This is a genomic window from Streptomyces sp. NPDC002793, assembly GCF_040295485.1.
Lineage (GTDB): Bacteria > Actinomycetota > Actinomycetes > Streptomycetales > Streptomycetaceae > Streptomyces.
The window spans coordinates 1-57,671 of record NZ_JBEOVL010000003.1 but is presented as its reverse complement, the minus strand read 5'-3'; the positions used below and the strand labels follow the sequence as shown (position 1 = coordinate 57,671).

The window sequence follows — 57,671 nt, the reverse complement described above, 5'->3', positions numbered from 1 at the left end:
ATACGGGCCCCCGGCCTGCGGGGGTCGTACGGGCCGCGTCGTCGAGGCCATTACCGCTCAGTAGTGCCTTGTGCTCCGATTCACACGGCGGACGGGGCCGCAGCCTTCGCGTCGCGCCGTTCCATCGCCTGCTGGAAGAGCCGTCCCGCGCGGTACGAGGAACGCACCAGCGGGCCCGACATGACACCGGAGTAACCGATCGCGTCGGCCTCGTCCTTCAGCTCCACGAACTCGTGCGGCTTCACCCAGCGCTCGACCGGGTGGTGCCGTGCGGAGGGCCGGAGGTACTGCGTAATCGTGATGAGCTCGCAACCCGCGTCGTGCAGGTCCTGGAGCGCCTCGCTGACTTCCTCGCGGGTCTCGCCCATGCCGAGGATCAGGTTGGACTTCGTCACCAGACCGGCTTCGCGGGCCCGGGTGATGACCTCCAGGGAGCGCTCGTAACGGAAGCCGGGGCGGATCCGCTTGAAGATCCGTGGCACCGTCTCGACGTTGTGCGCGAGCACCTGGGGGCGCGAGGAGAAGACCTCGGCGAGCTGCTCCGGCTCCGCGTTGAAGTCGGGGATGAGCAGCTCCACCTTGGTGGCGCCGCCCTCCCGGCCCGCGGTCAGGGCGTGGATCTGGCGCACGGTCTCCGCGTACAGCCAGGCACCGCCGTCGTCCAGGTCGTCGCGCGCGACGCCGGTGATGGTGGCGTAGTTCAGGTCCATCGTCACGACGGACTCGCCCACGCGGCGCGGCTCGTCACGGTCCAGGGCCTGCGGCTTCCCCGTGTCGATCTGGCAGAAGTCGCAGCGCCGGGTGCACTGGTCGCCGCCGATGAGGAAGGTCGCCTCGCGGTCTTCCCAGCATTCGTAGATGTTCGGACAGCCGGCCTCCTGGCACACGGTGTGCAGGCCCTCGCCCTTCACGAGCGCCTGCATCTTCGTGTACTCGGGGCCCATCTTCGCCCGGGTTTTGATCCACTCGGGCTTGCGCTCGATGGGGGTCTGGCTGTTTCGGACCTCCAGGCGCAGCATCTTGCGCCCGTCGGGTGCGACACCGGACACTCCGGCACCCCTTTGCTTTCGCTGCATTGGATTCTTCGGCGAACACCAGGGTACGCCCGTGGTTAGAACGGCCCTGCGTCCGGCCAACCTGTGGGCGGCAGGGCCTATTCCCTAAGCCGAGGCGACCGGCTCCGCGGCAGGCTCCCCGGCGGGTTCCTTCGGCGCGACGACGCGGGGCGCGAGCTCCGCGTTCTCCAGGACGTCTCTCAGGTGCTTCTCGGCCACCGGGAGGACCTCGGCGATCGTGATCCGGCGGCCCGCCTCGTACGAGAGCGAGGTCACGCCCGCGTCCCGGATGCCGCACGGCACGATCCGGTCGAACCAGGTGTTGTCGGGGTTCACGTTCAGCGCGAAGCCGTGCATGGTCACGCCCTTGGCGACCCGGATGCCGATCGCGGCGAGCTTACGGTCCTCGCGGCGCTGGCCCGCGTTGGACGGCGCGTACTCGGGGCCGTTCAGCCGGGGGTCGAACTCCTCGTCGTGCAGCCGCGGGTCGAAGTCCAGGGAGAGTCCGCCGAGCGGCGGACGGTCCTCGACCGGGTCGCCGAGGACCCAGACACCGCTGCGGCCCTCGACCCGGCTGGTCTCCACGCCGAACTCCGCGGCCGTGCGGATCAGGGCGTCCTCCAGGCGGCGGACGTGAGCGACCACGTCCACCGGGCGGGGCAGCTTCAGGATCGGGTAGCCGACGAGCTGCCCGGGGCCGTGCCAGGTGATCTTCCCGCCGCGGTCGACGTCGATGACGGGAGTGCCGTCCAGCGGGCGTTCGCTCTCCGTGGTGCGCCGTCCCGCCGTGTAGACGGGCGGGTGCTCGAGGAGCAGACAGGTGTCGGGGACGGTGTCCTCGAACCGGGCGGCATGCACCTCGCGCTGCTCCTGCCAGGCCTCCTGGTAGTCGACCGCCTCCTCGCCGAAGCCCAGACGGACGAATCGCAGCTCACTCACTCGGGTGCCTCCCTACTCGCGGTGCCGGAGGGCCGGAGGGTGTCCCCGGAGCCGCGTCACCATGCGTGTGCGCCCTCAGCCACTGTACGACCGCCCCGGAACTCGGAGTCGGGCAGGTTCCGGACAGAGCGCTTCCCGTCAGCGATCCGACAATTCTCACACGATCGGATGAATGTGGAGCGAAGGTCCTCGGCCTCGCCGCAGGGGCGGTTAAGTTCGCGCCGTTCCATAACGGGCTCGCCCGCTCCCACTTGTGGGGGAGTCCGTAAGGGCTGCCCGCCCGGCGCCGAAGGCAGGAGACCTTACAGCTGATGTCGGAACGACCTCCGCAGCGCACCCCGAACCGGCGGCTCGCTGCCCTCATCGCGGAGGCCGGGTTCTCCCACGCGGGCCTGGCCCGCCGGGTGGACCAGCTCGGCCTCGAACACGGGCTCGACCTGCGATACGACAAGACCTCGGTGACCCGCTGGCTGCGCGGCCAGCAGCCCCGGGGCACCACCCCCGCGCTGATCGCCGAGGTCTTCACCAGGCGGCTCGGCCGCCGGCTCTCCGCCCAGGACCTGGGCCTGGACGCGTGCGCACCCGTCTACGCCGGCCTGGAGTTCGCGGCCACGCCCGCCGAGGCGGTCGACATCGTCAGCGGGCTGTGGCGCAAGGACTCCGGCAGCCACGCCGAACTGCGCAAGATCGCGTTCACGCCCGCCGGACTGGTCGTCCCCAGCCGGGACTGGCTGATCGGACGGGCCGACGAACGGGTCGGCCGCGGTGAGCCGCCGAACCGTGCGAACGGCGCCTCCGCCCTGCCCGCCCCACGGACGCCCGCCGAGGCCGAGAGCACCCGGGCCCCGCACGGGCTCCACCAGGCCCACGGGACCGGCGCCCACACAGCCGGCGTCCCCGGTGTGACGCACGCGCCGAGCGTCCACGGCCTACGGGCCGGCGGCTCCCGAGGCCCCGGCTCCGTCCGTCCGCCCGCGCCGGCGGCACCGATGCTGGGCGTCCCGCGCCAGCGGCAGACCGACCGCGGGGCGGGCGAGCGGGTCGGCAGCGGTGATGTCGCCGCCCTGCGCTCGGTGGGTGAGCTCTTCCGCACGCTGGACAACACCTATGGCGGCGGCCACGCCCGGCAGGCCCTCGTGCGGTATCTGGAACACGAGACCGAGCCCATGCTCCGGGGGAGCTACGGCGAGGTGTTGGGCCGCAGGCTGTTCTCCGCCGCCGCGGATCTGACCCGGCTCGCGGGATGGACCTCCTACGACATCGGCGCGCACGGCCTCGCCCAGCGGTACTTCGTCCAGGCGCTGCGGCTCGCCCAGGCCGCCGGGGACCGGGCGTACGGTGCCTTCGTCCTGATCACCATGAGCCGGCAGGCGGTCTACCTGGGCCACGGCAGGGAGGCCGTGCAGCTCGCCCGCGTCGCCCAGCAGGGCATCGGCTCCTCCGCGCCGCCCGTCGTCCTGGCCCTGCTGCACGCGGTCGAGGCCCGAGGACACGGCGTCCTCGGCGAGGCCAGGACCTGCGTCGCCGCGCTCGTACGCGCGGAACGCGCGCTGGGGATCTCCCGGCCCGGCGACGACGTGCCGCACTGGGCCCGCTATTTCGACGAGGCCCAGCTCGCCGACGAGTTCGGCCACTGCCACCGCGACCTGCAGCAGTACCGCGCCGCCGCCCAGCACGCCGAGCGGTCTCTTCAGCTGCGGGCGCCGGTGTACGCCCGGAGCAGACTGTTCTGCCGGGTGGTGCTCGCCTCCGCGCGGCTCGGGCTCGGCGAGCTGGACCAGGCGTGCCTGCTGGGCGCCGAGTCCGCCCAGCAGGCCGCGGAGATGCGGTCGGTGCGCGCGATGGAGTACGTACGGGACTTCGAGCGCCGCCTGGAGCCCTACCGGGACGCCGTCGCCGTACGGGGCTACCGCGACCGGGTCGCCGCGCTCGGCTGACCGGCGGGCCTACGCCGCGGCGGGCAGCTCCGTCCCGTCCGTCGGCCCCCGGCGCACCCCCAGGTCGGTGAGGATCGCCGAGGCGGCGCGCCTGCCCGAGCGCAGGGCACCCTGGACCGTGCTGGTGTCGCGGTGGTCACCGCACACGTACAGCCCGGTGAGCAGCCGGACCGGCCGGCGCGGATCGTGCGGCGGCGGCATGGCGGGGACCGCCTCCGGATCGTGCCGGGCGGCCAGCAGCTGCCAGTCGTCGGTGGGGACACCGTACAGCCCGGCGAGGTGCGCGCGCACGTCCCGGTCGAGGTCCGACGGCGGTGTGCCGAGCACCGTCGAGGTGATCAGGACCCGGCCGCGAGGCGCGCGCGAGGGATCGACCTCGCTCATCACCGCGGTGTGCGCGACCGGCCCCGAGCGGTCCGCGTCCAGCAGCAGCCGGCCGCCGGTCGGTGGCGCCTCCCCCGCTGTGTGGTGCACCACCGTCACCGGGTGGAACGCGGGCATCCGCAGCCCCGGCAGCAGCTCGGCGGCGGCTCCCGCACCGGTGGCCAGCAGGAGCGACCGGCAGCCGAGCTCGCCGTGCTCCTTGGTCCGTACGGAGGTGATGTCGGCGGCCGTCACGTGCACCCCGGTGCGTACGGTCCCGGGCGGCAGGGTGGCCGCCAGAAGCTCGGGCAGGGTCGCGGAGCCACCCGCGGGCACACAGAGCCGGCCGCGTGCGTGTTCCCGGAGCGTGAGGTCGGCCATGCGGCTCGACGTGGTGAGCCCGGGATCGCCGAGCAGCGCCGAGAGCAGGGGGCGCAGGAATCCGGCGACGACACGGGGCGAGAGGCCGCGTGCCGAGAGCGCGCCGAGCGCGGCCCTGTCGGGCCTTGCCAGGATCCGGGACTCCGGAGTGGCGGCGAGACGGGCCAGCCAGGCACCGAGCCTGGCCTGTTCGATGGCCCCGCCCAGAGGGGCGTGAGGGGCGCTCGGCCGGGAACGCGCGGCGCGGAGTGCGCCCCGTGCGCTCCGTACGTCCCCGGCGCGGTACTGCCGCCCCCCGCTGTGGACGAGCACCCCGGGAGCGAAGTCCCGCAGTGCCAGACCTTCGAGCGCCGGGGTGCCGCTCAGCTCCGGATACGCGGAACTGAGCAGGGGCCCCAGATGGTCGAGCCGGAAACCGTCCACCTCCTGGGTGGCCATCCGGCCGCCCACCTGCGCCGCTGCTTCCAGAACGCTGACGCCCACCCCCGCGCCGATCAGCTGGTGTGCGGCCGACAGGCCGGCGATCCCGGCCCCGATGATGACCACATCCGCGTGGTCCGCTGTGTGTCCCCTGAACACGTGCCCCTCCCCGAGTCGGTGCGACTGGTGGGGGGCTATTGCCCCCAACAGGTCCCCGGAACGCCCGAGTTCGGGTCGAGGCTAGGTGTATGGCCGAGAGAGGCGTAGTCGCGCGCACCCCGGGCACCGGAGCACGGGGTCGCACGGGGGCCGGGTGCCGGGGCCACCGGGGGGTCAGGCCGTGGTCAGCGCAGTGCGGAGCGGATCGCGTCGTCGATCCCGGGAAACGCGAACGCGAAGCCCGAGTCGAGAAGTTGGCCGGGCAGCACCCGCTGGCTGCCCAGGACGTCCCCGGCGAATTCGCCGAGCGCGGCCTTCAGCGCGGGCGCCGGAGCGGTGAACAGGGTCGGACGCCGCAGCACCCGCCCCATGGCAGCCGTCACCTGGCCGTTGGTGACGGGGGAGGGGCTCGTCAGATTCACCGCGCCGGCCAGCGTCTCGGTGTCCAGGATGTGCCGCAGCGCCGCGATGTGGTCGTGCAGCGCGATGAAGCTCCAGTACTGCCGGCCGTTGCCCATCCGCCCGCCGAGCCCCGCCTTGAACAGGGGGAAGAGCCGCCCCCAGGCCCCGCCCCGCCGTGAGACGACCAGTCCGGTCCGGGCGTGGACCGTGCGCACGCCCGCTTCCTCGGCGGGGGCCGTGGCCTCCTCCCACTCCACGCACACGGTGGGCAGGAAGCCGTCACCGGGCGGGGCGCTCTCGTCCACGGCGCGGTCCCCGGTGTCCCCGTAGAAGCCGATGGCCGACCCGGACAGCAGCACCTTGGGTGGGGTGTCCAGGGAGGCCACCGCCTCGGCGACGGCCGCGGTGCCCAGCACCCGGCTGTCGCGGATCTCCCGCTTGTACGCGTCGGTCCACCGGTGGTCCCCGACGCCCGCGCCGGCGAGGTGGACGACCGCGTCGCAGCCGACGAGGCCCGCCACGTCGACGTACTGGCGCTTCGGGTCCCACTCCACCTCGTCGCCGGTGGCGGCCGGGCGGCGCACCAGCCGCACCACCTCGTGCCCGTCGGCACGCAGCGAACGCACGAGCGCCGCTCCGATGAGTCCGGACGATCCGCTGACGGCGATACGGGAGGGCGGCATGAATCCATCCTGCCCCATCGATCACGTGGAATGCGGCGTGGCACAGTGATGTCATGACGCCGTTCTCCCTGCGCCCCGTCCGCCGCGCCGTTCCCGAGGACGACGACGCCCTCGGGGAGCTCGACCGGGCCACCTGGTCGACGCTGCACGCGGTGCAGCCGAGGCCGCAGCCGCCGTACGACACCTTCTTCGACGAGCGGCACCGCCCCGAGGACGTGCTCGTGGCGGAGACCGGAGGTCCGGACGAAGGGCCGCGCACGGCCGGTTACATCCGGATCGTCCCGCCCACCCCACTGGCCTGCAACGCGCACGTGCGGCAGATACAGGGGCTGGCGGTGGCCGAGTGGGCGCGCGGACACGGTGTGGGGCGGGCCCTGCTGCGGGCCTCCTTCGCCGAGGCGCGGCGGCAGGGCGCGAACCGCGTCACGCTGCGCGTACTCGGGCACAACGCCCCGGCCCGCGCGCTGTACACCGACGAGGGGTTCGTGGTGGAGGGCGTGCTGAGGGATGAGTTCTTCCTGCACGGGCGCTACGTCGACGACGTGCTGATGGGCCGTTCGCTCACGCCTTGAACGGCCGGAGCGGCGGGTTCACACCGCGCCGAAGCGGTCCATGAGCGAGGGGAAGCGTGCCGCCAGCGCCGTCTCGTCATCGAGGTTCACCGGGGTGCCCGCCGGCTCCGCGGGCTGGGGCGGCAGCCCCAGGTCCGGGGCGACGACCCCGGTGAGCTGCTCGTAGGCCTCGTCGGCGGCGTAACCGAGCTCCTCGCCGTCCCCGTCCAGCTCCTCGTCGAAGTCGTCCAGCAGCTCGGCCAGGTCGTCCGGGTCGTGCACCGCGCCCTCGAAGACCTCCCGGCCCTGTCCGATCAGCCAGCATCGGAAGTAGTCGAACGCGTCGTCGCTCGCCCCGCCGAGCAGCACGGCCGCCGCGCCCCACAGGTCCCAGCGGTACGCACGGTTGTAGCGGGCCTCGAAGTGCCGGGCGAAGTCCAGCACGGAGTCGGGATCGAACTGCACCAGCCGTTCGACGAGCAGGTCGGCGTGGTCCTCGGGGTCGCCCTCGGCGGCCTCGCGGGTGCTGTCGATGATCTCCCAGAACTCCGTCTCGTCCATCACGGGTCCAGCATCTGCCCCGACGGCGGGCGACGCACGCGCAGACACCGGAATGATGCCCGCGGCATCACTTCCGGGCCACTTCAGCGATAAAGATCGCGCAGTCGTTCGGCCGTATCGGCAAAACGTTCGCGCAGCGTGGCGGGTGCCAGGACCTCCACCTCGGGCCCGAGGACCAGAAGCTGGCTGTACGCCACCTCCTCGGACTCGACCGGCAGCACGACCGTGCGTCGGCCCCGCGGGTCCGGATCCGGGGCCCCGGCCAGCGCCTCGTCGGCGGCGGCCCGGTCCACGACTCGCGGCAGCCGCCGTACGCCCTCTTCCGACAGCCGCACGGTCACCTCGGCACGCAGGATCGAGCGGGCGAACTGCGCGGCCCGGTCCTCCCAGAAGCGCGGCAGGTCGAAGTCCTCGTCCCGTGCGAAGCGGGTCTCCGACACGGTCACGGCGGTGAAACGGTCGATCCGGTACACCCGGAAGTCGTCCCCGGCCCGGGCGCAGAGATACCAGACCCCGGCCTTCAGGACGAGCCCGTGCGGGGCCAGCTCCCGCTCCACCTCGCCCGAGGGATGGCGGCGGTAACGGGCCCTGACCAGCCGGTCGTCCCAGACGGCCTCCGCGACGGCGGGCAGCAGTTCGGGGGTGGCGGGATCGTGGTACCAGCCGGGGGCGTCCAGATGGAAGCGCTGGGCGGCGGTGCGCGAGGCGTCCCTGAGCGAGGGGAGCAGCGCGGCCGACACCTTCAGCCGGGCGGCCGAAGCGGCGTCGTCGAGCCCCATCTCGCGCAGCGCGGAAGGCAGTCCCGACAGGAAGAGGGCCTCGGCCTCATGACGGGCCAGCCCGGTCAGCCGGGTGCGGTAGCCGCCCACGAGCCGGTAGCCACCGGCCCGGCCCCGGGCCGCGTACACCGGCACACCCGCCTCGGAGAGGGCCTGGGCGTCCCGGGTCACGGTGCGCTCCGACACCTCCAGCTCCCCGGCCAGCTCGGTGGCGGTCATGGAGGGCCGGGACTGCAGGAGCAGCACCATCTTGATCAGCCGGGCAGCACGCATGGAACCCATTGTGGCGGCGCCCCGCCGACCACGGCGGGGCCGGGTACCGGGTGACCCGGTACCCGGCCCCGCGCGGGCTCACATGCCGTACTTCTCCCGGGCCTCCTTGACCTTGGAGGCCGGGATCTCACCGCGGCGGGCCAGCTGGGCCAGCGCGGCGACCGCGACGGACTGCGCGTCGACGCCGAAGTGGCGCCGGGCACCCTCGCGGGTGTCGGAGAGGCCGAAGCCGTCCGTGCCCAGCGAGGACCAGTCCTGCTCCACCCACTGGCTGATCTGGTCCGGGACCGCGCGCATCCAGTCGCTGACCGCGAGCACCGGGCCCGGCGCGCCGGAGAGCGCCTGGGTCACGTAGGGCACGCGCTCCTCGCCGCGGAGCAGCGCCTCGTCGGACTCCAGCGCGTCGCGGCGCAGCTCGCCCCACGAGGTGGCGGACCAGACGTCGGCCGTGACACCCCAGTCGGCGGCCAGCAGCTCCTGGGCCTCCAGGGCCCAGTGGATCGCCGTGCCCGAACCGATGAGCTGGAGGCGCGGTGCGTCCGCCGAGGCGGCCGTGCCCTCCTTGAAGCGGTACAGGCCCTTGACGATGCCCTCCTCGACGCCCTCGGGCATCGCGGGCTGCTGCTTCGGCTCGTTGTAGACCGTCAGGTAGTAGAAGACGTTCTCGGCCTCGGGGCCGTACATCCGCCGCAGACCGTCCTTGACGATCACCGCGATCTCGTACGCGAACGCCGGGTCGTAGTTGAGCGACGCCGGGTTCGTGGACGCGATCAGGTGCGAGTGGCCGTCCGCGTGCTGGAGGCCCTCACCCGTCAGCGTCGTACGGCCTGCCGTGGCGCCGACGATGAAGCCCTTGCCGAGCTGGTCGGCGAGCTGCCACATCTGGTCGCCGGTCCGCTGCCAGCCGAACATCGAGTAGAAGATGTAGAACGGGATCATCGTCTCGCCGTGCGTCGCGTACGACGTGGAGGCGGCGATGAAGTCGGCCATGGCCCCGGCCTCGGTGATCCCCTCGTTGAGGATCTGGCCGTCCTTGGCCTCCTTGTAGTACATCAGCTGGTCGCGGTCGACCGGGTCGTACGTCTGCCCCATCGGGGAGTAGATGCCGGCCGAGGGGAACAGCGACTCCATACCGAAGGTACGGGCCTCGTCCGGGACGATCGGAACCCAGCGCCTGCCGGTCTCCTTGTCCCGCATCAGGTCCTTCACCAGGCGGACGAACGCCATGGTGGTGGCCATCTCCTGCTTGCCCGACCCCTTGTACAGGGCCTTGAAGGCACGCTCCTCCGGCTGGGGCAGCGCGACGGCGTGCACCCGGCGGGCGGGGGCGGGACCACCGAGGGCGGCACGGCGCTCCTGGAGGTAACGGACCTCGGGGGAGTCGGCGCCCGGGTGGCCGTAGGGAACCAGCCCGTCCTCGAAGGCGCTGTCCGGGATCGGGAGGCCGAGCAGCTCGCGCATGCCCTTGAACTCGTCGATCGACAGCTTCTTCATCTGGTGGTTGGCGTTCTTGGACTCGAAGCCCTTGCCGAGCGTGTAGCCCTTGACCGTCTGGGCCAGGATCACGGTCGGCGCGCCCTTGTGCTCGACGGCCGCGCGGTAGGCCGCGTACACCTTGCGGGCCTCGTGGCCGCCCCGGGAGCTGTAGAAGCACTCCGCGATCTTCGCGTCGGTGAGCAGTTTCGCCAGTTCGACGAGCGCGGGCTCGGTGCCGAAGAAGTGCTGGCGGATGTAGGCCACGTCGCGCGTCGCGTACGTCTGGAACTGTGCGTCCGGGACCTCGCGGAGACGGCGGAGCAGCGCACCCGTGGTGTCGAGCTGGAACAGCTCGTCCCAGGCGTTGCCCCAGAGCGTCTTGATGACGTTCCAGCCGGCTCCGCGGAACGCGCCCTCCAGCTCCTGGACCACGCGGAAGTTGGCGCGCACCGGACCGTCGAGCCGCTGCAGGTTGCAGTTGATGACGAAGGTCAGGTTGTCGAGCTGCTCACGGGCCGCGAGGGCGAGGGCGGCGGTCGACTCGGGCTCGTCCATCTCGCCGTCGCCCAGGAAGGCCCAGACGTGGGAGTTCGACGTGTCCTTGATGCTGCGGTTGGACAGATAGCGGTTGAAGCGCGCCTGGTAGATCGCCGAGAGCGGGCCGAGGCCCATCGACACGGTGGGGAACTCCCACAGCCAGGGCAGTCGCCGCGGGTGCGGGTAGGACGGCAGGCCGTCGCCACCGGACTCCTGGCGGAAGTTGTCGAGCTGCTGCTCGCTGAGGCGGCCGTCGAGGAAGGCGCGGGCGTAGATGCCGGGCGAGGCGTGGCCCTGGATGTAGAGCTGGTCGCCGGAGCCGTCACCTTCCTTGCCGCGGAAGAAGTGGTTGAAGCCCGTCTCGTACAGCCAGGCCGCCGAGGCGAACGTGGCGATGTGGCCGCCGACGCCGTACCGGGCGCCCCGGGTGACCATCGCGGCCGCGTTCCAGCGGTTCCACGCGGTGATCTTCGATTCCATCTCCAGGTCGCCGTCGAACGCGGGCTCGGCGGAGGTGGGGATGGTGTTGACGTAATCGCTCTCCAGCAGCTTGGGCAGCGCGATGCCGGCGCCCTCGGCGTGCTGGAGCGAACGCCGCATCAGATAAGCGGCGCGGTGCGGGCCCGCGGCCTTGGTGACGGCGTCCAGGGAGGCCGCCCATTCGGCGGTCTCCTCGGGGTCGCGGTCCGGGAGCTGGTCGAGCTCGCTCGGAAGCTTTGCTACGGGGTCGGTCATGATCGCCGCCTTCCGGAGTGGAGGGGGGTGGAGAAGGCCCTGACTGGCAGGACAGGGCGATCGGGCCGGTGGGCCCGCTGATGAACTGTAAGTCTCCGATCGATGATCGATCAAAGGGTGAAGGGCAAAACTTCTCGATATGAAGAAAAGTGGCATGCGGTGCCGCGAAATGGGGCACGGAGTGACGGGATCAACAGGGCGAAACGGGCGCTGACCTGCACGGCGGAGCGGGACGCGCCGCAGATGGGCGCCCGCTCGTGCCCGGTCTCAGGCGCGCGGCGCGCAGCCGAGGACGTGCTGCTTCACCAGCACGGCGATCCGCGGGTCCCGCCGCAGGAACGCCTCGATGAGGGCCTCGTGCTCCTCGGCGTACGACTTCTGCACGGTGCCCAGCCAGCGGATCGACAGGGCCGTGAACACCTCGATCCCCAGCCCCTCCCAGGTGTGCAGCAGCACGGCGTTGCCGGCGGCCCGCACCAGCTCGCGGTGGAAGGCCACCGTGTGCCGCACCTGCGCCTCCCCGTCGGCCAGCCGGTCCGCCTCGTACAGCGCCGCCACGTGCGGGGCGAGCGCCGAGCAGTCCTCGCCGAGCGCCGGGGCCGCCAGCTCCGCGGCGATCTGCTCCAGCCCGGCCCGTACGGGGTAGCTCTCCTCCAGATCGGCCGCGGTGAGATTGCGTACCCGGACGCCCTTGTTGGGGGCCGACTCGATCAGCCGCAGTGTCTCCAGCTCGCGCAGCGCCTCGCGCACCGGCGTCTGGCTGACCTCCAGTTCGGTGGCGATGCGGCGCTCCACGATCCGCTCCCCCGGCTTCCAGCGCCCGCTGACTATCCCTTCCACGATGTGCTCGCGGATCTGTTCGCGCAGCGAGTGGACGACGGGCGGGGTCATGGGGGGCTCCTTCGGGGCAAACCGGTGGCGCGCACACCGACGCGGTTGCCGGGGCGACCGGTGGTGTCTAGACAATACGGCGGCGCCCCCGTCCGGAAGGGTTCCGGACGGGGGCGCCGCTGGTGAGGCTGGTTACAACCGCACGGCTCAGAGGCCGAGCTCGACCTCGAACTCGCCCGCTTCGAGGATCGCCTTGACCGTCGTCAGGTAACGGGCGGCGTCCGCGCCGTCCACCAGACGGTGGTCGTAGGAGAGCGAGAGGTACGTCATGTCGCGGACGCCGATGACGGTGCCCTCGGCGGTCTCGATGACCGCCGGACGCTTGACGGTGGCGCCGATGCCCAGGATGGCGGCCTGGTTCGGCGGCACGATGACCGTGTCGAACAGCGCACCGCGCGAACCGGTGTTGCTGACGGTGAAGGTGGCACCGGACATGTCGTCCGGGGTGAGGCCGCCACCGCGGGCCTTGCCGGCCAGCTCGGCGGTCTTCTTCGCGATACCGGCGATGTTCAGGTCGCCCGCACCCTTGATGACCGGGGTCATCAGACCCTTCTCGGCGTCCACGGCGATGCCGATGTTCTCCGAGTCGAAGTACGTGATGGTGCCCTCGTCCTCGTTGATCCGGGCGTTGACGACCGGGTGGGCCTTCAGCGCCTGGGCCGCCGCCTTCACGAAGAACGGCATCGGGGACAGCTTGACGCCCTCGCGCGCGGCGAAGGCCTCCTTGGCCTGGTTGCGCAGCTTCATCAGCTTCGTGATGTCGACCTCGAGGACCGTGGTCAGCTGGGCCTGCGAGTGCAGCGCCTTCATCATGTTGTCGCCGATGACCTTGCGCATGCGGGTCATCTTGACCGTCTGACCGCGCAGCGGGGACGTCTCGATCTTCGGCGCGGCCTTGGCCGCCGCCGGGGCGGCGGCAGCCGGAGCCGGAGCGGCAGCGGCGGCCTTGGCGGCCTCCGCGGCGGCGACGACGTCCTGCTTGCGGATACGGCCACCGACGCCGGTGCCCTTGACCGCACCCAGGTCGACGCCGTTCTCGGCGGCGAGCTTGCGGACCAGCGGCGTGACGTACGCGCCGTCGTCGCCGGAGGGCGCTGCGGGCGCGGCCGGAGCGACGGCGGCCGGCGCCGGGGCGGCCGGTGCCGGGGCGGCCGGTGCGGCCGGAGCCGGTGCCGGAGCGGCGGGGGCGGCAGGTGCGGCCGGTGCCGGAGCGGCGGGAGCCGGGGCGGCAGGTGCGGCCGGTTCCGGAGCGGCAGGGGCGGGAGCCGGAGCGGCAGGTGCTGCCGGGGCGGGGGCCGGGGCGGCCGGGGCCGGAGCGGCGGCCGGGGCAGCGCCCGGAGCGCCGATGACGGCCAGCTTGGCGCCGACCTCGGCGGTCTCGTCCTCGCCGACGACGATCTCCAGCAGCACACCGGCGACGGGTGCGGGGATCTCGGTGTCGACCTTGTCCGTGGAGACCTCGAGCAGCGGCTCGTCCTCCGCGACCTCCTCGCCGACCTCCTTCAGCCAGCGGGTGACGGTGCCCTCGGTGACGCTCTCACCGAGCGCCGGGAGGGTGACGTCGGTGCCGGACGCGCCACCGGCCGGAGCGGCGGCGGGTGCCTCGGCGGCGGGCGCCGGGGCCTCCTCCGCCGGTGCGGCGGCGGGTGCCTCGGCAGCAGGTGCCTCAGCAGCGGGCGCCTCGGCGGCGGGCGCCTCGGCGGCGGCGGGCGCACCCGAGCCGTCGTCGATGACGGCCAGCTCGGCGCCGACCTCGACGGTCTCGTCCTCGGCGACCTTGATGGACGCGAGCACGCCGGAGGCGGGTGCGGGGATCTCGGTGTCGACCTTGTCGGTCGAGACCTCGAGCAACGGCTCGTCGGCCTCGACGCGCTCGCCCTCGGCCTTCAGCCAACGGGTGACAGTGCCCTCGGTGACGCTCTCGCCGAGCGCCGGAAGGGTTACGGAAACCGACATGGTTTCAGTTGCTCCTTACGAATGTGCGGAAGTGGTCGGTCGTCCCCGGGACTGGATCAGTCGTGGGAGTGGAGAGGCTTGCCGGCCAGGGCCAGGTGGGCCTCGCCCATCGCCTCGTTCTGCGTCGGGTGGGCGTGGATGAGCTGCGCGACCTCGGCCGGCAGCGCCTCCCAGTTGTAGATCAGCTGGGCTTCGCCGACCTGCTCGCCCATACGGTCACCGACCATGTGGACGCCTACCACAGCACCGTCCTTGACCTGGACGAGCTTGATCTCGCCCGCGGTCTTCAGGATCTTGCTCTTGCCGTTGCCCGCGAGGTTGTACTTGAGGGCGACGACCTTGTCCGCACCGTAGATCTCCTTGGCCTTGGCCTCGGTGATACCGACGGAGGCGACCTCGGGGTGGCAGTACGTCACCTTCGGCACGCCGTCGTAGTCGACCGGAACGGTCTTGAGACCGGCCAGCCGCTCCGCCACCAGGATGCCCTCGGCGAAGCCGACGTGTGCGAGCTGGAGGGTCGGGACCAGGTCGCCGACGGCCGAGATCGTCGGGACGTTGGTCTGCATGTACTCGTCGACGAGGACGTAGCCGCGGTCCATCGCGACACCCGCCTCCTCGTAGCCCAGGCCCTGCGAGACCGGGCCGCGGCCGATCGCGACCAGCAGCACCTCCGCCTCGAAGGTCTTGCCGTCGGCGAGGGTCACCCGCACGCCGTCCTGCGTGTACTCGGCCTTGTCGAAGAAGGTGCCGAGGTTGAACTTGATGCCGCGCTTGCGGAAAGCGCGCTCAAGAAGCTTGGAGCTGTTCTCGTCCTCGACCGGGACCAGGTGCTTCAGGCCCTCGACGATGGTGACGTCGGTACCGAAGGACTTCCACGCCGAGGCGAACTCGACGCCGATGACGCCGCCGCCCAGGACGATCGCGGACTTCGGCACACGGTCCAGCTTCAGCGCGTGGTCCGAGGAGATGACGCGGTTGCCGTCGATCTCCAGACCGGGCAGCGACTTCGGCACGGAGCCGGTCGCCAGCAGCACGTGGCGGCCCTGGACGCGCTGTCCGTTCACATCCACCGAGGTGGGCGACGAGAGACGGCCCTCACCCTCGATGTAGTGCACCTTGCGCGAGGCGATGAGACCCTGCAGGCCCTTGTACAGGCCCGAGATCACGTCGTCCTTGTACTTGTGGACGGCCTCCATGTCGATGCCCTCGAAGGTGGCCTTCACGCCGAACTGCTCGGCCTCACGGGCCTGGTCGGCGATCTCGCCGGCGTGCAGCAGCGCCTTCGTCGGGATGCAGCCGTTGTGCAGGCAGGTGCCGCCGACCTTGCCCTTCTCGATCAGTGCGACGTCCAGGCCCAGCTGAGCTCCGCGCAGGGCCGCGGCGTAACCGCCGCTACCACCGCCGAGGATCACTAGGTCGAAAACGGTGCTGGCGTCGTTCGCCACGTCACGTCCTCCATGCATGTGCGCCGTACGCCGGGCCCCGTCGCTGGGGTGTGACCGGCCGGTCGGCTGGTGTTCGGCCGCTTGCGTTATTCGGCCCTGTGGTGGGGGCCCTGTCCTGCCGAGAACCCATCTTCGCACTTGTTGAGTCCGGACGGGACGCGGGCCCCTGCTCCGAGTCGGACCGAGACCCGGTCCGGACGGTTACCGATACGTCTAAATTTCCGGAAATATGCTGGTCAGAGCCACCGGTACACGACTGACGGCCCCGGACACGTGCCCGGAGCCGTTCACGCCGCGGGCGAACAGTCCGCACGGGGTCCACGCGTGGACCCCGCCTCCCGGACTCAGCCGAGGTCGCCGTCCGCGGTGCGCTCCGCCAGCCGCACCAGGGTGCGGACCGCGGAACCGGTGCCGCCCTTGGGGGTGTAGCCGTACGGCGCGCCCTCGTGGAAGGCCGGGCCCGCGATGTCCAGGTGCGCCCAGGCGATGCCCTCGCCCACGAACTCCTGCAGGAAGAGGCCGGCGACCAGGCCGCCGCCCATCCGCTCGCCCATGTTGGCGATGTCGGCGGTCGGAGAGTCCATGCCCTTGCGCAGGTCGGCGGGGAGCGGCATCGGCCAGGAGGCCTCGCCGACCTCCTCGGCGATCTCGTGGATCGACGTACGGAAGGCGTCGTCGTTGGCCATCACGCCGAAGGTGCGGTTACCGAGGGCCAGGACCATCGCGCCCGTCAGGGTCGCGACGTCGACGATCGCGTCGGGCTTCTCCTCGGAGGCGCGGGTCAGCGCGTCGGCGAGGACCAGCCGGCCCTCGGCGTCGGTGTTGAGGACCTCGACGGTCTTGCCGCTGTACATCCGCAGCACGTCACCGGGGCGGGTGGCGTTGCCGGACGGCATGTTCTCGGCGAGGGCCAGCCAGCCGGTGACGTTGACCCGGAGGCCGAGGCGGGACGCGGAGACGACCGCGGCGAACACGGCGGCCGCGCCGCTCATGTCGCACTTCATCGTCTCGTTGTGACCGGCCGGCTTGAGCGAGATGCCGCCCGAGTCGTAGGTGATGCCCTTGCCGACCAGGGCGAGCGTCTTCTCCGCCTTGGGGTGGGTGTAGGACAGCTTGACCAGGCGCGGGCCGTGCGTGGAGCCCTGACCGACGCCGAGCAGACCGCCGAAGCCGCCCTTGACGAGCGCCTTCTCGTCCAGCACCTGCACCTTGACGCCGTGCTCCTTGCCGACCGCGGTGGCCACGGCGGCGAAGGACTCGGGGTACAGGTCGTTCGGCGGGGTGTTGATCAGGTCGCGGGCCCGGTTGATCTCCTCGGTGACCGCCGCGGCGCGCTCGGCCGCCGCCTTGAAGGCCTTGTCACGCGGCTTGGTGCCGAGCAGGGCGACCTCGCCGAGCGGAAGCTTCACGTCGGACCTGGCGCCCTTGGGGGCGAGCTTGTTCTCGCCGCCCTGGTAGGCGGTGAAGGCGTACGCGCCCAGCAGGGCGCCCTCCGCGATGGCCCCGGCGTCCTCGGCGGACTCCGTCGGCAGCGCGAAACCGGCCTTCTTCGAACCCTTCAGCGCACGCGCGGCGCTGCCCGCGGCCCGCCGCAGTGCCTCGGCGTCGTACGCGTCGCCCTTCGACGGGGCCGGGCCGAGCCCGACCGCGATGACGACCGGGGCCTTGAGACCGGACGGGGCGGGGAGCTTGGTCACTTCGCCCTCGGCACCGGAGGCGCCCAGGGTCTCCAGGACGGTGGCGAGCTTGCCGTCGAACGCCTTGTCCACGGCCTCCGCGCCCGGTGCGACGACCAGGTTCCCGGACTTGGACCCCGTGCCCTTGGCGATACCGACGACGAGTGCGTCGGCGCGCAGCGTCGCCGCACCCGAGGTGCTGAGAGTGAGAGCTGTCACGGTGGTGAATTCTCGCTTCCGTTGAGTTGTGTGCCGGGTCTGTGCCGGCCGAGGGGTGGCCGGCCGTGCCCCGGCGCATCGTGGATTCCGCCGCAATGCGCCGTTGACGAGCCTACGCGCGCCCGTGGTCCGGGCTCACGGGGGCGGGCCGTACGGGTACGGAGCCCCACCGCTCTCCCGTCCGGCGCCCCGCACCCTCGTCAGCCGAGCGACAGCGCCAGCAGGGCCACCGTGCCGGCCGTCTCCTCCAGCGCGCCGAACACATCGCCCGTCACCCCGCCGAAGCGCCGTACGCAGTGACCCAGCATCAGCTGGGCGGCCGCCAGGCCCGCCAGGGCGGCGAGCGCGAGGTGCAGCGCGGCGCCGTGACCGCCCAGCAGTGCGCCCGCCGCCGCGCAGCACACGACCACCGCGCCGGCCACGGCCGCCGCGCCGCCGGGCGGGACGGTGCCCGCGACCGCCGCGCCGAGGCCTTCCGGGCGGGCGGGCGGGACGCCGCGGCGCGAGGCCAGTGTGAGCGCGAGCCGGGCCGTGACGGCCGCGGCGACCGTGCCCACGGCGCCGTCCGCCCAGCCGCGGCCGTACAGCTCGAAGAGTGCCGCGACCTGGGCCAGCAGCACGAACAGCAGGGTGATCACGCCGAACGGGCCGATGTCGGACTGCTTCATGATCCGCAGCGCGTCCTCGGCGGGCTTGGCGCTGCCGAGCCCGTCGGCGGTGTCCGCCAGCCCGTCCAGGTGCAGCCCGCGGGTCAGCGCTGCGGGAAGCGCGGCGGAGGCGACCGCCGCCACCAGCGGCCCGGACCCGCCGAGCAGGAGCAGCACCCCGGGGAGGGCCGCGAGCAGGCCCACGGCGAGTCCGGCGAGCGGGGCCCACAGCATGCCGGAGCGGGCGGTCGTACGGTCCCAGCGGGAGACGCGGACGGGAAGCGCGGTCAGGGTGCCGAAGGCGAAACGCACACCATGACTGTTCAGGGAGGTCACCGCGCGCAGGCTAGCCGGTGAGGTGGCACGCCGGATCGGTCAAAGTGGTCCGAAAGCCGCGATTGGGGGTCTTCGGGTGGGGGTGGCATGGGTCACTGGCTCCACCACCGCCCCCGAAGGGCCCGCTGCCGGTTTCCCGGCCGGGTGACGGGGCCTGACGCCCCGCCGCCGGGGCACGGCGCCTCGCCCCTTCGAGGGCTCAGACGACCGAGTCCGCCGCCTCGGTGTCACCGGCCGGCTCCCCGGCGTCCTCCACGGCGGGTGCCGGCGCGCGCTCGGGCAGTTCCGCCGCCAGCGCGGCGGCGGCCTGGACGAGCGGCAGCGCCAGCAGGGCCCCGCTTCCCTCGCCCACCGTCACCCCGTGATCCAGCAGCGGGGTCAACGCCATCCGGTCGAGCGCCTTCTGCTGCGCCGGCTCGCCGCTGAGCTGCCCCGCGAGCCACCAGTCCGGAGCCCGGAAGGCCGCCCGCTGGGCCACCAGCGCGCAGGCCGCCGAGACCACGCCGTCCAGCACCACGGGCATCCGGCGCACCGCGCTCTGCAGCAGGAATCCCGTCATGGCCGCCAGGTCCGCGCCGCCCACGGCGGCCAGCAGCTCCAGCTGGTCGCCGAGGACCGGCCTGGCCCGCCGCAGCGCGTCCCGGATCGCCGCGCACTTGCGCATCCACGCCAGGTCGTCGATGCCCGCACCGCCGCGCCCCGTCACCACCGAGGCGTCCGTGCCGCACAGGGCGGCGATCAGCGTCGAGGCCGCCGTCGTACCACCGACACTCAGGTCGCCCAGCACCACGAGGTCCGTGCCGGAGTCGGCCTCCTCGTCGGCGACGCGCATCCCGAGCCGTACCGCCTGCTCGGCCTCCTCGGCCGTCAGCGCGTCCTCGACGTCGATCCGGCCGCTGCCGCGCCGCACCCGGTGGCGTACGACGGTGTCGGGCAGCAGCTCCGGGTCGCAGTCCAGACCGGCGTCCACGATCCGCAGGGGGACGGAGAAGCGCCGTGCCAGCACGGCGACGGGGCTCGCACCGTCCAGGGCCGCCCGCACCAGCTCGTGGGCGGTTCCGGCGGCCCGGCCGGACACCCCCAGCTCCGCCACCCCGTGGTCACCGGCGAACAGCACGGCGCGCGGCCGCTCGATCGCCTTGACGGGCACCGACTGCTGGGCGGCCGACAGCCATTCGCCCAGCTCGTCGAGCCGGCCGAGCGCGCCGACGGGAACGGTCAGCCGCTCCCGGCGTTCCTCGGCATCACGCCGTACACCCCCGTCGGGGCGTTCGATCAGGTCGGAGAAGTCGTCCAGATTCACGGGGTTCTGCCTCGCGGGTCGGCGCTGGGTGGGCCGGAGCCCGCCGGAGGGCTCCTGTGCGGAACAGTACCCGGCGCTCCTCACCGCACCCGTGGATCGCGCCCGCCCCGACTCAGCCCCGCAGCACCAGCGCCCGGCCCGCCACGACCAGCAGCACCTGCTCGCACTCGGCGGCGAACGCGGCGTTCAGACGGCCCAGTTCGTCCCGGAAACGCCGCCCGGAGGCCGTCGCCGGGACCACGCCCGAGCCGGCTTCGTTGGTCACGGCGACGACCGTACGACGTGTCCCGCGCACCGCGCGGACCAGTTCGGCGACCCGTTCGCGGAGCTTCTCCGCCCCGTCTTCCGCCCACCGGCCGTCGTCCCACGCGCCCACCCGGTCCATCGCGTCCGTCAGCCACAGCGACAGACAGTCGATCAGCAGGGGCGGTCCGTCCGCCTCCAGCAGGCCCGTCAGCTCGCAGGTCTCCTCGGTGCGCCACGCGGCGGGCCGCCGCTCCCGGTGCAGTCCGATCCGGGCCTCCCACTCGGCGTCGCCCGCGCGGCGGCCGCCCGTGGCCACGTACACCACCTCGGGGAAGGTCTCCAGACGCAGTTCGGCCTCCACCGACTTCCCCGACCGGGCCCCGCCGGTGACCAGTGTGCGCCGGGGCACCTCGGGGACGGCGTGGTAGGCGCCCACCGGCACCGTCGTCCCGTCCGGCACGGCGCGCGCCCCGCCCGCGGCGAGCCGGCGGTCCAGCTCGGCGCCGGGCGGCGCGTCGTGGTCCAGATGGACGGCGATCACCTCGGTGGCGGGTCCCACGGCCCCGACGGCCCGCAGCCTGGCCACGGCGTCCGGCCGTGCGATCACATCGCACACCACCATGTCGTACGGCTCCGCCCGCCGGTCGGCCAGACCGGCGGGGGAGGCCCCGGGCGGCAGATAGAGCAGGCGCTCGCCGTCCGGGGAGGTCACCTCGTAACCGGTGCCCGGCGCGTCCATCGACACGGCCCGGATCCGGTGTCCGCTGATCAGCGTCAGCTCCTGGCCGTCCGGGACCCGCCCCGCGGGCGGGAGCGAGGCGGGCAGCTCCATCGCGGGCCCGTCGTGGGGGTGGGTCAGCAGCACCTGCCGTACGGAGGCGAGCGAGCGGCCCGCGCGGGCCGCGGCGAACACGGCGCCCGGGGTGAGGTCCAGCAGCAGCGCGTCGTCCACGAGCAGCGCGGTCGCGGCGCGCGCTCCCACGCCGCGGGAGGACGCGCAGACGGCGCACGGGCAGTCGGGCCGCGGCAGCCCGTCGGGGGCTCCGGTGCCGAGCAGTGTCAGTTCCACGCTCTGATCCTCCCGTGTCCATGTACCACCTGCGCGCCCGGGACACCCACTAGTCTTCGAGGAGCAACGCGACCCAGGAGGCGGACATGGCGTGGACGTGGCGGTTCGAGAAGTCGGACGGTACGGAGACGGAGCCGGCGCTGCAGCCGGAGGAGTTCACGACCCAGGGCGACGCGGAGTCCTGGATCGGTGAGTTCTGGAAGGAGCTCCTCGAAGGCGGTGCGGACCAGGTGACGCTCTTCGAGGACGCGACGAGGATCTACGGCCCGATGAGCCTCCAGGCCGACTGAGGCCCACAGGCCCGCCCGGCCGTCGTCCGGGCGGGCCACCCTCCCGTGCCCGTGCCGTTCCCGGCGGCCTCAGATCTCACCCAGGGTGACCTCGGCGGTCTTCGCCGCGTCCCCCCGCGTGTACGTCACCCTGATCTTCCGGCCCGGCTCGTCGCCCGCCAGGGCCTCCGAGAGCGAGGTGATCGTGGTGATCCGGGTGTCGCCGATCCGGGTGATGATGTCCCCGGCGCGCAGACCGGCCTTCTCCGCGGCCCCGCCCTTCTCGACACTGACGATCGCGACTCCGGCCGGCTGGTACTCGTCGTCGACGACGGTGCGGCCCGTGATGTTCAGAGCCGCCCGGCCCGAGTCGGTCACCTTGCCGGACTCGATGATCTGGTCGGCGACCGTCCGCACCATGGAGACGGGGATGGCGAACCCGATACCGGGCGCCGCGCTGCCACCCAGCTGGGGATCCGTGGCAGCGAGGGTCGGGATGCCGATCACCTTGCTGTCGAGGTTCACCAGCGCGCCACCGCTGTTGCCCGGGTTGATCGCCGCCGATGTCTGCACCATGTCGGCGAGTGTCGCGCCGGTGCCGCCGCCCGAGCGGCCCTCGCTGACGGTCCGCCCCACGGCCGAGACGATGCCCTGGGTGACGCTGCTGGACAGCCCGAGCGGGGAGCCCATCGCGAGGACGATCTGCCCCACCTCGACCTCCTCGGTGTTCCCGAACTCCGCGGCCCGCAGCCCGTCGGGCAGGTCGTCGAGCTTGATCACGGCCAGGTCCTGCTCCGGGTAGGAGGAGACCAGGGACGCCTTGAGCGCCCTCTCGCCCGTGGCGACGCTGACGTCGAAGCTCTTCTCCTCGCCCACGACATGGGCGTTCGTCACGATGTGGCCCTTGTCGTCGTAGACGATGCCCGAACCGAGCCCGTCCGCGGCGCCGATCTGCACGACGGAGGGCAGTACGTCCTCGATGACGGCTTGGTACCGCTCCTCCAGATCGCCCGCGGCCCGTGGGGCCGCCGCCTGCTGGGCCGGAGCGGCGGACGGGGCGGGGCCGGGCCCGGCGCAGCCGCCTGCCAGGGCCAGCGCGCAGACACCGGCGGCGAGGGGCATGAGGGAGCGGCGTACCCGAGTGCGGGAAGGGGTTGCGTCCATGCCCGGAGTATCGCCAGGGCGCGCCGCGGTCGGCCTGCGCTGGTGGGCCGATCAGGCGTACGGCGGCGTGCCCCGTGCCGGACGTCAGCCGCGTACGCCGCACAGGTGCAGCAGTGCGGCGACCCCGCGGTACGGATCGGTGCGGCCGGCCCGGTCCTCGGCGGCGAACACCCGGGCCAGCTCCTCGGGGCCGGGCAGCTCCGCGTCGTTGCTCACGTTGTCCGTGAAGACCCGTACGCCGTACCAGGCGTGCAGCGGGGCCGCGATCCCGGCGAGGGTGGCCCGCAGCACCACGAGCCGGTCCGCGCGGACGTCCAGGCCGAGCCGGTTGGTGTACGTGTCCGTGTCGAACGCGGCGAGGGCGGCGCCGAAGTCACCGGCCGTGCCCGGCCGCATCGCCAGGGCGTCCGCGTTCCGCACGAGCAGCGAGAGCAGCCCTCCGGGGGCCAGCACCCGGGCCAGGCCGGCCAGCAGCGCGTCCGGCTCGGACACGTACATCAGCACGCCGTGGCAGAGCACCACGTCGAAGCTGCCGGGCAGGAAGTGCACGCCGGTGTCACGGCCGTCGCCCTCGATGAGGCGCATCCGCTCGCGGATGCCCTCGGGCTCGCCCGCCAGGGACTCCCGGGCCGACCGCAGCATCTCGCCGTCGGACTCCAGGCCCGTCACGGAGTGCCCGGCCCGCGCCAGACGCAGGGCCTGGGTGCCCTGGCCCATGCCCACGTCGAGCACCCGCAGCCGCTGCCCCACGGGGAAGCGCGCCGCTATCTGCTCGTCGAGCTGCCGGGCGACGAGCTCCTGGCGGACCGTGTTGCGGAGTCCGCCGAGCCCGTCGAGCCACTGGGACGAGACCCCCGTGAAGCCGGAGATCTCCGTGCTCAGGGCCGCTCTCCCCGCTTGACCTGCGGCTTCGGAAGCCGCAGTCGGCGCATCTGGAGCGTACGCATCAGGCCGTAGGCCACCGCACCGCGCTTCGGGGTGTCCGGGAAGCGCTGGGCCAGCTGCTTCTTGAGACGGAACCCGAGGCCGATGGAGTCCACGACGATCAGCACGATCACGCCGAGCCAGAGCAGCAGCGAGATGTTCTGGATGTTCTGGACCTGGATCACGCTGAGGATCAGGATGATCACCGCGAGCGGAAGGAAATACTCCGCGATGCAGAAGCGCGAGTCCACGAAGTCGCGGACGTAGCGGCGCACGGGGCCCTTGTCACGCGCGGGCAGGTAGCGCTCGTCGCCCGATGCGAGCGCCTCCCGCTGCCGGGCCATGTCGGCGCGGCGCGCTTCGCGCTGGCGCCTGGCGGCCTCCTTGCGGTCGGTCGGCGCACCGCTTGAGGCACGTCGGCGCTGCGTCTGGGCCTCGCTGCGCTTGGGGGTGGGGCGACCCTTGGGAGCCTGAGGGTCGCGGGGCGTCTTGGAGAGGTCCGCCGTCACCTTGCCGGTGGGGGCCTTCTCTTCCTTGGAGCGGCTACGGAACACAAAACCCAAGGGTACGGGGTCGGCCGGGACTACCGGAGACCGGCCGGGAACGATCCGGCAACGCCTGCGTCCTGAAATGCGTGCCGACAGGGGCAGAACGGACGTCGCCGACGCTTTCCCTGATGTTCGTCTACACCCTGGGCGGGAGCGGTCACGGGCGGCAGTCGTCCTTGGGTAGGAGCACATCCGCGTCCGAACAGTGCGGTAATAGAGACAGGGCCCGTACTGTGGGTTCTGTTGGAGTGCCGGAGCTCAGTCCGTCAGAAGGGGGCGCGCGAAGCCCATGAGCGGTGTCATGAAGCGTATGGGAATGATCTTCCGCGCGAAGGCAAACAAGGCCCTTGACCGGGCCGAGGATCCGCGCGAGACCCTCGATTACTCGTACCAGAAGCAGCTGGAGCTGCTTCAGAAGGTGCGCCGCGGCGTCGCCGATGTGGCGACCTCGCGCAAGCGGCTGGAGCTTCAGCTGAATCAGCTGCAGGGACAGTCGTCCAAGCTGGAGGACCAGGGCCGCAAGGCGCTCGCGCTCGGTCGCGAGGACCTGGCACGCGAGGCGCTGTCCAGGCGCGCCGCCCTCCAGCAGCAGGTCACGGATCTGGAGACGCAGCACCGGACGTTGCAGGGCGAGGAGGAGAAGCTCACTCTCGCGGCCCAGCGTCTGCAGGCCAAGGTCGACGCCTTCCGGACCAAGAAGGAGACCATCAAGGCCACCTACACCGCGGCCCAGGCCCAGACCCGGATCGGTGAGGCGTTCTCCGGCATCTCCGAGGAGATGGGCGACGTAGGCCTGGCGATCCAGCGGGCCGAGGACAAGACCCAGCAGCTCCAGGCACGCGCCGGAGCCATCGACGAGCTGCTGGCCTCCGGCGCTCTCGACGACGCGTCCGGCACGGCGAAGGACGACATCGCCGCCGAGCTGGACCGGATCTCCGGTGGTACGGATGTGGAGCTGGAGCTGCAGCGCATGAAGGCCGAGCTGGCAGGCGGTTCCGCAGGACAGCAGCAGGCCATCGAGGGCGGCGCCGAGGGCACGGCACCGCAGTCGCAGCAGTCCCCGCACAGGTTCGACAAGCAGTGAGGGCGGCGTCATGATCGTACGGATCATGGGGGAGGGCCAGGTCGAACTGGCCGACAGTCATGTCGCCGAGCTGAACGAGCTCGACGACATCCTCCTCGCGGAGATGGAGAGCGGTGACGGACCCGGCTTCCGCACCACGCTCCACGCGCTTCTGGACAAGGTGCGCGAGCTCGGCTCGCCGCTCCCGGACGACTCCCTGGAGCCGTCCGAACTGATCCTGCCGTCACCCGACGCCACGCTCGAAGAGGTGCGCTCCATGCTCCGTGACGACGGGCTGATCCCCGGCTGACCGGGCACACCGCTCCACGCTCCCCACGATGCCCAGCGACGGCCCCGCCGTCGCTGGGCATCGTGGATCGCACACCGTGCTCCGACGCGGTTCCGCGCCGCCCCGTCGGCGGCAGGCCGTACCGTAGCTCGACGTGACCCCCCTCGGAAACGGGCTCGTGCGCCCCCGCCGCTGGCTGCGAGGCCACCCTCTCGCCTTCGACACCGGCCTCGCGTCGGCCGTGCTCGCCTGCATGATCTGCGCGTCGTTCGCCGAGCCGGACCCGAGCCACGGACCCGTCTTCGGAGTGCGGGAGCCCGAGGCGTCGAGCGTGCTGCTGATGGTGCTCGCCGCCGGGGCTCTCGTCCTGCGCCGGCGCAGGCCCATGGCCGTGCTCGCCGTGACCGGGCTGCTGTCCGTCGCCGAGTTCGTCCTGATGGACCCGCCCGCCCCCGTCGTGGTGAGCGCGGTCGTCGCCCTCTTCACCGTCGCCGCCAGCACCGACCGCCCCACCACCTGGCGGGCCGGCCTGCTCACCATGGGGGTGCTCGCCGTCGCGGCGATGGCGGACGGCTCGACGCCCTGGTACAGCCAGGAGAACCTCGGTGTCCTCGCCTGGACCGGCCTGGCCGGTGCCGCCGGTGACGCGGTACGCAGCAGACGCGCGTTCATCCACGCGATCAGGGAACGGGCCGAACGCGCGGAGCGCACCCGCGAGGAGGAGGCCCGCCGCAGGGTCGCCGAGGAACGGCTGCGGATCGCCCGGGACCTGCACGACGTCGTCGCCCACCACATCGCCCTGGTCAACGTCCAGGCTGGGGTCGCGGCCCACGTCATGGACAAGCGCCCCGACCAGGCGAAGGAGGCACTCGCCCACGTGCGGGAGGCCGGCCGCTCGGCCCTCAACGAACTGCGGACCACGGTCGGGCTGCTGCGCCAGTCGGGCGATCCCGAGGCGCCCACGGAGCCGGCTCCGGGGCTCGCCGTCCTCGACACCCTGGTCGGCACCTTCCGTAACGCCGGGCTCCCCGTGGAGGTGGCCCGCACCGACCCGGACAGCCCGCTGCCCGCGGCGGTCGACCTCGCGGCCTACCGGATCATCCAGGAGGCGCTGACCAACGTGCGCAAGCACGCGGGCGCCGCCGCGAAGGCCGAGGTGAGCGTCGTACGCGTCGGAGGGACCGCGGAGATCACCGTGCTCGACAACGGCACGGGCTCGCATCCCCGCCCCGCTCCGGCCGACGGCGGCAGGCACGGCCTGATCGGCATGCGTGAGCGCGTCACCGCCCTCGGCGGCACCCTCACTGCGGGGCCCCGTTACGGAGGCGGATTCAGGGTCCATGCGATCCTGCCCGTCACGTCCCGCACACGTGCGCCGGAGGGGCCGGGCGCGGCGGAGACGACGGGGGGACGCGCATGACGCCCATCACGGTGCTGCTCGCCGACGACCAGGCGCTGCTGCGCAGCGCGTTCCGGGTGCTGGTCGACTCGGAGCCCGACATGCGGGTCGTCGGCGAGGCCGCCGACGGCGCGCAGGCAGTGGAACTGGCCCGCTCGACCCGGGCCGACGTCGTGCTGATGGACATCCGGATGCCGGGCACCGACGGGCTCACCGCCACCCGCATGATCAGCGCGGACCCGGACCTGGCGGGCGTACGGATCGTCATGCTCACCACCTTCGAGGTGGACGAGTACGTGGTGCAGTCCCTGCGCGCCGGTGCCTCCGGCTTCCTGGGCAAGGGCGCGGAACCGGACGAACTGCTCAACGCCATCCGAGTCGCCGCGGCCGGTGAGGCGCTGCTCTCCCCGGCCGCGACCAAGGGCCTCATCGCCAGCTTCCTCGCGCAGGGCGGCAGCGCGGCCGAGGGCTCGGACGGCGCTGAGTACTCCGCGCGGCTCGCCGCTCTCACCGGGCGCGAGCGTGAGGTGCTGGTCCAGGTCGCGGGCGGGCACTCCAACGACCTGATCGCCGAACGGCTCGTCGTCAGCCCCCTCACGGTGAAGACCCACGTGAACCGGGCGATGGCGAAACTGGGTGCCCGCGACCGTGCACAATTGGTCGTCATTGCCTACGAATCGGGCCTGGTCCGCCCGAGGGCGGAGTAGCGGGTGGAGGTCCGGCTACTCCAGCTGCGGTATGCGAGGGGCGAGAAAGCAGCCCGGGGGGCGACGTTTTCGCTCAGGGGACCGGCGATCGTATAGACGGGCGGGCTGTGTCCGTTGTGCACACCGGAGTGAGCACCGAACAGCCGCCATCTGCCGCGTACGCCACAGAAGAGAGACCCACCCATGTCCTGGCTGTCCAGATTCAGCCTCGCGCAACGAGCGTTGGTCGGGCTGATCTCGATCGTCGCGCTCGTTTTCGGGGCGATCGCGATACCGCAGCTCAAGCAGCAACTGCTGCCCACCATCGAACTCCCGATGGTGTCGGTGCTGGCCCCCTACCAGGGTGCGTCCCCCGACGTGGTCGAGAAGCAGGTCGTCGAACCCCTCGAGAACGCCATCAAGGCCGTCGACGGCGTGGAGGGCATCACCTCGACCGCCGCCGAGGGCAGCGCCGTCGTCATGGCGAGCTTCGACTTCGGCGACGAGGGCACCAAGCAGCTCGTCGCGGACATCCAGCAGGCCGTGAACCGGGCGGGCAGCCAGCTCCCCGAGGACGTCGACCCGCAGGTCATCGCCGGCTCGACCGACGACCTGCCCACCGTCGTCCTGGCCGTCACCTCCGACAAGGACCAGCAGGCCCTCGCCGACCAGCTCGACCGCACGGTCGTCCCGGCGCTCGAGGGCATCGAAGGCGTCGGCCAGGTCACCGTCGACGGTGTCAGGGACCTCCAGGTCTCCGTCGTCCCCGACGACAGGAAGCTCGCCGCGGCCGGCCTGAACACCGCCTCGCTCTCCCAGGCGCTGCAGGCGGGCGGTGCCACCCTCCCGGCAGGCGCCTTCTCCGAGTCGGGCAAGAGCCGCACCATCCAGGTCGGCGGCGCCTTCGGCTCCCTCCAGCAGATCGAGGACCTGAAGGTCTCCGCGAAGGACCCGGTGACGGGCAAGGCGGGGAAGCCGGTAAGGGTCGGGGACATCGCCACCGTCGAGCAGGAGCCCGCCACCGCGGTCTCCCTCACCCGTACGAACGGCAAGCCGAGCCTCGCCGTGATGGCGACGATGGACCAGGACGGCAGCGCCGTCGCCATCTCGGACGCCGTCCAGGACAAGCTGCCCGACCTGCGAGCGGACCTCGGCGCGGGCGCCGAGCTGACCGTGGTCTCGGACCAGGGCCCCGCCGTCTCCAAGTCGATCTCCGGTCTCACCACCGAGGGCGCGCTCGGCCTGCTCTTCGCGGTCGTCGTGATCCTGGTCTTCCTCGCGTCGATCCGCTCGACGCTGGTCACCGCGGTCTCCATCCCGCTCTCCGTCGTCCTCGCGCTCATCGTGCTCTGGACCCGCGACCTGTCGCTGAACATGCTGACCCTCGGCGCGCTGACCATCGCGATCGGCCGGGTCGTCGACGACTCGATCGTCGTCCTGGAGAACATCAAGCGGCACCTGGGATACGGCGAGGAGCGCCAGTCGGCGATCATCACCGCCGTCAAGGAGGTCGCCGGCGCGATCACCTCGTCCACGCTCACCACCGTCGCGGTCTTCCTGCCCATCGGTCTGGTCGGCGGCATGGTCGGCGAGCTCTTCGGCTCGTTCTCACTGACCGTCACCGCGGCCCTTCTGGCCTCGCTGCTGGTCTCCCTCACCGTCGTCCCGGTCCTGTCGTTCTGGTTCCTGCGCGTGCCCGAGGGCGTCACAGAGAACCCGGAGGAGGCCCGCCGCGAGGCGGAGGAGAAGGAGGCGGCCAGCAAGCTCCAGCGGATGTACGTCCCGGTGCTCCGCTTCGCCACCCGCCGCCGCGCCGCCAGCATCGTCATCGCGCTCGTGGTGCTCCTCGGTACCTTCGGCCTGACACCCCTGCTGAAGACGACCCTGTTCGAGGCGGGTGAGCAGGACGTCCTCACCGTCAGGCAGGAGCTGACCCCCGGCACCAGCCTGGAGGCCGCCGACGCGGCCGCGCGGAAGGTCGAGAAGGTCATCGGCGCCGACGAGGGCGTCAAGGACTACCAGGTCACCGTCGGATCCTCCGGCTTCATGGCGGCCTTCGGCGGCGGCTCGGGAGCCAACCAGGCGTCGTACCAGATCACTCTTGAGGACTCGGCGGACTACGCGGCGACCGAGAAGCGGATCGACGAGGCCCTCGGCGAGCTCGACGGCGTCGGCGAGACGACGATCGCGGCCGCCAACGACTTCGCCTCCCAGGACCTGAGCGTCATCGTCAAGGCCTCCGAGTCGGACGTCCTGAAGAAGGCGACCGAGACGGTGCGCGCCGAGGTCGCCGAGCTCAAGGACGTCACCGACGTCCAGAGCGACCTGGCACAGAGCATTCCGCGCATCTCCGTCAAGGCCAACGACAAGGCCGCGGCCGCCGGTTTCGACCAGACCACCCTCGGCGGAATGGTCGCCGGGGCGGTACGCGGCACCCCGTCAGGCACGGCCCTGATGGACGACGCCGAGCGCGACATCGTCGTCAGGTCCTCGCACCCGGCCACCACCCTGGCCGAGCTGAAGGCCCTGCCGCTCGGCCCCGTGAAGCTCGGCGACGTCGCCGACGTGGAACTGGTGCCCGGACCGGTCACGACGACCCGCATCGACGGCAACCGCGCCGCGACGGTCACCGCCACGCCGACCGTCGACGACACCGGCGCGATCAGCGCGGAGCTCAAGAAGAAGATCGACGCCTTGGACCTCCCCGGCGGCGCCACCGCGGCCATCGGCGGCGTCACCCAGGACCAGGAGGAGGCCGTCATGAAGCTGCTCCTCGCCATGCTGGCGGCGGTAGCGATCATCTTCATCCTGCTGGTCGCCACCTTCCGGTCGCTCATCCAGCCGCTGATCCTGCTGGTCTCCATCCCCTTCGCCGCGACGGGTGCCCTCGGCCTCCTCGTCGCGACCGGCACCCCCATGGGTGTCCCGGCGATGATCGGCATGCTGATGCTGATCGGCATCGTGGTGACCAACGCCATCGTGCTGATCGACCTGATCAACCAGTACCGGGCCCAGGGCATGGGTGTCATCGAAGCGGTCATGGAGGGCGGACGCCACCGGCTGCGCCCGATCCTGATGACCGCACTGGCGACGATCTTCGCCCTGCTCCCGATGGCCCTCGGCGTCACGGGCGAAGGCGGCTTCATCTCCCAGCCGCTGGCCCTCGTGGTCATCGGAGGCCTGATCACCTCCACCCTGCTGACGCTGCTCCTGGTGCCGACGCTCTACGCGATGGTCGAGCTCCGCAAGGAGCGCCGCGCGAAGAGGAAGGCGGACAGGCGCGAGGCGAAGTCCGGCACGACGGCCCCGGAGACGGCGGAGGAGACCGCCTCCGCCGAGCCGGAGCCCGCGAAGGCCTGACGGGCCCCCGCGAGGTCACGCAGGAAGGGCCCCCGACGCCGCACCACGGCGTCGGGGGCCCTTCCCTGTCCTTGCGGGAGCTACGGGAGCTACGGGAGCTACGGGAGCTACGGGAGGGCCAGCATCCGCTCCAGCGCCAGCTTCGCGAACTTCTCCGTCTCCGGGTCGACCTGGATCCGGTTGACGAGGTTCCCCTCGGCCAGCGACTCCAGCGTCCACACCAGGTGCGGCAGGTCGATCCGGTTCATCGTCGAGCAGAAGCACACCGTCTTGTCGAGGAAGACGACCTCCTTGTCCTCGGCGGCGAAACGGTTCGCCAGCCGGCGCACAAGGTTCAGCTCCGTGCCTATCGCCCACTTGGAGCCGGACGGCGCCGCCTCCAGGGCCTTGATGATGTACTCCGTCGAGCCGACCTGGTCCGCGGCCTCCACGACCTCGTGCTTGCACTCCGGGTGCACCAGCACGTTGACGCCCGGAATCCGCTCCCGTACGTCGTTGACGGACTCCACCGAGAAGCGTCCGTGCACCGAGCAGTGCCCGCGCCACAGGATCATCTTCGCGTCGCGCAGCTCCTCGGCGGTCAGGCCGCCGTTCGGCTTGTGCGGGTTGTAAAGGACGCAGTCCTCCAGGGTCATCCCCATGTCCCGCACGGCCGTGTTCCGGCCCAGGTGCTGGTCGGGCAGGAAGAGGATCTTCTCGCCCTGCTCGAAGGCCCACTCCAGGGCCCGCTTCGCGTTGGACGAGGTGCAGATCGTGCCGCCGTGCCTGCCGGTGAAGGCCTTGATGTCGGCGGAGGAGTTCATGTACGAGACCGGTACGACCTGGTCGGCCACTCCCGCCTCCGTCAGCACGTCCCAGCACTCGGCGACCTGCTCCGCGGTGGCCATGTCGGCCATCGAGCAGCCGGCGGCCAGGTCCGGCAGGACGACCTTCTGGTCGTCGCCCGTGAGGATGTCCGCGGACTCGGCCATGAAGTGCACGCCGCAGAAGACGATGTACTCCGCCTCGGGCCGCGCCGCCGCGTCCCGGGCGAGCTTGAAGGAGTCGCCGGTGACGTCCGCGAACTGGATGACCTCGTCGCGCTGGTAGTGGTGGCCGAGCACGAAGACCTTGTCCCCGAGCTTCTCCTTGGCGGCACGGGCCCGCTCCACCAGGTCCGGGTCGGACGGCGAGGGCAGGTCGCCCGGGCATTCGACCCCGCGCTCGCTCCGCGGGTCGGCCTCGCGGCCGAGCAGCAGAAGGGCGAGGGGCGTGGGCTGGACATCCAGGGGCTGGGCGGTGGTCACGACACGCACCCTTTCTTTTCTGCGAAAAGCCTTTTCGTCTAATTGACGTTATCTATCATAACCGCTTCATGTCGGCTTGACGATGCCGATAGCGTCGATGTGACGCATCCCGCCGCGCACCCGGTGTGCGAGCATGAAGGGAACAGACACGCGCCTGGCCCGGAATGAATCCGCGGCCCCGATGGTTGGACCGTCGGCAAGCAGTCCGTACAACCCCGGGAGAGAAGCAGATGTCCGTATCGGACGAGACCACCACCGTGAGCGACGGCATCCTCCTGTCCGACGCCGCCGCAGACAAGGTCAGGACCCTGCTGGAGCAGGAGGGCCGGGACGACCTGGCGCTGCGCGTCGCCGTTCAGCCCGGCGGCTGCTCGGGCCTGCGCTACCAGCTCTTCTTCGACGAGCGCTCGCTCGACGGGGACGTCGTGAAGGACTTCGGCGGCGTCAAGGTCGTCACCGACCGGATGAGCGCCCCGTACCTGGGCGGCGCCTCCGTCGACTTCGTGGACACCATCGAGAAGCAGGGCTTCACGATCGACAACCCGAACGCCACGGGCTCCTGCGCCTGCGGTGACTCCTTCAGCTGAGCCTCCGAGCCGTACGACAGCGGCGGCGCCCCCTTCCGGGAGCGCCGCCGCTGTCGTGTCCGGGTACGGATCTCAGGCGCGGGGCACCGTCTCGCCCGACCCCGCGTCGATCACCTCGCGCCCGTCCAGCGGCGCGTCCAGCGTCACCTTCCGGGTGATCTCCTCGGCGATCATGATGCAGGCCTTGCCGGGATCCGGCTTCGACTCGTCGACCGTGACCCGCACCGCCGAACCGTCCTCGGTGGCGCGGGCCGTGTAGGTGCTGCACACTCCGCCCCAGAACGTCACCTCCAGCGTCCGGCCGTCCGAGCTGTACGAGATGATCCCCGCGCCCGAACCGCCCGGCTCCTTCGTGGGCTCAGGAGAGGGCTCGGCGTTCCCCGGAGCCAGGTGGTCCGGGTCCACCGCGACCTGGGCGACCGTGTGGAGGGGGCCGCCCCCTTCGGGCCGTACGGAGAAGAGCCACGAGGGGACGAGGAGCTGCTCCCCGTCGGCGTACTGCGCGGCGAGCCCGAACTCGGCCTTCTCGACCGTCACCGTGGCGGCCGGCTCGCTCCCGCCCGCCGCACCGCAGCCGGTCTCCGGCGAGCCGGGCCCGCCCTTGCCCAGCGGCACCGGGGTGGCGCAGCCGCCGATGCCGGACCGCGCGGCTTTCCGGCCCTCCTCGTTCAGCTGGTCCAGCGCCTCGTCCGCGCCGGTCACCGGATAGCCGGCGCCCTTCGCCAGGCCCTTCAGATGCCCGCTGCCGCCGACGATCTCACCCCCGGCGCCCACCTGGATCCCGGTCGACCAGCCGTACGTCGGCAGTCCGCCCACCACGGGATCGGCGTTCACCACACGTACGGAACCCATCAGCTGGTCCGTGTCGAGCTCGGCGCCGTCCTGTCCCACGGCCTTCAGGACCGGTACCGCAGCCGCCCTCGCGGCCTTCTCGCCGGTGGGGGAGCCGGAGCCGGTGCCCGGCGTCGCCTTCTTCGAGCAGACCCCGGGCGACTCGCAGGCATCCGCGCCACCGGAGGCGTACCGGGCGAACGTCCATGTCCCGGGCGCCTGCTCGGTCACCTTCAGCACCGGCCCGGAGCCGTCGCCGTCGCTGCCCACCTTCCATGTCGTGCCGTCCGTGTGCGGTGTGCCCCGCACCCCGAGCGCCTTCGCGAGCCGTGCCACCTCGGCCGAGGTCACGGTGCCCGTCGCGCGGTGGACGGCGGCCGCGTCCGGGCCGTCCGGGAGCCCGCCCGAGGCGCGGTGGACGGTCCCGCCGCCCTGGGGATCCGGCTCACCCGGTGCGACACCCGGCGGGGGCGCCGAGGCGTCGAGCGACAGCGGGGGAGGCGAAGCGGTCCCCGGGTCGGGGAGGAGGCCCGGGCCGGACTCGCCCGAGGTGTGCGACGCCCAGTACGCACCGCCACCCCCGGCCAGCAGCACGGCCGCCGCCACCGAGGCGACGGCGAGCGGCGAACGCCGCCGCCGGGGGCCGGTCACGTCATTCTCGGGTCGCTCGCTGCTCACCGGATCGCTCCTTCGGCTGCCTGGGCCGTCACCGGCCCCTCATCCGCCCCCGGGGCGGGGACACCGGTGGGACGGGCCGGGGGAGCGCGTGGTTCCACCGTCCGGGCGGCGGGAGCCGCCCGAGGAGGGCCGGATCAGTCCCCGTAGTCGGACATGGCGTCGATCAGACGGGCCGAGGACGGCGGCACCGTGACCCCGTGGATGCGGGAGGGTTCCACCGGCTTCGTGGACGTCTTCGCGGGCACGGCCCAGTGCGGCGCCATCCGCGCGCAGTCGCCGCGCAGCTCGGCCAGGCTCATCTCGGACTCACTCGGAACGATGTTGTTCGACATATCCGCACCGTACGCAGGGGAGAGCCAGGTAGAAAGACCTACTATCAGGTAGTTTTGCCCTTTCGGGCACGGTGGCGTCACCGGGTAGCGTGAATTGTCACGCCGTCCCGGAGGGCGCGCTCGCGCGTTCCCTTCGCCTTCCGCAGGAGCAGCCTCCCGTGCGTATCGCAGTCACCGGCTCCATCGCCACCGACCACCTCATGACCTTCCCCGGCCGATTCGCCGACCAGTTGGTCGCGGACCAGCTGCACACGGTCTCGCTCTCCTTCCTGGTCGACAACCTCGACGTGCGCCGCGGCGGCGTGGGCGCGAACATCGCCTTCGGCATGGGCGTGCTCGGCACCCAGCCGATCCTCGTGGGCGCCGTCGGTTCCGACTTCGACGACTACCGCGCCTGGCTCGACAGGCACGGCGTCGACACCGGCTCGGTCCGGGTCTCCGAGGTCCTCCACACGGCGCGCTTCGTCTGCACCACGGACGCGGACCACAACCAGATCGGCTCCTTCTACACGGGCGCCATGAGCGAGGCCCGGCTGATCGAGCTCAAGAGCGTCGCCGACCGCGTCGGCGGCCTCGACCTCGTCTCGATCGGGGCCGACGACCCCGAGGCGATGCTCCGCCACACGGAGGAGTGCCGCTCGCGGAGCATCCCGTTCGCCGCGGACTTCTCGCAGCAGATCGCCCGGATGGACGGTGAGGAGATCCGGATCCTCCTCGACGGCGCGACGTACCTCTTCTCCAACGAGTACGAGAAGGGGCTCATCGAGTCCAAGACCGGCTGGAGCGAAGAGGAGATCCTGTCCAGGGTCGGCCACCGCGTCACCACCCTCGGCGCCCGCGGTGTCCGCATCGACCGTGCCGGCCAGGACCCCATCGTGGTCGGCTGCGCCGAGGAGGAGCGCAAGGCCGACCCGACCGGCGTCGGCGACGCCTTCCGGGCCGGTTTCCTCTCCGGCCTCGCCTGGGGAGTGGGCCTGGAACGCGCCGCCCAGGTCGGCTGCATGCTCGCGACCCTGGTCATCGAGACGGTCGGCACGCAGGAGTACACGCTGCGCCGGAACTCCTTCATGGACCGCTTCACCAAGGCATACGGGGACGAGGCGGCGTCCGAGGTCAGGAAGCACCTCTCCTAGGGCATACGGCTCAGAGGAGTCGGCGGACCACATAGGCCGAGCCACGGTCCGTCGGCTCCTCGCCCACGTACTCCTGCTCGCGCATCGCACACCAGGCCGGGATGTCGAGGCGTGCGGCCTCGTCGTCCGAGAGGACCGTCACCGTGCCGCCCACGGGTACCTCTCCGATCACCTTTGCGAGCTCGATCACCGGAATCGGGCAGCGCCTGCCCAGCGCGTCGACCACGAGTGAGGCCCGCGGCGCGGGGGAGGACGTCGTCGAGGCGGGCGCGCCGAGCCGCTCCCGTACCTCGGACACCACGCCCGGCAGCGCGTCGAGGAAGCCGTCGACCTGTTCGTCCGTCGTCCCGGCCGGGAGCGACACGCGGACGTTCCCCTCCGTGAGCACCCCCATGGCCTTGAGGACATGGCTGGGCGTCAGGGTGCTGCTCGTGCAGGACGATCCCGACGACACGGAGAATCCGGCCCGGTCCAGCTCCAGGAGCACGGTCTCCCCGTCGGCATAGAGACAGGAGAAGGTGACCAGGTGCGGCAGCCGGCGTACCGGATCGCCGACGACCTCCACATCGGGTACCGAGGACCCCACCGCGGCCCGGATCCGGTCCACCAGGGCGCGCAGCCGGGCACCCTCCGCCTCGGCCTCCGCGCGCACCGCCCGCAGGGAGGCGGCGGCCGCCACGACGGCCGGGATGTTCTCGAAGCCGGTGGCGCGGCCCGACTCCCGCTCGTCGACGGGGCCTTGGGGCGCGAACCGTACCCCCTTGCGCACCGCGAGCAGCCCGACCCCGGCCGGTCCTCCCCACTTGTGGGCGCTCGCGGCCATCAGCGACCACCGGCCGGGTACGGGTCCCCAGCCGAGGGACTGCGCGGCGTCCACCAATAGGGGCACTCCCGCCCCGGCGCAGATCTCGGCGGTCTCCGCCACCGGCTGCACGGTCCCCACCTCGTGGTTGGCGGACTGCAGACAGGCCAGCGCGGTGTCCGGGCGGAGGGCCCGGCCGAACGCCGAGGGGTCCACCGCCCCGGTCCGGTCCACCTCCACCTCGGTGTGCGAGCCGCCCTCCGCGTCGAGGGCCGCGGCCGCGTGGAGGACCGAGGAGTGCTCGACGGCCGAGAGCACCAGGTGGCGCCCGACACGCCGACGCCCGGAGAGAACTCCGGCCACGGCCGAGTGCACGGCCCTGGTGCCGGACGAGGTGAAGACGAGCTCGTCCGGACGGCAGCCGACTGCTTCCGCCGCGGTCTCCCTGGCCGCGTCGAGCAGCAGCGCGGCCCGCCGCCCCTCGCGGTGGAGCCTGGCCGGATCGGCCCACCCCTCGTCCAGTGAGGCAAGCAGCGCCTGGCGGGCGACGGGATGCAGGGGGGCGGAGGAAGCCGCGTCGAAGTAGGGCACACCGTCACGCTAGCCCGCACGGGGGCGTGGCCAGGAGACCGGCCGCACGGTGACGGGGAGAGGGGGCGTCAGATGGCGGCCGGAAGCGCGCATTCCACCCCTTCGGGGTGTCGTGCGGCGCGTTGGGCACCCTCCCCGCGCGGCCCCAAATAGCGTCCAGTAGGGTTTGGTCCGCATAAACATCCAAACCCCTGCCCGCGTCAGGGCCGGCGACCGACCAAGTGAGACGGGCGCGCCGACCGTGCGGGCGAGACTCTCGGGAAGGCGCTACGTGAGTCCCAACGGCTCCGACCGCTCGTCGCGGCGCCCGATGCGGCGGAAGCTGCCGCAGGTGCTGACTGCGGGCCTGGTCCTGGCGACGGCCTCCGGTTGTTCATACAACTGGGAGGATTTCCCCCGCCTCGGTATGCCCACCCCGGTAACGGAAGAGGCCCCTCGGATCCTCTCCCTCTGGCAGGGCTCGTGGGCGGCAGCGCTCGCCACGGGCGTCCTTGTCTGGGGGCTGATCCTGTGGAGCGTCATCTTCCACCGGCGAAGCAGGACCAAGGTGGAGGTACCCCAGCAGACCAGGTACAACATGCCTATCGAGGCGCTGTACACAGTGGTCCCCCTCATCATCGTCTCGGTGTTCTTCTACTTCACCGCGCGCGATGAATCGAAGCTCCTCGAGCTCACCCCGAAGCCGGCCCACACCATCAACGTGGTCGGCTACCAGTGGAGCTGGGGCTTCAACTACATCGAGAACGTGGAGGGCTCGCCCTCCACCGGCAGCGAGGTCCCCAAGGAGCTCGACGCCATCCCCGACAAGTACCGCAAGGACTTCCCCGAGGGCGCCGGCGGCGTCTACGACGTGGGCATCCCCGGTACGCGCAACCCGCAGAACGGCAACCCGGGCCCGACCCTGTGGCTGCCGAAGGGCGAGAAGGTCCGCTTCGTCCTGACTTCGCGTGACGTCATCCACTCCTTCTGGGTGGTGCCGTTCCTCATGAAGCAGGACGTCATTCCGGGCCACACCAACTCCTTCGAGGTCACGCCGAAGAAGGAGGGCACCTACATGGGTAAGTGCGCCGAGCTCTGTGGCGTCGACCACTCCCGGATGCTCTTCAACGTCAAGATCGTCTCTCCCGAGCGTTACCAGCAGCACCTCAAGGAGCTGGCGGAGAAGGGTCAGACGGGCTACGTGCCGGCAGGCATCGAGCAGACGGACCCGGCCAGGAATGCGGAGACGAACAAACTGTGAGCATCCTCAATGAATCCCAGGGTGCCGCGGCAGCAGACGACTCGTTCGAGGACGAGCTGCCGGTGCGGCGCAAGCAGCCGGGGAGTGTCGTCGTCAAGTGGCTGACCACCACTGACCACAAGACGATCGGCACGATGTACCTGGTCACATCGTTCGCCTTCTTCTGCATCGGTGGCCTCCTGGCGCTCTTCATGCGCGCCGAGCTGGCCCGTCCGGGTACGCAGATCATGTCGAACGAGCAGTTCAACCAGGCGTTCACGATGCACGGCACGATCATGCTGCTGATGTTCGCGACGCCGCTCTTCGCCGGGTTCGCGAACTGGATCATGCCGCTGCAGATCGGCGCGCCCGACGTGGCGTTCCCGCGGCTGAACATGTTCGCGTACTGGCTGTACCTCTTCGGCTCGCTGATCGCCGTGGGCGGATTCCTCACCCCGCAGGGTGCGGCCGACTTCGGATGGTTCGCCTACTCCCCGCTGTCGGACGCGGTCCGCTCACCGGGTGTCGGTGCCGACATGTGGATCATGGGTCTGGCCTTCTCCGGCTTCGGTACGATCCTCGGTTCGGTCAACTTCATCACCACGATCATCTGCATGCGCGCCCCCGGCATGACGATGTTCCGCATGCCGATCTTCACCTGGAACGTCCTGCTGACCGGTGTCCTGGTCCTGCTGGCCTTCCCGGTACTCGCCGCCGCGCTCTTCGCGCTGGAGGTCGACCGAAAATTCGGCGCGCACATCTTCGACGCGGCCAATGGCGGCGCATTGCTCTGGCAACACCTCTTCTGGTTCTTCGGCCATCCAGAGGTGTACATCATCGCTCTACCGTTCTTCGGAATCATTTCCGAGATCATTCCGGTATTCAGCCGCAAGCCGATGTTCGGTTATGTCGGTCTGATCAGCGCGACGATCGCCATCGCCGGCCTTTCCGTGACGGTGTGGGCGCACCACATGTATGTCACCGGCGGCGTGCTCCTGCCGTTCTTCTCCTTCATGACCTTCCTCATCGCGGTGCCCACCGGTGTGAAGTTCTTCAACTGGATCGGCACGATGTGGAAGGGGTCGTTGTCCTTCGAGACACCGATGCTCTGGTCGGTCGGCTTCCTGATCACCTTCGCCTTCGGTGGTCTGACCGGCGTGATCCTGGCCTCGCCGCCGCTGGACTTCCACATCTCGGACTCGTACTTCGTCGTCGCGCACTTCCACTACGTCGTCTTCGGCACCGTGGTCTTCGCGATGTTCGCCGGATTCCACTTCTGGTGGCCGAAGTTCACCGGCAAGATGCTGGACGAGCGGCTCGGGAAGATGACCTTCTGGACGCTGTTCATCGGCTTCCACGGCACGTTCCTGGTGCAGCACTGGCTGGGTGCCGAGGGCATGCCGCGCCGTTACGCGGACTACCTCGCAGCCGACGGCTTCACGGCCCTCAACACGATCTCGACGATCTCCTCGTTCGTGCTCGGACTGTCGATGCTTCCGTTCATGTACAACGTCTGGAAGACCGCCAAGTACGGCAAGAAGATCGAGGTCGACGACCCCTGGGGCTACGGCCGTTCGCTCGAATGGGCGACGTCCTGCCCGCCGCCCCGGCACAACTTCCTCAGCCTGCCGCGGATCCGTTCCGAATCCCCGGCGTTCGACCTGCACCACCCGGAGATCGCGGCGCTCGAGCAGCTGGATCACCTGTCCGAGGGTGAGAAGGTCCTCGTCGGCGGCAAGGAGGACGGCAAGTGAAGATCCAGGGCAAGCTCTTCATCTGGCTGAGCGTCTTCATGCTGGCCATGGCCGTCACGTACGGCGTCTGGTCCAAGGAGCCGGTCGGTACCACCGCGCTGGTCCTGGCCTTCGGGCTGACCATCATGATCGGCTTCTACCTGGCCTTCACGGCCAACAGGGTCGACGCGATGGCCCAGGACAACAAGGAGGCCGACGTCGCGGACGAAGCCGGTGATGTGGGCTTCTTCTCCCCGCACAGCTGGCAGCCGCTCTCGCTGGCCATCGGTGGCGCCTTCCTCTTCATGGCCGTCGTCTTCGGCTGGTGGCTGGCGTACTTCTCGGCCCCGCTGCTCCTGATCGGCCTCTTCGGCTGGGTCTTCGAGTACTACCGGGGCGAGAACCGCACCCAGTAGGACACGCCTCCACAGGACGCGTAGCACCCGTACGGGGGCCCTGAACGCTCGGCAACGAGCGGGCAGGGCCCCCGTTTGCAGTCCCTGAACGCGCTGGATCGGATGAATCTTCTTAGCGTGGGTTCATGAACCACACGCCGCGCATCCGCACCGTAGTGAGCTGCACCCTGCTGGTCGTGACCCTGGTAGCGGGTGCGACCGCCTGTGGCGAGCCCGACGGTCATCCCCTGTCGCTGAGGTCCTACGACGCAGCCGACCTGGTCTCCTTCAACGGCCCGTCCGAGGGCGAGAAGGCCGACCCCGACACGCCCATCGAAGTCACCGTCGAGGACGACGACACGAAAGTCACGGACGTGACGGCCGTCGACACCGAGGGCCGCCACCTCGCGGGCGAACTCGACGCCGACGGCAAGCGGTGGCACTCCACCACCCCGCTCGCGGCCGGCACCCGATACACCGTCAAGGTCTCCACCGAGAACGGCGACGGGGCTCCCGGCAGCCGTACGTACGCCTTCGGCACGGCCACGGCCAAGAAGTTCCTGAAGGTCGCCTTCGGCCCGCAGGCGGGCACCTACGGCGTCGGACAGCCCCTCACGGCGGAACTCAGCGCTCCGGTCACCGACAGGGCCGCCAGAGCCACCGTGGAGCGCGGGCTCCAGGTCCGGTCCGCCCCCGCCGTCACCGGCTCCTGGCACTGGGTCGACGCCAAGACACTGCACTACCGGCCCAAGGAGTACTGGCCGGCCGACGCCAGCATCGACGTCCGCAGCAATCTCAAGGGGATAAAAGTCACCGACGTCCTCTACGGGGCGGCGGCGAAACCCCTGAAGCTCACCACCGGCGACCGCATAGAAGCGATCACCGACGCCTCGGACCACTCCATGACCGTTCTGCGCAACGGCGAAGTGATCAACACCATGCCGGTGACCACGGGCAAGCCGGGGTTCGACACCCGCAACGGCGTCAAGGTCGTGCTCGCCAAGGAGCAGTTCGTACGTATGCGCGGCGAGAGCATCGGCATCGCCGCCGGCTCGTCGGAGTCCTACGACCTGCCTGTCTACTGGGCGACACGCGTCACCTGGAGCGGTGAGTACGTCCACGCGGCGCCCTGGTCCACGGGTTCACAGGGCAGCGCCAACGTCAGCCACGGCTGTACGGGAATGAGCACCGCCGACGCGGAGTGGTTCTTCGAGACCGTGCGCGAGGGCGACATCGTCACGGTCGTCGGGAGCGACGGCGAGACGATGACGCCCTTCGACAACGGCTTCGGCGACTGGAACCTGTCCTGGGAAGCCTGGCAGAAGGGCAGCGCCCTGCACGGCGGCGGCACGCCCGACACGGGCACCGACGTCCGAACGGCGCGGCTGCGCCCCCAGGTCTGATCCGGCCCGGAGTGAGCCGCGCCTCACGAGGACACCGGGCGGGGGCCCGGGGCCGATCGGCCTCAGGCCCCCACGGACAGCCTCTGGCGCAGCAGGGACGCCAGCGCGTCCGCGAAGCCGACCGGATCGACCGGATGGGTCACAGCGGCGTCCGCACGGCTCCACGTGGCCAGCCAGGCGTCCTGCGGGCGCCCGATCAGCAGCAGCACGGGCGGGCAGTCGAAGATCTCGTCCTTGATCTGCCGGCAGACGCCCATGCCGCCCGCGGGGGCCGTCTCGCCGTCCAGCACGCAGACGTCGACACCGCCCCGGTCCAGTGCGCTCAGGACCGCGGGCAGGGTGGCGCACTCCAGGAACTCCACAGGTGGGACGTCCGCCGCAGGCCTCCGCCCGGCTGCCAGCCTCACCTGCTCACGGGTGTTGGCGTCGTCGCTGTAGACCAGGACCGTGGCGGTCGGCTGCATTGTTCCTCCGTGACGTCTGTGTCTTCGGGGCTCTCCGGGCATGAACCGATGGGCGGATCGTACTCCGGCGGACTGCCTGTCAGCACCGGTAAAGACAGCGATTCGATGGGCCGTTCGGTGAGGACACACCCCTCGGACACACCGAACGGCACCCCCCGGAGTGAGGGCGGGATAAGCGACCGACATAATGTCGGCGTGGCGACAGCAACGACAGTAGAAACCGGGCACGCGCACCCGTCGGTCAATCGGCCGAACCTCACCAGCGTCGGAACCATCATCTGGTTGAGTTCCGAGCTGATGTTCTTCGCGGCCCTCTTCGCGATGTACTTCACCCTGCGATCGGTGATGGGACCCGATCACTGGAAGGAGATGGCTCACCATCTGAACTTCCCGTTCTCGGCGACGAACACCACGATCCTGGTGCTTTCCTCTCTCACCTGCCAGCTCGGCGTATTCGCCGCGGAGCGGGGCGATGTGAAGAAGCTCCGCACCTGGTTCATCATCACGTTCGTGATGGGTTCGATCTTCATCGGCGGCCAGGTCCTGGAGTACACCGAGCTGGTCAAGGAGGCGGGTCTCTCGCTCTCCTCCGACCCGTACGGTTCGGTGTTCTACCTGACGACCGGCTTCCACGGGCTGCATGTGACAGGCGGTCTCATCGCCTTCCTGCTCGTCCTGGGCAGGACCTACGCGGCCTCGAGATTCACCCACGAACAGGCCACAGCGGCCATCGTCGTGTCCTACTACTGGCACTTCGTCGATGTCGTCTGGATCGGCCTGTTCGCCACGATCTACATGATCAAGTAACCGGGCTCGCACCCACCCATCATCGACGCAGAAGATCCTGACACCGGGGTAATCCGTGAAAAAGCTCTCCGCACGACGACGCCATCCGCTGGCGGCGGTCGTCGTACTACTCCTCGCGCTGGCGGCTACCGGGGGGCTGTACGCCGCGTTCGCGCCTGCGAGTAAGGCGCAGGCCGACGAAACCGCCCAGTCCCTCGCCATCGACGAGGGCAAGAAGCTCTACTCCGTGGGCTGCGCAAGCTGCCACGGATCCGGCGGTCAGGGCACCACCGACGGTCCGTCCCTCGTGGGCGTCGGCTCCGCCGCCGTCGACTTCCAGGTCGGTACCGGACGCATGCCGGCTCAGCAGCCGGGTGCCCAGGTACCGAAGAAGCCGGTCATCTACACCCAGGCCGAGATCGACCAGCTCGCGGCGTACGTCGCGTCCCTGGGCGCCGGTCCGATCACGCCGACCAAGAGCCAGGTCGACCCGTCGGGCGCGGACGTGGCCAAGGGCGGCGACCTGTTCCGCAACAACTGCGCGCAGTGCCACAACTTCACGGGCAAGGGCGGCGCGCTGACAGACGGCAAGTTCGCCCCGGACCTCGAAGGCGTGAGCCCGAAGCACATCTACGAGGCCATGCAGACCGGCCCGCAGAGCATGCCCTCCTTCCCGGACAGCACCATGCCGGAGCAGCAGAAGAAAGACATCATCGCGTACATCCAGACCGTCAACGGCAGTGAGTCCGAGTCCCCCGGCGGGCTCTCGCTCGGCGGCCTCGGCCCCGTCAGCGAAGGTCTCTTCGGCTGGATCTTCGGCCTGGGCGGCCTGATCGCCGTCGCCGTATGGGTCGCGGCCCACACCGCTAAGGCCAAGAAGTCATGAGTAGCCAACAGATTCCAGAAGAGAACCTGCCGGTAGAGCAGGGCACCGCGCACGGCGCGGTAGAGGGTGCGGGCGACCCGTTCGCCGACCCGGGGCTGCCGGCCCACAAGCCGCGCATCCAGGACATCGACGAACGAGCCGCGAACCGCTCCGAGCGGGCCGTCGCCCTCATGTTCACGCTGTCCATGCTGGCGACGGTCGGCTTCATCGCCTCGTACGTCATCTTCCCGGTCGACAAGATCGTCTACATCTGGCCGTTCGGCCACGTGAGCGCGCTCAACTTCTCCCTGGGCCTGACCCTGGGCCTGGCGCTCTTCCTCATCGGCGCGGGCGCCGTCCACTGGGCGCGCACCCTGATGTCCGACGTGGAGGTCGCCGACGACCGGCACGCCATCGAGGCCACGCCCGAGGTCAAGGCCAAGGTCATGGCCGACTTCGCGGCCGGTGCCAAGGAGTCCGCGATCGGCCGGCGGAAGCTGATCCGCAACACCATGTTCGGTGCGCTGGCCCTGGTGCCGCTCTCCGGCGTGGTGCTGCTGCGCGACCTCGGCCCGCTGCCGGAGAAGAAGCTCCGCAAGACCCTGTGGGCCAAGGGCAAGCAGCTCGTCAACATGAACACCATGGAGCCGCTGCGCCCCGAGGACGTCGTCGTCGGTTCGCTGACCTTCGCCATGCCCGAGGGCCTGGAGGAGGACGCGCACGACTTCCAGACGCAGATCGCCAAGGCCGCCCTGATGATCATCCGCATCGAGCCGGACAACATCAAGGACCCGCGGGAGCGCGAGTGGGCCCACGAGGGAATCGTGGCCTTCTCCAAGATCTGCACCCACGTCGGCTGCCCGATCAGCCTGTACGAGCAGCAGACCCACCACGTGCTCTGCCCGTGCCACCAGTCCACCTTCGACCTCTCCGACGGCGCCCGCGTCATCTTCGGTCCGGCCGGTCACGCCCTCCCGCAGCTGCGGATCGGCGTGAACAGCGAGGGCAACCTCGAGGCGCTCGGTGACTTCGAAGAGCCCGTCGGTCCTGCCTTCTGGGAGCGCGGATGAGTACTGCGACGGAATCACAGCGCAAGGCGCCCGCCGGTGAGCGGGTGGCCGACTGGGCGGACGGCCGGCTGGGCATCTACGGCCTGGCCAAGGCCAACATGCGCAAGATCTTCCCGGACCACTGGTCCTTCATGCTGGGTGAGATCTGCCTCTACAGCTTCATCATCATCATCCTCACGGGTGTGTACCTGACGCTGTTCTTCAACCCGAGCATGAACGAGGTCGTCTACCACGGCTCGTACGAGCCGATGCAGGGCATCCGGATGTCCGCGGCCTACGCGTCGACGCTGGACATCAGCTTCGACGTCCGCGGTGGTCTGCTGGTCCGGCAGATCCACCACTGGGCCGCGATCATCTTCCTCGCCGGCATGTTCGTGCACATGTTCCGGGTGTTCTTCACCGGGGCGTACCGCAAGCCGCGTGAGATCAACTGGCTGTTCGGCTTCCTGCTGTTCGTGCTCGGCATGTTCACCGGGTTCACCGGCTACTCGCTCCCGGACGACCTGCTCTCCGGTACGGGTGTGCGCTTCACGCAGGGCGCGATCCTGTCGATGCCGATCGTCGGTACGTACATCTCGATGTTCCTGTTCGGCGGGGAGTTCCCCGGTACGGACATCATCTCGAGGTTCTACTCGATCCACATCCTGCTGCTGCCGGGCATCATGCTCGGGCTCGTGGTCGGCCACCTCATCCTGGTCTTCTTCCACAAGCACACGCAGTTCGCCGGCCCGGGCAAGACGAACAAGAACGTCGTCGGCATGCCGCTGCTGCCGGTGTACATGGCGAAGGCCGGAGGGTTCTTCTTCCTGGTCTTCGGCTTCATCGCGATCCTCTCCGCGATCGCCACGATCAACCCGATCTGGGCGCTCGGCCCGTACCGTCCCGACCAGGTGTCCACGGGCGCCCAGCCGGACTGGTACATGGGCTTCGCGGAAGGCTTCGTCCGTGTGATGCCTGGCTGGGAGATCAACCTCTGGGGCCACACCCTGGTCCTGGGTGTCCTCATCCCGCTGGTCCTCTTCGGTGTCGTGCTCGGGGCACTCGCCCTGTACCCGTTCATCGAGTCCTGGATCACCGGGGACAAGCGCGAGCACCACATCCTGGACCGTCCGCGCAACGCACCGACCCGCACCGGGCTGGGTGTCGCCTGGGTGACGATCTACTTCGTCATGCTGATCGGCGGCGGCAACGACATCTGGGCGACCCACTTCCACCTGTCGCTCAACGCGATCAGCTGGTTCGTGCGGATCGGCTTCTTCGTCGGCCCGGTCCTGGCGTTCGTCGTCACCCGGCGGATCTGCCTCGGCCTCCAGCGCCGCGACAAGGAGAAGGTGCTGCACGGGCGCGAGTCCGGCACCATCAAGCGCCTGCCGCACGGTGAGTTCGTGGAGATCCACGAGCCGCTCAGCCAGGAGCAGCTGCACACGCTCACGGCGCACGAGCAGTACAAGCCGCTCGAGATCGGCCCGACGGTCGACAAGAACGGTGTCGAGCGCAAGCCGTCCGCGGTGCAGAAGCTGCGGGCCAGGCTCAGCAAGAGCTACTACGGCGAGGACAACCAGATCGCCAAGCCCACTGCCGAGGAGTACAAGGAGATCACCAGCGGCCACGGCCACCACTGATCACCTCAGCTGACCGCCACAGCGGGAGCCCCGTCCATCCGATGGACGGGGCTCTTCGCTGTCCCCTCGGGCCTGGATAGGGTGGGGGCGACCTTGTATCGGCTGTGGACCCCAGGAGCGGACCATGAACGTTGTGACCCCGGACGGCGGCGACAGCGTGGCGGCCCGTACCTGGCCCGGCGTGCTGACCCCCCTGCTGCGCGGCGAGCACCTGAGCTCCGACGACACCGCGTGGGCGATGGACCGCATCATGAGCGGCGAGGCCACGGACGTGCAGATCGCCGGCTTCGCCGTCGCGCTCCGGGCCAAGGGCGAGACCGTCGACGAGGTCACCGGGCTCGTCCGCGCCATGTACGAGCACGCCCACACCATCGAGGTCCCCGGCCGCACGGTCGACATCGTGGGGACCGGCGGAGACATGGCCAAGACGGTCAACATCTCCACCATGTCGGCGATCGTCGTCGCGGGGACGGGTGCGAAGGTCGTCAAGCACGGCAACCGGGCCTCCTCCTCGGCGAGCGGAGCCTCCGACGTGCTGGAGAAGCTCGGCGTCAACCTCGAACTGACGCCGCAGCGGGTCGTCGCCGTCGCCGAGGAGGCGGGCATCACCTTCTGTTTCGCGGTGAAGTTCCACCCCGCCCTGAGGCACGCGGCCAGGGCGCGCAAGGAACTGGGCACGCAGACCACCTTCAACATCCTGGGACCGCTCACCAACCCGGCCCGGGTGCGCTCCCAGGCCATCGGGGTCGCCGACCCGAAGATGGCGCCCATCGTCGCGGGCGTGCTGGCGGCCCGCGGCAACTCGGCGCTCGTCTTCCGGGGCGACGACGGCCTGGACGAGCTGACCACCACGGCGACCTCGCGGGTCTGGACCGTCCGCGACGGGGCCGTCCGCGAGGAACCCTTCGACCCGCGCGACGTCGGCCTGGACCTGGTCCCCGTCGAGGCGCTGCGCGGCGCGGACGCCTCGTACAACGCGGATGTGGCCCGTCGGTTGCTGGACGGGGAGACCGGCGCCGTACGTGACGCCGTGCTGCTCAACTCGGCCGCCGCGCTGGTCGCGCTGGACCAGGGCGAGGGCACGCTGAACGAGCAGCTGTCGGCCGGGATCGCGCGGGCCGCCGAGTCGATCGACTCCGGTGCGGCCAAGCGGGCGCTGGAGCGCTGGGTGGCGGCCAGCCACGCCTGATCCAGACGGATGACACAGGGGCGCGGTCCGGATGGCGGACCGCGCCCTTGCGTGTCACCGCGTATATGGCAAGATACTGCGCAGGTCATGAGTGACAGCGACTACGGCCCCGGCCCGCTGTCCGGCAACCCTCCGTCCGTGGCGGGGTGCCCCGGGTGAAGACCAGGCCGCAGGCAGCGAGGTCTGTGGCAAGCGCGGGCCCCTCGGCATCGTTGGATGCCACCCCTTGGGGTCCTGGTCCCAGGGAGCCTCTTGTGAGCAAGCGAATGCGATAGGGCACGACGCCCTCCTCCGCACACCCCTTTTCACCTTCCTTCCCGTGCTGCTGCGTTCCTGTTCGGATCGCCGGCGCGAGGATTTCGCCTGTCTCTTACGGGAGTTCGCCATGTCTGTCTCCACCGCTGCCGTCGACCAGTCCATTTGTGCCCCGCTGCCGGTTCTGGGTGCAGATGTCACCGTTCCGCTCGTGACGGGTGGAGATGTCACCTACGCCGCCCTCGACTACGCGGCCAGCGCCCCGGCTCTCCAGCGGGTGTGGGACGACGTGGCCGCCTACGCCCCCTACTACGGCAGCGTGCACCGCGGAGCCGGTTACCTCTCGCAGCTCTCCACCGACCTGTTCGAGAGCAGCCGGGTGACCGTGGCGGAGTTCCTCGGCTGCCGCGCGGACGACCAGGTGGTCTTCACCCGCTCGACGACCGACTCCCTCAACCTGCTGGCCGCCGTGCTGCCCGCCGGCTGCGAGGTGTTCGTGTTCGAAACCGAGCACCACGCCTCGCTGCTGCCCTGGCGCGACGCCCGGGTGACCTACCTCGACGCCCCCCGTACCCCGCACCAGGCGGTCGCCACGCTGGAGCGGGCCCTGGCCGCACGTGAACCCCACGGGCCCGCCCTGGTCTGCGTCACGGGCGCGTCCAACGTCACCGGTGAGCTGTGGCCGGTGAGGGAACTGGCCGCGGCCGCCCACGCCCACGGGGCGCGGATCGTGCTCGACGCGGCCCAGCTGGCACCCCATCACCCGGTGGACATCGCGGAGCTGGACGTCGACTGGATCGCCTTCTCCGGGCACAAGCTGTACGCGCCCTTCGGCTCCGGCGTCCTCGCGGGCCGGGCCGACTGGCTGGTGGACGCGGAGCCCTACCTCGCGGGTGGCGGGGCCTCCCGCAAGGTCGCCCGGCGCGCCGACGGCGGTGTGGACGTCGAATGGCACACCACCGCTGCCCGGCACGAGGCCGGATCGCCCAACGTGATCGGTGTCCACTCCATCGCCGCCGCCTGCAAGGCCCTGACCGAGGCCGGATTCGACCGGCTGGTCGCGAGGGAGCAGCAGCTGGTGACCCGGGTCCGTGAGGGCCTCGCGGGCGTCCCCGAGGTCAAGGTGCTCTCACTGTTCGGCGACGACGCCCCGAGGGTCGGCGTCATCTCCTTCGTGGTCGAGGGATGGAACAGCTCGCACTTCGCCGCCGCGCTCTCCGCCGAGTACGGCATCGGGGTGCGCGACGGACTGTTCTGCGCCCACCCGCTGGTGCGGACCCTGCTGGGCAGCGAGCCTCAGGAGCCGGGTGAATGCGGTGCGCCGGAGGCCGCCCCGGGGGAGAAGTCCCTCAACGCCATCCGGGTGAGCTTCGGCGCGGGCACGCCGGACGAGCACATCGAGCGGTTCCTCGGCGCGGTCCGTGAACTGGTGAGCAAGGGCGCCCGCTGGAGCTACCGCACCGAGGAGGGCCGCTGCGTGCCCGACCGCGGCACCGCCGCGCAGGCCTGACCGGTCCGAAACGCGGCTCCGGCCGGGGACGGGAGGCCTTGCGCCCCGTCCCCGGCCGGAGCCGTACGTCGTGTCAGGCGTCGAGCCCGATGGCGAAGGCCGCCTCGAGGTCGTGCTGCGAGTAGGTGCGGAAGGCGACGTGGGTGTCGGTGCCTTCGACGCCCGGGATCTTGCTGATCCGGCCCGGGATGACGTCGGCCAGATCGTCGTGCCGGGCCACCCGGACCATGGCGATCAGGTCGTACGTACCGGTGACCGAGAAGACTTCGCTGACGCTGTCCAGCGTGGCGATGGCCTCGGCGATCTCGGGAATCCGGTCCACGCTGGTCTTGATGAGCACGATCGCGGTGATCACGGCTGGCTTTCTCCCTCGGTGGCCGTGGCTGGAGACTTCACTGTAGTACCCCGGAACCGCACCCAGGCGTAGAGGAACCCCGCCGCGAAACCCGCCACGTGCGCCAGGTACGCCACGCCCGGGCCGCTGCCCGCGCTCTGTGCCGCCAGCCACTGCAGGACGAACCAGAACACGAGCACGATCCAGGCGGGGAAGCGCAGCGGCAGGAAGAAGAGGAAGGGGAAGAGGCTGGTCACCCGGGCCCTGGGGAAGAGTCGGAGGAACGCGCCGAGCACCGCGGAGATCGCCCCCGACGCGCCGACCAGCGTCTGGTCGGAACCCGCGTGCACCACCGCGTAGGCCACCAGGGCGAAGTAGCCGCACACGACGTAGAAGAAGGCGAATGCCGTGCGGCCCATGCGCTCCTCGGCCATGGCGCCGAACACGTAGAGGAAGAGCAGGTTGCCCAGGAGGTGCAGCCAACTGCCGTGCACGAAGAGCGCGGTCAGCGGGGTCAGGGCCGCGTGCGCGGAGCCGTCCAGCAGCTCGCTGGGGATCACGCCCCACCGCTCGAAGTACCCGGCCTGGGCGGCCAGCAGCGCCTCGCCGCCGCCGTAGGCGGGATTGAACCCGGAGAGCGGGCTGATCAGGAACACCGCGCAGCACAGCGCCATCAGCCCGTACGTGACCGGGGCGCTCCCGGCACCGAGCTCTCCGGCCCGCTCCCGCCGGTCGACCTTCCGCCAATCGATCACGTACAGAGCATGACGCACCAGTCGATAACGGGACGGGCCGCCTCGCCGTGCCGATAGGTATGCGCAAGGCCGTAGGGTTGCCGTAAGGACATCCGCAGTTCGACGGCGCACCGCGAGATCGAAGACCTGGGCACGTACGAGACTCGACGAAAGAGGACGCAACGATGACGACGGTTCCCCAGCCGACGGACGGGACCCGCTGGCGCTGCACGCTCTGCGGCAATCTCACCCGTTTCGATGTGACGCGCTCCTCGAAGGTCGTGGAGTACGTGCATCTCGACCTGGCCGGGGAGTCGAGTGTCGAGGAGCGCGAGGTGGTCAGTGAGACCATCGAGTCGGTGCGCTGTCGTTGGTGCAACGCCGTGGACCAGATCGAGCTGGTCGACAGGCCGGGTGCCGACTCCTGACGGAGCCGTGCGGACAGACATATTGGGGTGATGGATGGTGGAGCAGCCGACAGGCGGCGCCGGACCGGCCGACGCGGCCGACGGCGCCGCGGAGTCGCTCGACCGTCCGCTGCCCGAGGGCGTACGCCGCAAGGTGGTGGCCCTGGTCTCGGAGGCGTTCGGCGGGCTGACCGTCGGCGAACTCCCCTCCCAGCTCCGCCAGTACGCGCGTTTCACCCCGAACAGGCGGGCCAAGTTCGCGGGTAACGCGATGGCCGCCGCCCTGGAGAGCGACCCGGCGTTCCGCCGGCGCATCGGCGAGCGGATCACCCAGACCCAGCCGGAGCTGGCCGGAGCGCTCACGTCCGGCGCTCCGCCCGCCGCCGCCGACCCCGTCGATGTGGCCGCCGCCGCCTATGTGCTGCGGCCGGCCGACTGGGTCAAGCTGGTGGCGGCCGCCGGTGAAGAGGTCCACAGGGCGCACGCCGAGCGGGTGGACGAGGAGACCAGGCGCGAGCTGGAGCGGTTGCGCGGGGAGCTCGACCGTGCCCGCGGACAGACCAAGGCCGACACCGAACGGTTGCGTGCGGAGCTGGAGGCGTCCCGCAAGGAGGCCGACTCCCTGCACCGCAAGCTGCGCAGCGTCCTCAGCGAGGTGAAGCGTGGAGAGGCGGCTCTGCGCAAGGCGGGCGCCGAGACCGACGCCGTGCGGGCCGAAGCCGCCGCCCAGGTGTCCGCCGCCGAGAGCGAGTCCCGCCGGCTCAAGGCGCGGCTGGCCGAGGCGGAGGCATCCGTCGAGGCCGGCCGCCGGGCCGCGAGAGAGGGCCGCTCGGTCGAGGACATGCGGCTGAGGCTGCTCCTGGACACCGTGCTCGACGCGGCGCAGGGGCTCCGCCGTGAACTGGCCCTGCCCCCTTCCTCGCTGCGCCCCGCCGACGGCGTCGAAGCGGTGGAGCCCGGCCGGATGTCGCCGAAGGACATTGCGGCCAGGGCGCTTTCGGAGACCGATCCGGCGCTGCTCGACCAACTGCTCGCCCTGCCGCAGGCCCATCTGATCGTCGACGGCTACAACGTCACGAAGACCGGCTATCCGCAGATGCCGCTGGAGAAGCAGCGGTTGCGCCTCCTGGGTGGTCTCTCCGTCCTCGCGGCACAGACCGGCGCCGAGATGACCTGTGTCTTCGACGGCGCCGAGCTCGCTGTCCCCGTCCTGCTGGCTCCGCCGCGCGGAGTCCGGGTGCTGTTCAGCAAGGCGGGGGTGACCGCGGACGAGCTGATCCGTCAACTCGCGCGCGCCGAACCGCCGGGCAGACCCGTCGTCGTGGTCTCCACCGACCGTGAGGTCGCCGACGGGGTGGCGAAGGCGGGGGCGAGACCGGTCGCGTCCGCCTTGCTCCTGAAGCGCCTTTCGCGCGTCTGAGGCGTCATGTGAGACATGGGCGACTTGCCGGAATTTATGGAACGTACCGTCAAGTTGCCGCTACACGCAGTGCGGTGAAAGTAAAGAAGTGCCTGGTGTGACGAGATTTTGCTCGTGAGGATTTGAACTGATCACAGGATGGTCACTAGGGTCAGGCCTCGAACCTTCGCACGGTTGATTGCCCACCCGGGGTAACGGCGAAGGAACCGCCGAGTCCGTGATGTGCACGGAGCCGGGGATTCGTTCGTATCCCCCCACAGCCCGGTAGGCGGCTCGAGGAAGAAGGAGCTCGCCTTCGTGGCGTCCCACCGTCGTCCCAAGCAGCCGAGCCGCACTCGCGTGACCGTGCTCACCGTGACCGCTGCCGCAGCTGTTGCCCTGACCTCCCAGACGGCCCAGGCCGACCCCAAGCCGACCAAGAGCGAGGTCAAGGCGAAGGTCGACAAGCTCTACCACGAGGCCGAGGTCGCCACCGAGAAGGCCAACGGCGCCAAGGAGCAGCAGGACGAGCTCAAGGAGCAGGCCGACGCGCTCCAGGACAAGGTCGCCCGTGGCCAGGACGAGCTCAACGCCATGCGCGGCGAGCTCGGTGCGCTCGCCACCGCGCAGTACCGCTCCGGCGGTCTCGACCCGTCCGTCCAGCTGCTGCTCTCCTCGGACCCGGACAGCTTCCTGGACCAGGCCTCCGCGCTCGACCAGCTGACGGCCAAGCAGGCCGAGTCGCTGCAGAAGATCCAGGCGAAGCAGCGCACCCTTGCGCAGCAGCGCAAGGAGGCGCAGGGGAAGCTCAGCGACCTTGCCGACGTCCGTAAGACGCTGAACGACAACAAGAAGAAGTACCAGGGCAAGCTCGCCGACGCCCGGGAGCTGCTCAACACGCTCACCCAGGCCGAGCGCGCCGAGATGCAGCAGGACCAGCAGCGCGCCAGCCGCGCCGCCGGTGACCGGGTCGAGCTCGGCAAGGAGGCCCCCGCGTCCGCCCGTGGGGCCGCCGCTCTCGCGGCCGCCGCCACCCAGCTGGGCAAGCCGTACGTCTCCGGTGGCTCCGGGCCCAACTCGTTCGACTGCTCGGGTCTGACCCAGTGGGCCTACGCCCAGGCCGGTGTCCAGATCACCCGGACCACGTACACGCAGGTCAACGACGGTGTGCAGATCGGCCGCGGTGCGCTCAAGCCCGGCGACCTGGTCTTCTTCAGCAACACCTCGCACGTGGGCCTGTACGCGGGCAACAACCAGGTCCTGCACGCGCCGTACCCGGGCCAGGTCGTCCGCTACGAGGCGATGGAGTACCTGGGAGCCTTCCAGTTCGGCGTGCGCGTCTGACACCCGGACGGGTGCGTAGCGGCACGCTTCGGTGACACCCCGCCCCGCCGGAGACCCCCAGGTCTCCGGCGGGGCGCCGCTGTGACCGCACTGACCGTACGATCGGCTGATGGCTGTCGGGACGCGGGACGCGCGGCGGGAACACCTCCCCGGACGGCGCACGGCGGGTGCCGTGCTCGCCGCCCTGCTTCTCGCGCCCGCCTGCTCCGCCCCCGGGGACACCACGGCCGGCCCCACCGCGCAGGAGATCGGCGCCACCCTGGACCGGCGCGCCGCCGCGGTCATGGAACACGACACCGACGCTTACCTGGCCGCGCTCGACCCCCGGGCCGTCTCCTTCCGGGCCGCCCAGCGCACCGAACTGCGCAACCTCGCCGACGTGCCGCTGGAATCGTGGGCGTACAAGGTGAAGGACGTGAAGGACCGGGGCGCGGACCGGGTCACCGCCGAGGTCGAACTGCGCTACCGGATCAAGGACTACGACAAGGCGCCCATGTCCTCCTCCCGCACGGTGGAGCTGGTCCGCCGCGGTGAGGGACGCACCTGGTACATCGCCGCCGACCGGGCGGCCGACGGCGCCCCGGAGCAGCTCTGGCAGCAGGGGGAGGTCGAGGCCGTACGGGGCGCGCACAGCCTGGTCCTGGGGGTCGGCCGCGAGGCGGCCGAGCTGCGCGGGATCGCCGACACCGCGGACCGGGCCGTCCCCGCCGTCACGGGCTCCTGGCCGGAGCCCTGGGCGGAGCGGGTCGTGGTGCTCGTCCCCGGGACCGTGGAGGACATGGCGGGGCTGCTGGACTCACCCGCGGCCAGCTACCGGGGCATCGCGGCCGTCACCACCGGCAAGGTCGGGGGGAGCGGGCGGGAGCCGGCGGACCGGGTGATCGTCAACCCGCAGGCATACGGAATGCTCGGCGACTTCGGGCAGCGGGTCGTCCTCACCCACGAGACCACCCATGTGGCGACCCGGGCCCACACCTCCGCCGCCACGCCCGTCTGGCTCTCGGAGGGCTTCGCCGACCGGGCCGCCTACCGCCGGGAGAGCCGGACCGCCCCCGAGGTCGCACCGGAGCTCGCCGAGGCGGTGCGCGGCGGTGATCTGCCCGCGCACCTGCCGACCGACGAGGACTTCGGCTTCGGTGAGGACGCGGGGCGGCTCTCCCGGGCCTACGAGGGTGCCTGGCTGGCCTGCGAGCTCATCGTGCGGGACTGGGGCGAGGAGGAGCTGATCGCCTTCTACAGGGCCGTGGGGAGCCGTTCGGAGCGGGACGGAGCCGTGGAGCAGGCCATGCACACGGTGCTCGGCACCACGCCCCAGGACTTCACGGCGCGCTGGCGGGAGTATCTGCGCGACCGGCTCGGCTGATCCGCTCCGCCGTACGCCCTTCCCGGGCCCCCGGCACGGTGTCCCGCCACAGCCGCCGCCCCGCGCTCAGCACCGCCGCGACCAGCAGACCGTTGCGTACGGCCATGAGCGCGACGCCCTCCGCGTCACTGGCCACCACGTGCGCGAAGCCCAGCGGGAACTCCAGCAGGGTGACGGCGGTGGCCACCAGGACCAGGCACGCGGGGGGCGCCATGCGGCTGCCCCGGAACACCAGGCACACCGCGGCGACACCGAGCGGCCACACCATGTACTGGGGGCTGATGACCCGGCTGGTCACGGTGAACAGCAGGACCGCGGTGAACGCCGCGTCCGCAGGGGTGTGCGCCGCGAACGTACGGGCCCGCAGCCGCCACACCAGCAGCCAGCCGAAGGCGAGCACGCTGAGGGCCAGGGTCAGGGTGCTCACCAGCGCCACATGCGGGCCGGCGAACTCCATGGAGCCGTAGCGGAGCTCCACCCGGCCCTCCCAGCCGAACCGGCGGGCCACATGGAAGACCAGAGCGCCCAGCGACTCGATCTCCAGCCCCCGGTCCCGCTGGAACGTCAGGAAGGCGAACGCGCCGGGCGCCGCCACCGCGGCCGCCGACGCCAGAACCACGGCCGTCACCGCCGCCGCCGACCAGGAGCGGCGTGTGGCCCTCCCCTTGGGGGTGCCCACCAGCACCAGCACCGGCCACACCTTCAGCAGCGCGCCGAAGGCGGCCAGCGCTCCCAGCACCCTGGGGTGGCGCACGCCGGCCAGCAGCGCCGCCACCGCGACGGCCGTCACCATGAGGTCGTAGCGGGCGTACACCGTCGGCCCGAGCAGCGGCACGCCCGCCACCCACACCCAGACCCCCGCCTCACGCATGCCCGGACGGCTCCCCGCGTACAGCAGGAGCCCGAACACCAGGGCGTCACACAGCAGTACGAGGACGAAGAAGGCGGAGGCGTACTCCAGGAACGGCAGGAGGTCGGGGGAGAGGACGGCGAGCGCCGCGGCGGGCGGGTACTGCCAGGTGACGTCGTCCAGCGGGAAGGAACCGGCGTGGAGCACCTCGTACCAGCCCCGGTAGATCACCGAGACGTCGACGGTGACATCGGGGCCCGGCACCGTGAACACCTTGAAGACACAGAGCAGCAGCACCGCCCGGGTGAGGCCCCAGACGGCGAGGGACAGACCCCGGACCGCGTGGCCGCTCGTATCCGTTCTCACCGTCATGCCGCCATGATGCAGGCCCGGGCTGTGCGGGAGCCGTCAGGCAGGGCCGTCGGGCCGCCCGGTACTGTCGGCGGCGATGGACAAGACGCTGATCGTGACGAACGACTTCCCGCCCCGCCCCGGCGGCATCCAGGCCTTCCTGCACAACATGGCGTTGCGCGTGGACCCCGAGCGGCTCGTCGTCTACGCATCCACCTGGAAGCGCGGCACGGAGGGCACCGAGGCCACCGCCGCCTTCGACGCCGAGCAGCCGTTCACCGTCGTACGCGACCGGACGACGATGCTGCTGCCCACCCCCCGGGTCACCCGGCAGGCCGTCGGGCTGCTGCGCGAACACGGCTGCTCCTCCGTGTGGTTCGGTGCGGCCGCCCCCCTCGGGCTGATGGCGCCCGCGCTGCGCAAGGCCGGTGCCCGCCGGATCGTGGCCACCACGCACGGCCACGAGGCGGGCTGGGCCCAGCTGCCCGCGTCGCGGCAGCTGCTGCGACGCATCGGCGAGGGCACCGACACGATCACCTACCTCGGCGAGTACACCCGCTCCAGGATCTCCGCCGCACTTACCCCGCAGGCCGCCGGACGCATGGTGCAACTGCCGCCCGGCGTCGACGAGAAGACCTTCCACCCGGCCTCCGGCGGCGACCGTGTCAGGGCCCGGCTCGGGCTCACGGACCGGCCCGTCGTCGTCTGCGTGTCGCGGCTCGTGCCACGCAAGGGCCAGGACACCCTCATCCTGGCCATGCCCGCGATCCTGGCGCGGGTGCCGGACGCCGTCCTGCTCGTCGTGGGCGGCGGCCCCTACGCCGGGCAGCTGAAGAAGCTGGCGGCCGAGACCGGTGTCGAGGACTCCGTTCGCTTCACCGGACCGGTGCCGTGGGAGGAGCTCCCCGCGCACTACGGCGCGGGTGACGTGTTCGCCATGCCCTGCCGCACCAGGCGCGGCGGGCTCGACGTCGAAGGCCTCGGCATCGTCTACCTGGAGGCTTCCGCGACCGGGCTGCCGGTCGTGGCCGGTGACTCGGGGGGCGCCCCGGACGCGGTGCTCGACGGCGAGACCGGGTGGGTGGTGCGGGGCGGCTCCGCCGAGGAGTCCGCCGACCGGATCGTCACCCTCCTCGGCGATCCGGAGCTGCGCCGGCGCATGGGCGAGCGGGGCAGGGCGTGGGTCCAGGAGAAGTGGCGCTGGGACCTCCTCGCCGAACAGCTGAGGACGCTGCTCTGAGCGCGCTGCTCTCAGCACGCTGCTCTCAGTACGCGTGGAGGGGCCCGCACCGGCCGGTGGGGGGGCCGCCCCCCCGGCGGGCGGGGGGGGCCGCGGGGGTAATAAACACCGACGCACCCGAATACAAATGCACGACCAAATGCTGGATTGTGAGTGG

Annotated in this window: 50 protein-coding genes and 1 riboswitch; of the genes, 25 read left to right on the top strand and 25 right to left on the bottom strand. The window is 71.1% G+C overall.

Translation table 11 applies throughout. The features are described 5' to 3' along the window. Positions 1–80: 80 nt before the first annotated feature. Together lipA and lipB are read right to left on the bottom strand one after the other, a co-directional pair. Positions 81–1,049: a lipoyl synthase gene (gene lipA, locus ABT001_RS03530; RefSeq protein WP_351271710.1), complete on the bottom strand. Its 969-nt coding sequence runs from the start codon at positions 1,047–1,049 to the stop codon at positions 81–83. 111 nt (positions 1,050–1,160) lie between these two features. After that, complete coding sequence (gene lipB / locus ABT001_RS03525; protein WP_351271707.1) at positions 1,161–1,994, bottom strand: lipoyl(octanoyl) transferase LipB; 834 nt, start codon at positions 1,992–1,994, stop codon at positions 1,161–1,163. Between the two features lie 311 nt (positions 1,995–2,305). Between lipB and ABT001_RS03520 the strand changes: the two genes are divergently transcribed. Then, positions 2,306–3,931 carry an NsdA family TPR-like regulatory protein gene (locus ABT001_RS03520; RefSeq protein ID WP_351271704.1) on the top strand — a complete coding sequence of 542 codons (1,626 nt, stop codon included), beginning with the start codon at positions 2,306–2,308 and terminating at the stop codon, positions 3,929–3,931. Positions 3,932–3,940: 9 nt separating this feature from the next. Here ABT001_RS03520 and ABT001_RS03515 read toward each other — a convergent pair whose 3' ends face one another. Next, positions 3,941–5,254: an NAD(P)/FAD-dependent oxidoreductase gene (locus ABT001_RS03515; RefSeq protein ID WP_351271702.1), complete on the bottom strand. Its 1,314-nt coding sequence runs from the start codon at positions 5,252–5,254 to the stop codon at positions 3,941–3,943. 185 nt (positions 5,255–5,439) lie between these two features. Further along, positions 5,440–6,339 (bottom strand): TIGR01777 family oxidoreductase, encoded by a 900-nt coding sequence (locus ABT001_RS03510; protein ID WP_351271699.1) that lies wholly within the window; start codon positions 6,337–6,339, stop codon positions 5,440–5,442. A gap of 53 nt (positions 6,340–6,392) precedes the next feature. Here ABT001_RS03510 and ABT001_RS03505 point away from each other — a divergent pair, with 53 nt between their 5' ends. Beyond that, positions 6,393–6,911, top strand: a complete 519-nt coding sequence (locus ABT001_RS03505; protein WP_351271696.1) for a GNAT family N-acetyltransferase — start codon at positions 6,393–6,395, stop codon at positions 6,909–6,911. A gap of 18 nt (positions 6,912–6,929) precedes the next feature. On the opposite strand, the gene ABT001_RS03500 is transcribed toward ABT001_RS03505, so the two are convergent. The 10 genes from ABT001_RS03500 to ABT001_RS03455 form a co-directional block, all read right to left on the bottom strand. Further along, positions 6,930–7,451, bottom strand: coding sequence for a DUF4240 domain-containing protein (locus tag ABT001_RS03500; protein ID WP_351272412.1), 522 nt, complete (start codon positions 7,449–7,451; stop codon positions 6,930–6,932). 83 nt (positions 7,452–7,534) lie between these two features. Then, positions 7,535–8,503, bottom strand: a complete 969-nt coding sequence (locus ABT001_RS03495) for a helix-turn-helix transcriptional regulator (protein ID WP_351271694.1) — start codon at positions 8,501–8,503, stop codon at positions 7,535–7,537. Positions 8,504–8,581: 78 nt separating this feature from the next. Beyond that, positions 8,582–11,251 (bottom strand): pyruvate dehydrogenase (acetyl-transferring), homodimeric type, encoded by a 2,670-nt coding sequence (gene aceE, locus ABT001_RS03490; RefSeq protein WP_351271691.1) that lies wholly within the window; start codon positions 11,249–11,251, stop codon positions 8,582–8,584. A gap of 267 nt (positions 11,252–11,518) precedes the next feature. Then, complete coding sequence (locus tag ABT001_RS03485) at positions 11,519–12,142, bottom strand: GntR family transcriptional regulator (protein WP_351271688.1); 624 nt, start codon at positions 12,140–12,142, stop codon at positions 11,519–11,521. A 147-nt stretch (positions 12,143–12,289) separates the two neighbouring features. Further along, a complete protein-coding gene (sucB, locus tag ABT001_RS03480) occupies positions 12,290–14,098 on the bottom strand; it encodes a 2-oxoglutarate dehydrogenase, E2 component, dihydrolipoamide succinyltransferase (RefSeq protein WP_351271685.1) in 1,809 nt (602 codons plus the stop codon). 56 nt (positions 14,099–14,154) lie between these two features. After that, a complete protein-coding gene (gene lpdA / locus ABT001_RS03475; RefSeq protein WP_351271682.1) occupies positions 14,155–15,543 on the bottom strand; it encodes a dihydrolipoyl dehydrogenase in 1,389 nt (462 codons plus the stop codon). 344 nt (positions 15,544–15,887) lie between these two features. After that, positions 15,888–17,438 carry a leucyl aminopeptidase gene (locus ABT001_RS03470; RefSeq protein WP_351271680.1) on the bottom strand — a complete coding sequence of 517 codons (1,551 nt, stop codon included), beginning with the start codon at positions 17,436–17,438 and terminating at the stop codon, positions 15,888–15,890. A gap of 200 nt (positions 17,439–17,638) precedes the next feature. Beyond that, positions 17,639–18,421: an adenosylcobinamide-GDP ribazoletransferase gene (locus tag ABT001_RS03465; RefSeq protein WP_351271677.1), complete on the bottom strand. Its 783-nt coding sequence runs from the start codon at positions 18,419–18,421 to the stop codon at positions 17,639–17,641. A 199-nt stretch (positions 18,422–18,620) separates the two neighbouring features. Then, positions 18,621–19,724, bottom strand: coding sequence for a nicotinate-nucleotide--dimethylbenzimidazole phosphoribosyltransferase (gene cobT, locus ABT001_RS03460; protein ID WP_351271674.1), 1,104 nt, complete (start codon positions 19,722–19,724; stop codon positions 18,621–18,623). Positions 19,725–19,836: 112 nt separating this feature from the next. Beyond that, positions 19,837–21,039, bottom strand: coding sequence for a bifunctional adenosylcobinamide kinase/adenosylcobinamide-phosphate guanylyltransferase (locus tag ABT001_RS03455; RefSeq protein ID WP_351271672.1), 1,203 nt, complete (start codon positions 21,037–21,039; stop codon positions 19,837–19,839). Positions 21,040–21,125: 86 nt separating this feature from the next. Here ABT001_RS03455 and ABT001_RS03450 point away from each other — a divergent pair, with 86 nt between their 5' ends. Next, on the top strand, positions 21,126–21,329 hold the full coding sequence (locus ABT001_RS03450) for a hypothetical protein (protein ID WP_351271669.1): 204 nt from the start codon (positions 21,126–21,128) through the stop codon (positions 21,327–21,329). A gap of 69 nt (positions 21,330–21,398) precedes the next feature. Here the strand turns inward: ABT001_RS03450 and ABT001_RS03445 are convergent, their stop codons facing one another. The 3 genes from ABT001_RS03445 to ABT001_RS03435 form a co-directional block, all read right to left on the bottom strand. Continuing rightward, positions 21,399–22,472: a S1C family serine protease gene (locus tag ABT001_RS03445; protein ID WP_351271666.1), complete on the bottom strand. Its 1,074-nt coding sequence runs from the start codon at positions 22,470–22,472 to the stop codon at positions 21,399–21,401. 84 nt (positions 22,473–22,556) lie between these two features. Then, entirely contained in the window at positions 22,557–23,342 is a 786-nt protein-coding gene (locus tag ABT001_RS03440) for a methyltransferase domain-containing protein (RefSeq protein ID WP_351272409.1), read from the bottom strand. 8 nt (positions 23,343–23,350) lie between these two features. After that, positions 23,351–23,950 (bottom strand): DUF3043 domain-containing protein, encoded by a 600-nt coding sequence (locus ABT001_RS03435; RefSeq protein ID WP_351271663.1) that lies wholly within the window; start codon positions 23,948–23,950, stop codon positions 23,351–23,353. A 295-nt stretch (positions 23,951–24,245) separates the two neighbouring features. On the opposite strand from ABT001_RS03435, the gene ABT001_RS03430 reads away from it, so the two are divergent. The 5 genes from ABT001_RS03430 (at position 24,246) to ABT001_RS03410 (ending at position 30,741) form a co-directional block, all read left to right on the top strand. Further along, the gene (locus tag ABT001_RS03430; RefSeq protein WP_351271661.1) at positions 24,246–25,028 is read left to right on the top strand and encodes a PspA/IM30 family protein; all 783 of its coding nucleotides are present in this window, start codon (positions 24,246–24,248) and stop codon (positions 25,026–25,028) included. A 10-nt stretch (positions 25,029–25,038) separates the two neighbouring features. Next, positions 25,039–25,317 carry a PspA-associated protein PspAA gene (gene pspAA, locus ABT001_RS03425; RefSeq protein WP_351271658.1) on the top strand — a complete coding sequence of 93 codons (279 nt, stop codon included), beginning with the start codon at positions 25,039–25,041 and terminating at the stop codon, positions 25,315–25,317. A 133-nt stretch (positions 25,318–25,450) separates the two neighbouring features. Then, positions 25,451–26,716, top strand: a complete 1,266-nt coding sequence (locus ABT001_RS03420) for a sensor histidine kinase (protein WP_351271655.1) — start codon at positions 25,451–25,453, stop codon at positions 26,714–26,716. Next, positions 26,713–27,402: a response regulator gene (locus ABT001_RS03415; protein WP_351271652.1), complete on the top strand. Its 690-nt coding sequence runs from the start codon at positions 26,713–26,715 to the stop codon at positions 27,400–27,402. The genes ABT001_RS03420 and ABT001_RS03415 overlap by 4 nt, the downstream gene beginning before the upstream one ends. Before the next feature lie 183 nt (positions 27,403–27,585). Continuing rightward, positions 27,586–30,741, top strand: coding sequence for an efflux RND transporter permease subunit (locus ABT001_RS03410; protein WP_351271649.1), 3,156 nt, complete (start codon positions 27,586–27,588; stop codon positions 30,739–30,741). Between the two features lie 107 nt (positions 30,742–30,848). On the opposite strand, the gene nadA is transcribed toward ABT001_RS03410, so the two are convergent. Next, positions 30,849–32,036: a quinolinate synthase NadA gene (nadA, locus tag ABT001_RS03405; RefSeq protein ID WP_351271647.1), complete on the bottom strand. Its 1,188-nt coding sequence runs from the start codon at positions 32,034–32,036 to the stop codon at positions 30,849–30,851. 221 nt (positions 32,037–32,257) lie between these two features. Between nadA and ABT001_RS03400 the strand changes: the two genes are divergently transcribed. Then, positions 32,258–32,614 carry a HesB/IscA family protein gene (locus ABT001_RS03400; RefSeq protein ID WP_056784314.1) on the top strand — a complete coding sequence of 119 codons (357 nt, stop codon included), beginning with the start codon at positions 32,258–32,260 and terminating at the stop codon, positions 32,612–32,614. A gap of 72 nt (positions 32,615–32,686) precedes the next feature. Here ABT001_RS03400 and ABT001_RS03395 read toward each other — a convergent pair whose 3' ends face one another. Both ABT001_RS03395 and ABT001_RS03390 read right to left on the bottom strand, forming a co-directional pair. Next, positions 32,687–34,123, bottom strand: coding sequence for a hypothetical protein (locus tag ABT001_RS03395; RefSeq protein WP_351271644.1), 1,437 nt, complete (start codon positions 34,121–34,123; stop codon positions 32,687–32,689). A 134-nt stretch (positions 34,124–34,257) separates the two neighbouring features. Further along, positions 34,258–34,455, bottom strand: a complete 198-nt coding sequence (locus ABT001_RS03390) for a hypothetical protein (protein ID WP_351271641.1) — start codon at positions 34,453–34,455, stop codon at positions 34,258–34,260. A 158-nt stretch (positions 34,456–34,613) separates the two neighbouring features. On the opposite strand from ABT001_RS03390, the gene ABT001_RS03385 reads away from it, so the two are divergent. Further along, the gene (locus ABT001_RS03385; protein ID WP_351271639.1) at positions 34,614–35,588 is read left to right on the top strand and encodes a carbohydrate kinase family protein; all 975 of its coding nucleotides are present in this window, start codon (positions 34,614–34,616) and stop codon (positions 35,586–35,588) included. A 10-nt stretch (positions 35,589–35,598) separates the two neighbouring features. Here the strand turns inward: ABT001_RS03385 and ABT001_RS03380 are convergent, their stop codons facing one another. Beyond that, positions 35,599–36,981, bottom strand: coding sequence for a cysteine desulfurase/sulfurtransferase TusA family protein (locus ABT001_RS03380; protein ID WP_351271636.1), 1,383 nt, complete (start codon positions 36,979–36,981; stop codon positions 35,599–35,601). Between the two features lie 271 nt (positions 36,982–37,252). Here ABT001_RS03380 and ctaC point away from each other — a divergent pair, with 271 nt between their 5' ends. From ctaC to ABT001_RS03360, 4 genes are all read left to right on the top strand, one after another. Then, entirely contained in the window at positions 37,253–38,221 is a 969-nt protein-coding gene (gene ctaC / locus ABT001_RS03375) for an aa3-type cytochrome oxidase subunit II (RefSeq protein WP_351271633.1), read from the top strand. Then, complete coding sequence (ctaD, locus tag ABT001_RS03370) at positions 38,218–39,954, top strand: aa3-type cytochrome oxidase subunit I (protein ID WP_351271630.1); 1,737 nt, start codon at positions 38,218–38,220, stop codon at positions 39,952–39,954. Before ctaC ends, ctaD begins: the two co-directional genes overlap by 4 nt. Beyond that, positions 39,951–40,349 (top strand): cytochrome c oxidase subunit 4, encoded by a 399-nt coding sequence (locus tag ABT001_RS03365; protein ID WP_351271627.1) that lies wholly within the window; start codon positions 39,951–39,953, stop codon positions 40,347–40,349. The genes ctaD and ABT001_RS03365 overlap by 4 nt, the downstream gene beginning before the upstream one ends. Positions 40,350–40,474: 125 nt before the next feature. Beyond that, entirely contained in the window at positions 40,475–41,731 is a 1,257-nt protein-coding gene (locus tag ABT001_RS03360) for a L,D-transpeptidase (protein ID WP_351271624.1), read from the top strand. A 62-nt stretch (positions 41,732–41,793) separates the two neighbouring features. On the opposite strand, the gene ABT001_RS03355 is transcribed toward ABT001_RS03360, so the two are convergent. Beyond that, entirely contained in the window at positions 41,794–42,195 is a 402-nt protein-coding gene (locus ABT001_RS03355) for a response regulator transcription factor (RefSeq protein ID WP_351271621.1), read from the bottom strand. 195 nt (positions 42,196–42,390) lie between these two features. On the opposite strand from ABT001_RS03355, the gene ctaE reads away from it, so the two are divergent. The 6 genes from ctaE to ABT001_RS03325 all read left to right on the top strand — a co-directional run bounded on the left by ctaE (position 42,391) and on the right by ABT001_RS03325 (position 49,492). Next, positions 42,391–43,002: an aa3-type cytochrome oxidase subunit III gene (gene ctaE, locus ABT001_RS03350; RefSeq protein WP_351271619.1), complete on the top strand. Its 612-nt coding sequence runs from the start codon at positions 42,391–42,393 to the stop codon at positions 43,000–43,002. A 55-nt stretch (positions 43,003–43,057) separates the two neighbouring features. Next, the gene (gene qcrC, locus ABT001_RS03345) at positions 43,058–43,867 is read left to right on the top strand and encodes a cytochrome bc1 complex diheme cytochrome c subunit (protein ID WP_351271616.1); all 810 of its coding nucleotides are present in this window, start codon (positions 43,058–43,060) and stop codon (positions 43,865–43,867) included. After that, positions 43,864–44,916, top strand: coding sequence for a cytochrome bc1 complex Rieske iron-sulfur subunit (gene qcrA, locus ABT001_RS03340; RefSeq protein WP_351271613.1), 1,053 nt, complete (start codon positions 43,864–43,866; stop codon positions 44,914–44,916). Before qcrC ends, qcrA begins: the two co-directional genes overlap by 4 nt. After that, positions 44,913–46,538: a cytochrome bc1 complex cytochrome b subunit gene (qcrB, locus tag ABT001_RS03335; protein WP_351271611.1), complete on the top strand. Its 1,626-nt coding sequence runs from the start codon at positions 44,913–44,915 to the stop codon at positions 46,536–46,538. Before qcrA ends, qcrB begins: the two co-directional genes overlap by 4 nt. Before the next feature lie 124 nt (positions 46,539–46,662). After that, on the top strand, positions 46,663–47,727 hold the full coding sequence (trpD, locus tag ABT001_RS03330; protein ID WP_351271608.1) for an anthranilate phosphoribosyltransferase: 1,065 nt from the start codon (positions 46,663–46,665) through the stop codon (positions 47,725–47,727). Between the two features lie 83 nt (positions 47,728–47,810). Then, positions 47,811–47,928: riboswitch (SAM riboswitch) on the top strand. A 184-nt stretch (positions 47,929–48,112) separates the two neighbouring features. Further along, entirely contained in the window at positions 48,113–49,492 is a 1,380-nt protein-coding gene (locus tag ABT001_RS03325; RefSeq protein WP_351271605.1) for an aminotransferase class V-fold PLP-dependent enzyme, read from the top strand. Positions 49,493–49,565: 73 nt separating this feature from the next. On the opposite strand, the gene ABT001_RS03320 is transcribed toward ABT001_RS03325, so the two are convergent. Both ABT001_RS03320 and ABT001_RS03315 read right to left on the bottom strand, forming a co-directional pair. Further along, complete coding sequence (locus ABT001_RS03320) at positions 49,566–49,847, bottom strand: Lrp/AsnC family transcriptional regulator (RefSeq protein WP_351271602.1); 282 nt, start codon at positions 49,845–49,847, stop codon at positions 49,566–49,568. Continuing rightward, positions 49,844–50,581, bottom strand: coding sequence for a rhomboid family intramembrane serine protease (locus ABT001_RS03315; RefSeq protein ID WP_351271599.1), 738 nt, complete (start codon positions 50,579–50,581; stop codon positions 49,844–49,846). The genes ABT001_RS03320 and ABT001_RS03315 overlap by 4 nt, the downstream gene beginning before the upstream one ends. Positions 50,582–50,745: 164 nt before the next feature. Here ABT001_RS03315 and ABT001_RS03310 point away from each other — a divergent pair, with 164 nt between their 5' ends. The 4 genes from ABT001_RS03310 (at position 50,746) to ABT001_RS03295 (ending at position 55,073) form a co-directional block, all read left to right on the top strand. Beyond that, positions 50,746–50,988 (top strand): hypothetical protein, encoded by a 243-nt coding sequence (locus tag ABT001_RS03310; RefSeq protein WP_014156692.1) that lies wholly within the window; start codon positions 50,746–50,748, stop codon positions 50,986–50,988. A 34-nt stretch (positions 50,989–51,022) separates the two neighbouring features. Then, positions 51,023–52,387 (top strand): NYN domain-containing protein, encoded by a 1,365-nt coding sequence (locus tag ABT001_RS03305; RefSeq protein WP_351271596.1) that lies wholly within the window; start codon positions 51,023–51,025, stop codon positions 52,385–52,387. 297 nt (positions 52,388–52,684) lie between these two features. Beyond that, the gene (locus ABT001_RS03300; RefSeq protein ID WP_351271593.1) at positions 52,685–53,710 is read left to right on the top strand and encodes a C40 family peptidase; all 1,026 of its coding nucleotides are present in this window, start codon (positions 52,685–52,687) and stop codon (positions 53,708–53,710) included. Between the two features lie 109 nt (positions 53,711–53,819). Then, positions 53,820–55,073, top strand: coding sequence for a hypothetical protein (locus ABT001_RS03295; RefSeq protein ID WP_351271590.1), 1,254 nt, complete (start codon positions 53,820–53,822; stop codon positions 55,071–55,073). Here the strand turns inward: ABT001_RS03295 and ABT001_RS03290 are convergent. Then, positions 55,030–56,295, bottom strand: coding sequence for a glycosyltransferase 87 family protein (locus ABT001_RS03290; RefSeq protein ID WP_351271588.1), 1,266 nt, complete (start codon positions 56,293–56,295; stop codon positions 55,030–55,032). The genes ABT001_RS03295 and ABT001_RS03290 overlap by 44 nt on opposite strands. Before the next feature lie 76 nt (positions 56,296–56,371). Here ABT001_RS03290 and ABT001_RS03285 point away from each other — a divergent pair, with 76 nt between their 5' ends. After that, a complete protein-coding gene (locus ABT001_RS03285; protein WP_351271585.1) occupies positions 56,372–57,514 on the top strand; it encodes a glycosyltransferase family 4 protein in 1,143 nt (380 codons plus the stop codon). Positions 57,515–57,671: the final 157 nt, after the last annotated feature.

Bases quoted from the DNA above. Each gene is read 5' to 3' on its own strand.
- ABT001_RS03295 (WP_351271590.1), top strand. From the start codon at position 53,820: ATGGCTGTCGGGACGCGGGACGCGCGGCGGGAACACCTCCCCGGACGG.
- ABT001_RS03310 (WP_014156692.1), top strand. From the start codon at position 50,746: ATGACGACGGTTCCCCAGCCGACGGACGGGACCCGCTGGCGCTGCACG.
- ABT001_RS03355 (WP_351271621.1), bottom strand. From the start codon at position 42,195: ATGCAGCCGACCGCCACGGTCCTGGTCTACAGCGACGACGCCAACACC.
- ABT001_RS03285 (WP_351271585.1), top strand. From the start codon at position 56,372: ATGGACAAGACGCTGATCGTGACGAACGACTTCCCGCCCCGCCCCGGC.
- trpD (WP_351271608.1), top strand. From the start codon at position 46,663: ATGAACGTTGTGACCCCGGACGGCGGCGACAGCGTGGCGGCCCGTACC.
- ABT001_RS03415 (WP_351271652.1), top strand. From the start codon at position 26,713: ATGACGCCCATCACGGTGCTGCTCGCCGACGACCAGGCGCTGCTGCGC.
- qcrB (WP_351271611.1), top strand. From the start codon at position 44,913: ATGAGTACTGCGACGGAATCACAGCGCAAGGCGCCCGCCGGTGAGCGG.
- ABT001_RS03390 (WP_351271641.1), bottom strand. From the start codon at position 34,455: ATGTCGAACAACATCGTTCCGAGTGAGTCCGAGATGAGCCTGGCCGAG.
- ABT001_RS03495 (WP_351271694.1), bottom strand. From the start codon at position 8,503: ATGCGTGCTGCCCGGCTGATCAAGATGGTGCTGCTCCTGCAGTCCCGG.
- ABT001_RS03305 (WP_351271596.1), top strand. From the start codon at position 51,023: ATGGTGGAGCAGCCGACAGGCGGCGCCGGACCGGCCGACGCGGCCGAC.
- ABT001_RS03485 (WP_351271688.1), bottom strand. From the start codon at position 12,142: ATGACCCCGCCCGTCGTCCACTCGCTGCGCGAACAGATCCGCGAGCAC.
- ABT001_RS03505 (WP_351271696.1), top strand. From the start codon at position 6,393: ATGACGCCGTTCTCCCTGCGCCCCGTCCGCCGCGCCGTTCCCGAGGAC.
- ABT001_RS03450 (WP_351271669.1), top strand. From the start codon at position 21,126: ATGGCGTGGACGTGGCGGTTCGAGAAGTCGGACGGTACGGAGACGGAG.
- ABT001_RS03500 (WP_351272412.1), bottom strand. From the start codon at position 7,451: ATGGACGAGACGGAGTTCTGGGAGATCATCGACAGCACCCGCGAGGCC.
- qcrA (WP_351271613.1), top strand. From the start codon at position 43,864: ATGAGTAGCCAACAGATTCCAGAAGAGAACCTGCCGGTAGAGCAGGGC.
- ABT001_RS03430 (WP_351271661.1), top strand. From the start codon at position 24,246: ATGAAGCGTATGGGAATGATCTTCCGCGCGAAGGCAAACAAGGCCCTT.
- aceE (WP_351271691.1), bottom strand. From the start codon at position 11,251: ATGACCGACCCCGTAGCAAAGCTTCCGAGCGAGCTCGACCAGCTCCCG.
- ABT001_RS03410 (WP_351271649.1), top strand. From the start codon at position 27,586: ATGTCCTGGCTGTCCAGATTCAGCCTCGCGCAACGAGCGTTGGTCGGG.
- ABT001_RS03325 (WP_351271605.1), top strand. From the start codon at position 48,113: ATGTCTGTCTCCACCGCTGCCGTCGACCAGTCCATTTGTGCCCCGCTG.
- ABT001_RS03510 (WP_351271699.1), bottom strand. From the start codon at position 6,339: ATGCCGCCCTCCCGTATCGCCGTCAGCGGATCGTCCGGACTCATCGGA.
- ABT001_RS03400 (WP_056784314.1), top strand. From the start codon at position 32,258: ATGTCCGTATCGGACGAGACCACCACCGTGAGCGACGGCATCCTCCTG.
- pspAA (WP_351271658.1), top strand. From the start codon at position 25,039: ATGATCGTACGGATCATGGGGGAGGGCCAGGTCGAACTGGCCGACAGT.
- ABT001_RS03520 (WP_351271704.1), top strand. From the start codon at position 2,306: ATGTCGGAACGACCTCCGCAGCGCACCCCGAACCGGCGGCTCGCTGCC.
- sucB (WP_351271685.1), bottom strand. From the start codon at position 14,098: ATGTCGGTTTCCGTAACCCTTCCGGCGCTCGGCGAGAGCGTCACCGAG.
- ABT001_RS03445 (WP_351271666.1), bottom strand. From the start codon at position 22,472: ATGGACGCAACCCCTTCCCGCACTCGGGTACGCCGCTCCCTCATGCCC.
- ABT001_RS03290 (WP_351271588.1), bottom strand. From the start codon at position 56,295: ATGACGGTGAGAACGGATACGAGCGGCCACGCGGTCCGGGGTCTGTCC.
- ABT001_RS03360 (WP_351271624.1), top strand. From the start codon at position 40,475: ATGAACCACACGCCGCGCATCCGCACCGTAGTGAGCTGCACCCTGCTG.